50 protein-coding genes and 3 tRNA genes (1 of these 53 running past the window's edge) are annotated in these 57,671 nt (G+C 39.2%); 25 read left to right on the plus strand and 28 right to left on the minus strand.

The genetic code is table 11. The features are described 5' to 3' along the window. Positions 1-46: 46 nt before the first annotated feature. The 3 genes from JET18_RS21295 to JET18_RS21305 all read right to left on the minus strand — a co-directional run bounded on the left by JET18_RS21295 (position 47) and on the right by JET18_RS21305 (position 370). Positions 47-119: transfer RNA gene (locus JET18_RS21295), tRNA-Lys, on the minus strand. 59 nt (positions 120-178) lie between these two features. Next, a tRNA-Leu gene (locus JET18_RS21300) sits at positions 179-261 on the minus strand. A gap of 36 nt (positions 262-297) precedes the next feature. Further along, a tRNA-Lys gene (locus tag JET18_RS21305) sits at positions 298-370 on the minus strand. A gap of 114 nt (positions 371-484) precedes the next feature. Between JET18_RS21305 and JET18_RS21310 the strand changes: the two genes are divergently transcribed. Further along, positions 485-1,000, plus strand: a complete 516-nt coding sequence (locus JET18_RS21310) for a shikimate kinase (protein WP_202094609.1) — start codon at positions 485-487, stop codon at positions 998-1,000. Between the two features lie 13 nt (positions 1,001-1,013). On the opposite strand, the gene JET18_RS21315 is transcribed toward JET18_RS21310, so the two are convergent. Beyond that, a complete protein-coding gene (locus JET18_RS21315; protein WP_202094612.1) occupies positions 1,014-1,466 on the minus strand; it encodes an RNA-binding S4 domain-containing protein in 453 nt (150 codons plus the stop codon). A 55-nt stretch (positions 1,467-1,521) separates the two neighbouring features. On the opposite strand from JET18_RS21315, the gene JET18_RS21320 reads away from it, so the two are divergent. Next, positions 1,522-2,277, plus strand: coding sequence for a hypothetical protein (locus JET18_RS21320; RefSeq protein ID WP_202094613.1), 756 nt, complete (start codon positions 1,522-1,524; stop codon positions 2,275-2,277). A gap of 63 nt (positions 2,278-2,340) precedes the next feature. On the opposite strand, the gene JET18_RS21325 is transcribed toward JET18_RS21320, so the two are convergent. From JET18_RS21325 to JET18_RS21335, 3 genes are all read right to left on the minus strand, one after another. Continuing rightward, a complete protein-coding gene (locus tag JET18_RS21325; RefSeq protein WP_202094615.1) occupies positions 2,341-3,858 on the minus strand; it encodes an FMN-binding glutamate synthase family protein in 1,518 nt (505 codons plus the stop codon). Between the two features lie 51 nt (positions 3,859-3,909). Then, entirely contained in the window at positions 3,910-5,256 is a 1,347-nt protein-coding gene (gene mtaB, locus JET18_RS21330) for a tRNA (N(6)-L-threonylcarbamoyladenosine(37)-C(2))-methylthiotransferase MtaB (protein WP_202094617.1), read from the minus strand. 311 nt (positions 5,257-5,567) lie between these two features. After that, the gene (locus tag JET18_RS21335) at positions 5,568-6,155 is read right to left on the minus strand and encodes a DUF1572 family protein (RefSeq protein ID WP_202094619.1); all 588 of its coding nucleotides are present in this window, start codon (positions 6,153-6,155) and stop codon (positions 5,568-5,570) included. Between the two features lie 84 nt (positions 6,156-6,239). Between JET18_RS21335 and JET18_RS21340 the strand changes: the two genes are divergently transcribed. Then, positions 6,240-6,575: a nuclear transport factor 2 family protein gene (locus JET18_RS21340; protein ID WP_202094621.1), complete on the plus strand. Its 336-nt coding sequence runs from the start codon at positions 6,240-6,242 to the stop codon at positions 6,573-6,575. A gap of 72 nt (positions 6,576-6,647) precedes the next feature. On the opposite strand, the gene JET18_RS21345 is transcribed toward JET18_RS21340, so the two are convergent. Then, complete coding sequence (locus tag JET18_RS21345; RefSeq protein WP_202094623.1) at positions 6,648-8,756, minus strand: T9SS type B sorting domain-containing protein; 2,109 nt, start codon at positions 8,754-8,756, stop codon at positions 6,648-6,650. A gap of 171 nt (positions 8,757-8,927) precedes the next feature. Beyond that, the gene (locus JET18_RS21350) at positions 8,928-9,725 is read right to left on the minus strand and encodes a hypothetical protein (protein WP_202094625.1); all 798 of its coding nucleotides are present in this window, start codon (positions 9,723-9,725) and stop codon (positions 8,928-8,930) included. 203 nt (positions 9,726-9,928) lie between these two features. On the opposite strand from JET18_RS21350, the gene glgP reads away from it, so the two are divergent. Beyond that, positions 9,929-11,596, plus strand: a complete 1,668-nt coding sequence (gene glgP / locus JET18_RS21355) for an alpha-glucan family phosphorylase (RefSeq protein WP_202094627.1) — start codon at positions 9,929-9,931, stop codon at positions 11,594-11,596. Positions 11,597-11,697: 101 nt separating this feature from the next. On the opposite strand, the gene JET18_RS21360 is transcribed toward glgP, so the two are convergent. Together JET18_RS21360 and JET18_RS21365 are read right to left on the minus strand one after the other, a co-directional pair. Then, entirely contained in the window at positions 11,698-11,883 is a 186-nt protein-coding gene (locus tag JET18_RS21360) for a DUF6496 domain-containing protein (RefSeq protein WP_202094629.1), read from the minus strand. A 12-nt stretch (positions 11,884-11,895) separates the two neighbouring features. Next, the gene (locus JET18_RS21365) at positions 11,896-12,369 is read right to left on the minus strand and encodes a hypothetical protein (protein WP_202094631.1); all 474 of its coding nucleotides are present in this window, start codon (positions 12,367-12,369) and stop codon (positions 11,896-11,898) included. A gap of 130 nt (positions 12,370-12,499) precedes the next feature. Between JET18_RS21365 and JET18_RS21370 the strand changes: the two genes are divergently transcribed. The 8 genes from JET18_RS21370 to recG all read left to right on the plus strand — a co-directional run bounded on the left by JET18_RS21370 (position 12,500) and on the right by recG (position 23,614). After that, complete coding sequence (locus JET18_RS21370) at positions 12,500-12,688, plus strand: bacteriocin-like protein (protein ID WP_202094633.1); 189 nt, start codon at positions 12,500-12,502, stop codon at positions 12,686-12,688. Positions 12,689-12,794: 106 nt separating this feature from the next. Further along, positions 12,795-14,924, plus strand: a complete 2,130-nt coding sequence (locus JET18_RS21375) for a S9 family peptidase (RefSeq protein ID WP_202094634.1) — start codon at positions 12,795-12,797, stop codon at positions 14,922-14,924. 145 nt (positions 14,925-15,069) lie between these two features. Beyond that, positions 15,070-16,725 carry a peptide MFS transporter gene (locus JET18_RS21380; protein ID WP_202094635.1) on the plus strand — a complete coding sequence of 552 codons (1,656 nt, stop codon included), beginning with the start codon at positions 15,070-15,072 and terminating at the stop codon, positions 16,723-16,725. 132 nt (positions 16,726-16,857) lie between these two features. Continuing rightward, positions 16,858-18,612 (plus strand): peptide MFS transporter, encoded by a 1,755-nt coding sequence (locus JET18_RS21385; protein ID WP_202094636.1) that lies wholly within the window; start codon positions 16,858-16,860, stop codon positions 18,610-18,612. A 57-nt stretch (positions 18,613-18,669) separates the two neighbouring features. Then, positions 18,670-19,287 (plus strand): DUF1016 N-terminal domain-containing protein, encoded by a 618-nt coding sequence (locus JET18_RS21925; RefSeq protein WP_228728617.1) that lies wholly within the window; start codon positions 18,670-18,672, stop codon positions 19,285-19,287. Between the two features lie 53 nt (positions 19,288-19,340). Continuing rightward, positions 19,341-20,816 carry a peptide MFS transporter gene (locus JET18_RS21395; protein ID WP_202094637.1) on the plus strand — a complete coding sequence of 492 codons (1,476 nt, stop codon included), beginning with the start codon at positions 19,341-19,343 and terminating at the stop codon, positions 20,814-20,816. Positions 20,817-20,858: 42 nt separating this feature from the next. After that, on the plus strand, positions 20,859-21,392 hold the full coding sequence (locus JET18_RS21400) for a thioredoxin family protein (protein ID WP_202094638.1): 534 nt from the start codon (positions 20,859-20,861) through the stop codon (positions 21,390-21,392). 137 nt (positions 21,393-21,529) lie between these two features. Beyond that, positions 21,530-23,614 carry an ATP-dependent DNA helicase RecG gene (gene recG / locus JET18_RS21405; protein ID WP_202094639.1) on the plus strand — a complete coding sequence of 695 codons (2,085 nt, stop codon included), beginning with the start codon at positions 21,530-21,532 and terminating at the stop codon, positions 23,612-23,614. 605 nt (positions 23,615-24,219) lie between these two features. Here recG and JET18_RS21410 read toward each other — a convergent pair. The 4 genes from JET18_RS21410 to dapA all read right to left on the minus strand — a co-directional run bounded on the left by JET18_RS21410 (position 24,220) and on the right by dapA (position 27,167). Beyond that, entirely contained in the window at positions 24,220-24,666 is a 447-nt protein-coding gene (locus JET18_RS21410) for a response regulator (RefSeq protein WP_202094640.1), read from the minus strand. Beyond that, positions 24,659-25,240, minus strand: coding sequence for a helix-turn-helix domain-containing protein (locus tag JET18_RS21415; RefSeq protein WP_202094642.1), 582 nt, complete (start codon positions 25,238-25,240; stop codon positions 24,659-24,661). The genes JET18_RS21410 and JET18_RS21415 overlap by 8 nt, the downstream gene beginning before the upstream one ends. A 292-nt stretch (positions 25,241-25,532) precedes the next feature. Continuing rightward, the gene (locus tag JET18_RS21420) at positions 25,533-26,036 is read right to left on the minus strand and encodes a GNAT family N-acetyltransferase (RefSeq protein WP_202094643.1); all 504 of its coding nucleotides are present in this window, start codon (positions 26,034-26,036) and stop codon (positions 25,533-25,535) included. Between the two features lie 258 nt (positions 26,037-26,294). Further along, positions 26,295-27,167, minus strand: a complete 873-nt coding sequence (gene dapA / locus JET18_RS21425) for a 4-hydroxy-tetrahydrodipicolinate synthase (protein ID WP_202094644.1) — start codon at positions 27,165-27,167, stop codon at positions 26,295-26,297. A 192-nt stretch (positions 27,168-27,359) separates the two neighbouring features. On the opposite strand from dapA, the gene JET18_RS21430 reads away from it, so the two are divergent. The 4 genes from JET18_RS21430 to recO are packed head-to-tail and all read left to right on the plus strand — an operon-like array spanning position 27,360 to position 32,002. Then, positions 27,360-28,118, plus strand: a complete 759-nt coding sequence (locus JET18_RS21430; RefSeq protein WP_202094645.1) for a 5'-nucleotidase C-terminal domain-containing protein — start codon at positions 27,360-27,362, stop codon at positions 28,116-28,118. Then, complete coding sequence (locus tag JET18_RS21435) at positions 28,118-29,068, plus strand: bifunctional metallophosphatase/5'-nucleotidase (protein ID WP_202094646.1); 951 nt, start codon at positions 28,118-28,120, stop codon at positions 29,066-29,068. Before JET18_RS21430 ends, JET18_RS21435 begins: the two co-directional genes overlap by 1 nt. Position 29,069: 1 nt before the next feature. Then, complete coding sequence (gene porZ / locus JET18_RS21440; protein WP_202094647.1) at positions 29,070-31,316, plus strand: type IX secretion system anionic LPS delivery protein PorZ; 2,247 nt, start codon at positions 29,070-29,072, stop codon at positions 31,314-31,316. Further along, the gene (gene recO, locus JET18_RS21445; protein ID WP_202094648.1) at positions 31,316-32,002 is read left to right on the plus strand and encodes a DNA repair protein RecO; all 687 of its coding nucleotides are present in this window, start codon (positions 31,316-31,318) and stop codon (positions 32,000-32,002) included. Before porZ ends, recO begins: the two co-directional genes overlap by 1 nt. 192 nt (positions 32,003-32,194) lie before the next feature. Here the strand turns inward: recO and JET18_RS21450 are convergent, their stop codons facing one another. From JET18_RS21450 to JET18_RS21465, 4 genes are all read right to left on the minus strand, one after another. Continuing rightward, positions 32,195-34,852 (minus strand): MGH1-like glycoside hydrolase domain-containing protein, encoded by a 2,658-nt coding sequence (locus JET18_RS21450; RefSeq protein WP_202094649.1) that lies wholly within the window; start codon positions 34,850-34,852, stop codon positions 32,195-32,197. A gap of 274 nt (positions 34,853-35,126) precedes the next feature. Further along, positions 35,127-35,936, minus strand: a complete 810-nt coding sequence (locus tag JET18_RS21455) for a glucose 1-dehydrogenase (RefSeq protein WP_202094651.1) — start codon at positions 35,934-35,936, stop codon at positions 35,127-35,129. 73 nt (positions 35,937-36,009) lie between these two features. Continuing rightward, positions 36,010-36,483, minus strand: coding sequence for a GNAT family N-acetyltransferase (locus JET18_RS21460; RefSeq protein ID WP_202094653.1), 474 nt, complete (start codon positions 36,481-36,483; stop codon positions 36,010-36,012). Positions 36,484-36,488: 5 nt separating this feature from the next. After that, on the minus strand, positions 36,489-37,106 hold the full coding sequence (locus JET18_RS21465) for a DUF1684 domain-containing protein (protein ID WP_202094654.1): 618 nt from the start codon (positions 37,104-37,106) through the stop codon (positions 36,489-36,491). Between the two features lie 134 nt (positions 37,107-37,240). Here JET18_RS21465 and JET18_RS21470 point away from each other — a divergent pair, with 134 nt between their 5' ends. Next, the gene (locus JET18_RS21470; protein ID WP_202094655.1) at positions 37,241-38,824 is read left to right on the plus strand and encodes a GMC family oxidoreductase N-terminal domain-containing protein; all 1,584 of its coding nucleotides are present in this window, start codon (positions 37,241-37,243) and stop codon (positions 38,822-38,824) included. Here the strand turns inward: JET18_RS21470 and JET18_RS21475 are convergent. From JET18_RS21475 to mqo, 3 genes are all read right to left on the minus strand, one after another. Then, positions 38,821-39,693 carry an AadS family aminoglycoside 6-adenylyltransferase gene (locus JET18_RS21475; RefSeq protein ID WP_202094656.1) on the minus strand — a complete coding sequence of 291 codons (873 nt, stop codon included), beginning with the start codon at positions 39,691-39,693 and terminating at the stop codon, positions 38,821-38,823. The two genes, JET18_RS21470 and JET18_RS21475, sit on opposite strands and share 4 nt — an antisense overlap. Positions 39,694-39,702: 9 nt before the next feature. Beyond that, positions 39,703-40,110 (minus strand): hypothetical protein, encoded by a 408-nt coding sequence (locus JET18_RS21480; RefSeq protein ID WP_034727328.1) that lies wholly within the window; start codon positions 40,108-40,110, stop codon positions 39,703-39,705. 146 nt (positions 40,111-40,256) lie between these two features. Next, positions 40,257-41,762: a malate dehydrogenase (quinone) gene (gene mqo, locus JET18_RS21485; protein WP_090027079.1), complete on the minus strand. Its 1,506-nt coding sequence runs from the start codon at positions 41,760-41,762 to the stop codon at positions 40,257-40,259. 357 nt (positions 41,763-42,119) lie between these two features. On the opposite strand from mqo, the gene JET18_RS21490 reads away from it, so the two are divergent. The 6 genes from JET18_RS21490 to JET18_RS21515 all read left to right on the plus strand — a co-directional run bounded on the left by JET18_RS21490 (position 42,120) and on the right by JET18_RS21515 (position 49,643). After that, a complete protein-coding gene (locus JET18_RS21490) occupies positions 42,120-43,517 on the plus strand; it encodes an aminopeptidase P family protein (RefSeq protein ID WP_202094657.1) in 1,398 nt (465 codons plus the stop codon). Between the two features lie 293 nt (positions 43,518-43,810). Continuing rightward, a complete protein-coding gene (locus JET18_RS21495; protein ID WP_202094658.1) occupies positions 43,811-44,734 on the plus strand; it encodes a dihydrodipicolinate synthase family protein in 924 nt (307 codons plus the stop codon). Between the two features lie 9 nt (positions 44,735-44,743). Continuing rightward, positions 44,744-46,312, plus strand: coding sequence for an aldehyde dehydrogenase (NADP(+)) (locus JET18_RS21500; RefSeq protein ID WP_202094659.1), 1,569 nt, complete (start codon positions 44,744-44,746; stop codon positions 46,310-46,312). A gap of 9 nt (positions 46,313-46,321) precedes the next feature. Beyond that, on the plus strand, positions 46,322-47,323 hold the full coding sequence (locus JET18_RS21505; protein ID WP_202094661.1) for a 4-hydroxyproline epimerase: 1,002 nt from the start codon (positions 46,322-46,324) through the stop codon (positions 47,321-47,323). Positions 47,324-47,354: 31 nt separating this feature from the next. Further along, positions 47,355-48,596, plus strand: a complete 1,242-nt coding sequence (locus JET18_RS21510; protein ID WP_202094663.1) for an NAD(P)/FAD-dependent oxidoreductase — start codon at positions 47,355-47,357, stop codon at positions 48,594-48,596. 144 nt (positions 48,597-48,740) lie between these two features. Further along, entirely contained in the window at positions 48,741-49,643 is a 903-nt protein-coding gene (locus JET18_RS21515; RefSeq protein WP_202094665.1) for an AraC family transcriptional regulator, read from the plus strand. Positions 49,644-49,712: 69 nt separating this feature from the next. On the opposite strand, the gene JET18_RS21520 is transcribed toward JET18_RS21515, so the two are convergent. Next, on the minus strand, positions 49,713-50,753 hold the full coding sequence (locus JET18_RS21520; protein WP_052202538.1) for an NAD(P)H-dependent glycerol-3-phosphate dehydrogenase: 1,041 nt from the start codon (positions 50,751-50,753) through the stop codon (positions 49,713-49,715). A 227-nt stretch (positions 50,754-50,980) separates the two neighbouring features. Between JET18_RS21520 and JET18_RS21525 the strand changes: the two genes are divergently transcribed. Next, a complete protein-coding gene (locus JET18_RS21525) occupies positions 50,981-52,009 on the plus strand; it encodes a M23 family metallopeptidase (RefSeq protein ID WP_202094667.1) in 1,029 nt (342 codons plus the stop codon). Positions 52,010-52,572: 563 nt separating this feature from the next. Here JET18_RS21525 and JET18_RS21530 read toward each other — a convergent pair. The 5 genes from JET18_RS21530 to JET18_RS21550 all read right to left on the minus strand — a co-directional run bounded on the left by JET18_RS21530 (position 52,573) and on the right by JET18_RS21550 (position 56,603). Further along, on the minus strand, positions 52,573-53,748 hold the full coding sequence (locus tag JET18_RS21530) for an MBL fold metallo-hydrolase (RefSeq protein WP_202094669.1): 1,176 nt from the start codon (positions 53,746-53,748) through the stop codon (positions 52,573-52,575). A 19-nt stretch (positions 53,749-53,767) separates the two neighbouring features. Further along, the gene (locus JET18_RS21535) at positions 53,768-54,421 is read right to left on the minus strand and encodes an NAD(P)-dependent oxidoreductase (protein WP_202094671.1); all 654 of its coding nucleotides are present in this window, start codon (positions 54,419-54,421) and stop codon (positions 53,768-53,770) included. A 58-nt stretch (positions 54,422-54,479) separates the two neighbouring features. Further along, positions 54,480-54,890, minus strand: coding sequence for an Rrf2 family transcriptional regulator (locus JET18_RS21540; protein ID WP_202094673.1), 411 nt, complete (start codon positions 54,888-54,890; stop codon positions 54,480-54,482). 66 nt (positions 54,891-54,956) lie between these two features. Continuing rightward, the gene (locus tag JET18_RS21545) at positions 54,957-55,907 is read right to left on the minus strand and encodes a hypothetical protein (protein ID WP_202094674.1); all 951 of its coding nucleotides are present in this window, start codon (positions 55,905-55,907) and stop codon (positions 54,957-54,959) included. A gap of 261 nt (positions 55,908-56,168) precedes the next feature. Then, positions 56,169-56,603, minus strand: a complete 435-nt coding sequence (locus JET18_RS21550) for an FKBP-type peptidyl-prolyl cis-trans isomerase (protein WP_202094675.1) — start codon at positions 56,601-56,603, stop codon at positions 56,169-56,171. A gap of 344 nt (positions 56,604-56,947) precedes the next feature. On the opposite strand from JET18_RS21550, the gene JET18_RS21555 reads away from it, so the two are divergent. After that, positions 56,948-57,671 carry the 5' portion of a catalase family protein gene (locus JET18_RS21555; protein WP_202094676.1) on the plus strand. It continues 290 nt past the right edge of the window, so the window shows 724 of its 1,014 coding nt (coding positions 1-724); its start codon is at positions 56,948-56,950; the stop codon falls past the right edge of the window.

The raw sequence follows: 57,671 nt of genomic DNA on the forward strand, positions 1-57,671 counted from the left end.
ATCACAAAATATTAATATGAAAAAAATTTACTTTTCAGTAAACTTGTGACCCGGCTGGGATTCGAACCCAGGACCCATACATTAAAAGTGTATTGCTCTACCAGCTGAGCTACCGAGTCGGCCACAATTAAGAATAAATATAATGATTTATTTCTTAATTATAAAATTTTCTTTGCAGTGCCTGCGACTGGACTCGAACCAGCACATCCTTAGGAAACCACCCCCTCAAGATGGCGTGTCTACCAATTTCACCACGCAGGCTAAAAATTACAAAAAATCCAGTAATTTCTTCGCTTGTGACCCGGCTGGGATTCGAACCCAGGACCCATACATTAAAAGTGTATTGCTCTACCAGCTGAGCTACCGAGTCGGTCACTTTGTCAACGATTTACATTTGAATAATGTCCCTCGTTTTCAGTGGTGCAAAGATAGGCGTTTTTTCGTTATCTCAAAACTTTTTTGCAAATTTGTTTAAAAAAAATTCATGGTTATTTCACTCATCGGATACATGGGATGTGGCAAATCTCACATTTCCAAAATTTTAAGCGATAAAATAAATTTTAAACTCATAGACCTCGATAAAGAGATTTCCAGGAGGAATAAATTAACCATTCCTGAAATTTTTGAAAAAAAGGGCGAAATTCAGTTTAGAAAGCTGGAAAGAGAGGCGCTGGAGGAAATTCTTGCGTCGGAAGAAAATGTAGTTTTAAGCCTGGGAGGAGGAACTCCGGTTTATTATAATAATATGGAACTTATCAATACGAGCTCACAAAGTATATTTTTAAGAGCATCGGTGAATACTTTATTCGAAAGAATCTCGAAACAGAAAGAAAAGAGACCTTTAATAGCGAATATTCCGGACGAGGATCTTCCTGAATTTATTGCGAAGCATTTGTTTGAAAGAAATGCATTTTACAGTAAAGCACAGTTCAGTGTGAATACCGATGCCCGAGATCCGGAAGACATTGTACAGGAAATAATAGAAAAGCTCTATCTCTAGAGCTTTTTTATCCTTAATCTTCGCTTTCGGGGCTGTCATTTTCGGGACCGTCTGCAGTTTCTCCAAAGAAATCATCCCAGTCTGTAAAGTCTGAGGCAATATCATTTCCTACATACTCATCCATTTCCCTCCTGTCTTTTTTGGTAGGTCTTCCTTCTCCTTTATTACGGTAATAGTCCTGCGACATTTTGCGGAGTTTAAGCAGTTCGTACTGCTCCTTATCCGTCACATCCTGTATATGAAGAGGAACCAGCTTGGCCCCCATCCTGCTTTTAGGAATCTGAATCACCTTTATTTTATAATCAATCTGATTTTTGCGGATCTTGATGACATCTCCTTCTTTAACCTCCTTGGACGACTTTACGGCAGACGTTCCCACTGAAACTCTGTTCTTTTTAATTTCCTCTGTTGCAATACTTCTCGTCTTATAAAAACGAATGCACCATAAAAATTTATCTATTCTCATAATTTTTTATACTTTTGCCGTTATATTATTTGTAAAGTAATTAAAGTTTTTTGAAATGAAAAAAATATTTTTATATATCCTTGCGGGATCTTTATGTTTTTCTGCATGTAAGAAAGATGATGAAATTGAAACGTATAAAGAACCGGAAGATATTGCCGTTCAAAACAGCTATGATGATCAGGCTATTAAGAAGTTTATGAACGATAATTATCTGGATGCTCAGGGAAATATAAAAGCTTTCAGCACTACGGATACCAGTGATGACAATGAGAAAAAGCTGATCGACCTGCCTTACCAGACCCTTCCTTCCGGAACAATATACATTATGAGAGACGGAGCACAGCCAACAGCTGCGGAAGGAAAAACTATCGGAAATTCTGATATGCTTACGCTTATGATAAGAGCTAATGCTTATTTAGCCGGAAGTACTGACGGGAATGTATCTTTCATCTCTTCACTTACAATCAGTAATACCATTAACGGAAGTGCACTTCCGTTGGTAGATCCGCTGTATTATTATGTAAAGAAGTCTATCCGTGTAGCAGCAACAACTGGTGTAGCACAACAGAGAAGTTATTATGAAGTTGAAGGTTTCCGTGAAGCTATACAGAAATTCAAAGCATTTAATGACCTTCCAAGTGAACACCCTTATAATCTTCAGGGTGTTATTATAGTGCCGTCAAGAGCTGCGTTTGCAAGAGATCCTCATTATCCTTACAATCCCCAGTATTCTCTGAGAAATTATTCAATGGTATTTAATTTCCAGGTGTACGGAACAAAACCAAGACCTGCAGACGAAATCCTTGATTAGTCTTGATAAAAAATAAAGAAACCGCCTTCAGATGAGGGCGGTTTTTGTTTTCTGTTTTTTCTTTTAAGATCTTGCTTTCTGTTTTACATTCCCTAAAATGTCAGGGAAATAAAGATCTGCCAGATGATCAAATTCATCTCCTCTCATAAACATCGTAGCATCTACTTCTTCGTAAGAACTTCTTCCTGCCGCTGCAATCAGTTCATTACAGGTATGCAGGGTATTTTTGTGGAAATGATATACCCTTTCGCTTTTGTCTGTAACGTCCAGTCCTTTGATCAGCATTTTATCCTGAGTGGCCACTCCTGTAGGACAGTTATTGGTGTTGCATCTTAAAGCCTGAATGCATCCCAGTGAAAACATAAATCCTCTTGCATTATTACACATATCTGCTCCCATAGATACAGCACGGAGAATATCTAAACTCGTTAATACTTTCCCGCTGGCAATCACCCTTAATTTATTTCTTACATTATAATTATTGAGCGTTCTGTTTACAAAGATCAAAGCCGGTTCCAAAGGCATCCCTACCCCATCCGAAAATTCCGGCGGTGCGGCTCCTGTTCCTCCTTCTGCTCCATCGATGGTAATAAAATCAGGATAGATTTTTAAAACATTCATCTGTACACAGATATCTTCAAATTCTTTGGTATCTCCGATACACAGTTTAAAACCGACCGGCTTGCCTCCTGAAAGTTCTCTCAGATGCTGTACAAACCTCAGCAGACCCGGAGCATCGGAGAATGAAGTGTGGGATGGTGGTGAAATAACGGTCATTCCAGGGGTGACGTGACGGATCTTTGCAATCTCCGGCGTATTTTTCACACCGGGAAGTACCCCGCCATGTCCCGGTTTTGCCCCCTGAGACAGTTTAATTTCGATCATCTTTACATTAGGCAGGGTGGAATACTTTTTAAACAGTTCCGGATTAAATTTCCCCTCTTCGTCACGGCACCCGAAGTATCCGGTTCCGATCTGCCAGCAAAGATCTCCTCCTTCCATATGGTGGGGAGAAATTCCTCCTTCTCCTGTATTATGGTAAAAATTTCCTTTTTTTGCGCCTCTGTTCAGAGAAATCTGAGCCCTGTCGCTTAACGCTCCGAAACTCATAGCTGAAATATTGAATAAAGAGGCATGGTAAGGCTGCGTACACTGCTCGCCTCCTACCCAAACTCTGGGAAGCTCTTCTTTAGGTGATTTAGCATAAATGGAATGCTTGATCCCTTCGTATTTTCTGTGATTAACTTCTAACTGTGTTCCAAAAGCTACGGTATCACTCAGGTTTTTGGCCCTTCTGTATACTGCAGAACGCTGGTTTCTGGGAAATGGCTTCCCATCAGTCTCCCTTTCGATGAAATACTGCTGCATTTCGGGTGAAATACTCTCGAAAAAGTACCTGAAGTACCCTAAGACCGGGAAGTTCCTCAGAATAGCGTGTTTCGACTGGTAAGCATTGTAAACCCCCAATGCATAGATGGCAGATAACAGGATGGGTATCCAATAATGCGCTCTGATCAGTAATGCCACGATCCATGTAGCAGTTACTAATACAATTCCCCAAGATAAAAACTTATCTCTCATGAATGTAGTATTTAAAGTTAAAATAAATTTAGTGGAATTTTCGCAAAGAGACTATGCTTTTGCTAAAAAACTTTCGAAGGATGATTGCACAGAAACCGTGCCATCTGACAGGATTTTTTCTAAATTTAGAAATTCAATCTGATTAACGAATGCGGGATCAAAATCTTTCTGGACTCTCACATAGTTTTCTGTGAAGCCGTACATTTTGCCGTCTTTATTTTCGTGCTCCCAAAGAACCGGAAGCCTTTTCCCAAGCTGGGTCTGGTAAAATGCCATTTTCTTCTTTTCAGAAAGTATTCTCAGCATTTTATTACGTTTTTTTCTTTCCGGGATCGGCACTACGCCGTCCATACCGGCTGCTTCGGTATTTTCTCTTTCAGAATAGGTAAATACGTGAAGATAAGTGATCGGAAGCTCATTCAGGAAGTTATAGGTCTCCATGAATTTCTCTTCGGTTTCGCCCGGGAATCCTACAATAACGTCTACACCAATAGCCGCATCGGGCATGACCTCGCGGATTTTATTGACTCTGTCGTTATACAGTTTGGTAAGATAGCGGCGCTTCATTTTTTTCAACAGATCATCGCATCCCGACTGCAGCGGAATGTGGAAATGGGGAACAAAACTTTTGCTTTTTGAAACAAGATCAATACTTTCGTCTTTCAAAAGATTCGGTTCTATGGAAGAAATACGAATCCTTTCGATGCCGTCTACCTGATCAAGCTCTGAAATCAGATCCAGGAACGTATGTTCGTGTCTTTTATTTCCGAATTCGCCTTTACCGTAATCTCCGATATTTACACCGGTAAGAACAATTTCTTTGATGTCTCTTTCGGCAATTTCTCTGGCATTTTTAATGACGTTATCGATGGTATCTGAGCGTGAAATTCCTCTTGCCAGCGGAATGGTACAGTAGGTACATTTGTAGTCGCATCCATCCTGTACTTTCAGGAAAGCTCTTGTACGGTCGCCAATTGAGTAGCTTCCGATAAAGAAATCAGTTTCTTCAATTTCGCATGAATGAACAACGCCTTCACTTTCAGATTTTTCGAGATCATCCAGGTAGCTTAAGATATTGAACTTTTCCTTGGCTCCCAAAACAAGATCCACACCATCAATCTGTGAAATTTCTTCAGGCTTCAGCTGTGCATAACATCCTACAATAACCACCAGCCCCTCAGGATTGGCTTTCATTGCTCTTTTTACGTGAAGTTTACACTCACGGTCGGCATTTTCAGTTACGGAACAGGTGTTGATTACATAGACATCTGCTTTATCATCGAAACTTACTTTATCATAACCGGCATCTGTCAATTGACGGGCAATAGTAGATGTTTCTGCAAAATTTAATTTGCAGCCGAGTGTATGATATGCGGCAGTTCCGTGAAAAGTAGACATTGAATACTTCTGAATTTTCTGGGTGCAAAGATAGTAATTTTAATAAGAATTCTAAATTGATTCAATCTATTATTCTAACTGAGTTTGGCATAAAACACTTTTTCATGATCAAGTAAGGAGGCCCGAAGCTGGAAGAGGGAAGTTATTCGGATTCTGAAAAACTAATATCAGCCCTTTTATTAATTTTTCCATAGAATGAGTCAATCAATTTTATTATACCCGAAGAAATAATCGGTCCAATAGTAACTTCCATCTTCCTTCTTCCAGCTCCCATCCTGTTATAATCTTAGTTTTCTTAATCAGAAATCAGGCTATTTATATTCATCCCGTATTTCAGGACTGTTTTGAAAGCATACAGGTGATGCATTGGAAGCTGCATCATTCCCGGAAAACTTCTCTTTCATTTCATTATTGAATTCCCCGGACTTATTTCTTTCAATGGAAAGTGTTTTCCAGTCGTTATCCTTTGTCATTTTCGCAATATAAACGATCTGCCCTATATGGTACGGATAATGGGCCAGCTGCCGACAGACGGCATCCAGAACAGAATGCGGCTCACCTCTTAAATAAACGGTATGATGTAAATTTTCATCATTAATCTGGTCCAAGCCTTCAAAGAGGCATTTCCAGCCGGTTTCCCAATAATCGGTGACTTCCTGTTTGGTTTTAAAAGTATTGACGAATTCATCATCCCGGTTTCTCCATGGCTTCTCTCCGTCTTCCGTTAAAAAATTGGTCCATCGGGAAAGCATATTTCCTGCAAGATGTTTTACAATCACCGCAATGGAATTGCTTTCATCATTATACTGCCAGAAAATCTGCTCCTCCGAGAGCTGTGCAAATGATTTGTCCCCAAGTGATTTATAATACTTAAAGCGTTTTTCAAAAAGATCTTTCATAGGATTTAAAAATAAAAACCAAGTTAGCAATTTTCCCGTATATAATAGGTAAACGGCAATATGGTGTGTAAGATCAATGACTTTATGAAAGATCTGAATTCATTAAAAATTGAGCATCTTGAAAAATGGTTCACCGATGAAAGTACGATCTGGATCCCTCCTTCAAAGGAAGTTTCGGGAAAAAACAGGATTTTAGCATTATTCAGGGCAATTTTCAGGCAGTATGATTCTATTGAATGGCAGGTTTTTGAAATTTTTCCTTTGGGAAACCAGAAGTATTTCTACCAGACTACATCTTATGGAACAATGACCCACAAAGGAGTCTATGAAAATAATATCTGTACGGTTGTTCATTTTTCAGAAGATGGAAAAATTATTTACCTCTCTGATTATTTTAAAGATACAAAGGCTTTCAATTAAAAGTACTTGTCAAAAAAAGCAAAACCACTTCTTTCGAAATGGTTTTACCTGAATAGTTTATTATTAAAAAGCTTAATCTCTGTTTTTAACGACAATCCAGCCTGAGTACTTGATAGGTGTACTCATTTTGTCATTCTCATTCCATCCTACAGAATACCAATAGTTTCCGGTAGGCACTTTGGTTCCGTTACTGCTGGTTCCGTACCATTTATAGCCGCTCAGCTTATCCATTTTGAAAATCATATTTCCGTAACGGTCAAAAATATTCATGACGAAGTTTTTCTTATTCGCCAAAGCGGAATAGTCGATCACATCGTTATAACCGTCGCTGTTTGGCGTGATCACGTTAACAAGATTTGGAACGACTATACTGATGTCTATAGGATCGCAGTCATACGAGTCTTTTACAAATATGGTCGCATCGCCTCTTTTAACATTATTAAATACATTGGAATCCTGCCAGCTGACATTATCCATTGAATATTTATAAGCAGGTGTTCCTCCCATCACAAATACGGTAACCGTAGTATTTGAAATTTCAATGCTTGATACAACAGGCTGCTCAGAAGCATATACTTTTACATGCTGCATTACGGTACAATCTCCGGTTTTCAGTTTCACCCAATAAGTTCCTACTCCTACATTTGTAATAGTCTGGGTTGTTGCCCCTGTACTCCACTCATATCCGTTGAAGCCTGGCCCTGCATCCAAAGTCGTTTTATCTTCCACACAGATAATTTTATCTTTAAGAACTGTGGAATAAACCGGCGGAATAACGATTAAAGTAATTTTCGCGATATTATAACAGCCCTGAGCGTTGGAAACCCGCACATAAACCACTCCATTGGGAGCAGTATAGGTTAGAGGTGTCGTTATCTCATTGGTTTGGTTAATCGCATCGGTTTCGGAACGGTAATACTTTTTAATGGCTCCCGTTTGTGTGGTCACAGAAGCTACAGTAAGGTTAAATAATGCTGTAGCAGGAGTAGCCTCAATGGAACATGATCTCAGGGTAGCGTCATTTACAACCACCACAGGATTAAATTTAAGGATGATCTGTGCTGTGGCACTGCACCCAAACGGAGAGGTTACTTTCACAAAAATTGTTCCTTCAGCAGAAGTAAATGCCGTAGGATTTGTAATTTCATTGATTCCTGCATTCAGATCATGAATTGTGTTATAATATTTCTTGGTTACTGCCGGATCTGCAATGACATCTGCTGTTGTCAGATCATACACAGCCGTTCCAGCATTATTATTGTTGCATTGCGTTAATGTCGCATTTTTTGTAGTGATTCTCCCGTCTCTGAATTTAAATAATCCGATTTGTTTACATTTATTAAGTGGGCTGTTCGGGCTTCCCGGATCGGTATAGCTTATACTGTAATAATAGGTAGCGGTCATACTGACTACCGTAGGAACCGTGATGGCATTATTTCCGGTAAGGGCGTCATTCTGGCTGGTATGGTAGCTGATACTGAAATTAGGATTCCCATTCAGAATTCCTGCAGACAATGTAGAAAAATCAAACAAAGGAGGATTCGCGCACACAACCACTTCTCTCGGATCTGCCGGATTGGCAGCCGGAACTCCCGGAGGATTGAACGGATAAGGCTGTGTATTCGGGTCTGTAAAAGGTGAAGCTAAGGTTGCTGTTCCTCCCCAGGTAAGGGAAAACGGAGCTGTTGTACTGCTGGTAGTGCTCACCCAGTTGTCGATAAACAAATAATAGGTCTGCCCCGGCAAAACATCCATAAACCTGCAGTAAGGTGTAAGTGAACCTCCTATGGCATTGGTAATTGTACTGGTCATATTTAACCCTGTGGACGGACCGGGCCCGATAACGGTTGCGGCATTACATCGTATAGGTGCTCCCAATGCTCCGCAGGTTACGTTTGGACCAAAAATCGCCCAGTCATAATCCGCATCCGGATCATTCGGGACCAGATCAAAGGTGAGTGTTCCTCCGGTGGCAATGGTGATTTTATACCAGATAGAATAATGTTCCCCGGCTGCATCTATACAGGTTCCGGAATTGATCATTTCTTTGATGTCCCCATATCCTGTCGGATTATATGTAATACTTGAATTTCCACAGACGGCCAAAGCGGTCGCGCAGTCTGCCTGGGCCAGTAAGACCCGCGAAATACCGAAAAAAATAATGAGTAAAAGTTTTTTCATAGATATATTGTTTTTAGTTTATATGATTTTTTAATCACACGTTATGCATTGATTTACAACACATACATCAAATATACCTATAATTTAATCACAAACAATGGATTTTTGAAAATCTTAAATTATTTTAAATAAAAGCATGAAATCATTACGACATCCTGCAAGAAAATAAGGCTATTTTATACTTGTAATATTTCCACACAGGTTTTCCAGATGGAAAATTCTATGGAAAGGACTCTTTACTTCCTGCAAGTGTTCTTTATCCTGAATAAAAGTGTATCTGGAGGCAATGGAATTCATGTCAGAAACAATCACCAGCCAGCATTCATCCACGGAAGTATCGTAATAAGGGAATTTTTCATTTTTTTTATCAATAAGTTCAAGAATTTTCTCGGAACAAAGCTCATCAAAAAGGTTCATACTGTATTCATGGGTAATAAATACGTTTCTGCGGTGAAAAGATTTCCTCATCCCTTTCACACAGCCAACCGGTTTATTCTTTTTAATGCTTTTGTAAATATTGATGATATTTTCCTCCTGCTGTTCTATATTGTCAAACCTGATATTCGGGTGGAATTCTAAAAAATAAACACCACGGTATTTCGCGGTGTCTTCCTGTTCTAATAATATTTCTGCCTGACGGAACATTTTATTCAAAGTACTTTCTACTTTTTTCATTTCCAGATGATTGATCACTTCGGTAAGCTCTATCCCGATTTTTTTGTCGTTGAGTTTGGCGATAAAGTCGGGGCTTTCGCAGGTGAGATTTTCAAATTTCACATCGGGGAAATGGTGCATAAAAGAATTGAGCAGTAAAATTTCAGACTTCTTACGGTATTTTTCGCGGTCATGAAGAAGAGATTCGTCTATGGTACGGTGGTATTTTTCCATCGGCTTTTTTTTCAAATGCCGGTTCATATAGTATAGACTCAGATTTTTAATTAAATCTTCGTCAGAAAATGTCTTTTTCATAGGTGATTTTTTTATGTGGCCAATAAGCGCATGCTAAATTGGGTATTCACCGTTAGAAGTTTTTGATTTTCAAAAATTTACCTATTAAAGGTAAGTAAAAAAACTATTCATCAGATACTTTTAAATTAATTTATCAAATAATTAATGTAAAGTTTATTTTCATAATCAATACCTTTAGCCCTCAAAATATAAAACTGCGATTTATGGATTTTAAAAATTTTAAAATACCTTACAGCGTCAATCCACAATATTCTAAAAAAACCGCTTATTTTTCAATGGAATTTGCCATTGACCAGGTTTTAAAAATATATTCGGGAGGCCTGGGGTTCCTGGCTGGGTCCCACATGAGAAGTGCTTACAATCTTAAACAGGATCTTATCGGAATCGGTATTCTATGGAAGTTTGGTTATTATGACCAGGCAAGAAATCACGACCAGACCCTTCAGCCGGTATGGACCAGAAAAATGTACAGCTTTCTGGAAGATACAGGGATAAAATTCCAGATCGAAATCCACAGTGCTCCGGTATGGGTAAAGGTATGGTACCTTGATCCTGAAATTTTCAATACGGCTCCGATGTTCTTTCTTTCAACGGATGTCCCTGAAAACGATCATGTTTCCAAAACCATCTGCCATAAATTATATGACGCCAACGAATCCACAAAACTGGCTCAATATATTCTTCTTGGAAAAGGAGGCGCGAAATTACTGGATGAAATCAATGCCGAAAGAGAAGTTTATCATCTGAATGAAGCCCACGGACTTCCTGCCGCATTCTATCTTCTGAAAAAATACAACGGAGATCTGAACAGGGTAAAAGAAAAACTGGTTTTCACTACCCATACACCGGAAGAGGCCGGAAATGAGAAACATAACCTGAAATTGTGTTATGATATGTCTTATTTTTCCGGATTCAGTATGCAGGAGGTAAAAAGTATTGAAGGTTCCGAGGATGAACGTTTCAACCACTCGCTGTGCGCCTTGAAAATGGCAAGAATCGCCAATGGAGTTTCCAAGCTTCATGGGGTGGTTTCGCGGGCCATGTGGAGCAAATATCCGGGAATATGTGAAATCACGTCCATCACCAATGCTCAGGAATTCAAATACTGGGCAGATAAACCTCTTTATAACGCGAAAGACGAAAATGATGAAACGGTTTTCGATTACCGTAAAAAACACTTGAAGAAAAGATTATTCACGATTGTGGCGGATCAGACCGGAAACCTATTCAATCCGAATATTTTCACCATTGTCTGGGCGAGAAGATTTGCAGGCTACAAACGCGCTGACTTACTGCTTCATGACAAGGAAAGATTCTACAAACTCTTAAATAATTCCAAATATCCGGTACAGATCATCTGGTCAGGAAAACCTTATCCGATGGATTATTCTGCGATTTCTACGTTCAACACGTTGGTGGAAGAAAGTAAAAATCATAAAAATATGGCTGTCCTTACAGGATACGAATTAGCTTTAAGTAAATCGATGAAGCAGGGTTCTGATCTTTGGCTGAACAATCCAAGAGTCCCACGGGAAGCTTCCGGAACTTCAGGAATGACTGCTGCCATGAACGGATCTGTCAATCTTTCTACCGACGATGGGTGGATTCCTGAATTTGCAAAACCGGGAGAAAATTCATTCGTGGTTCCGCAGGCAGATTATTTGAATATGAGTATTTATGAACAGGATACCTATGACCTGAATAAACTCTATGAAATCCTTGAAAATGAAATCCTTCCCACTTACTATGATCATCCGGAACGTTGGAGAAAAATCCAGTACAATGCGATGAATGACGTTCAGGAACACTTTAACAGTGATAGAATGGCGGATGAATATTACAGGATTTTGTATAATGGACAAAAAGATTAAACGGCGAAAAGGCGAAAAGAGCTGAATATGCAATTAGACCTTTTAGCTATTCCAAAAAAAGATTGCGGCAACCGGAGGCTGCCGCAATCTTTTTTTGGAAATTACTCCTTCTTTTTCTTCGGGACCTTCAAGCCTTTTTCTTTAGCTTCAGAAATCCCGATGGCTATAGCCTGTTTCCGGCTGGTCACTTTTTCTCCGGAAGAAGATTTCAGTTTTCCTTCCTTGAATTCGTGCATTACTTTTCCTACTTTGTCCTGAGCTTTTTCTGAATATTTAGTTTTGCTCATGATAAAAAATTTTTAAGATTTTGGCAGGGATACCCCTAATTCATACACTTCAGCGTGCTTCAAATATTTTGAGCGTTCTCTGGAAGTTACCGATTCAAAATGATCATTTTTAATCACAATAATCGGGTCTTCTATATTTTCTATTTCAAAATTGGCAAAATAGCGTTCATCCGGACTGGTTTTATCCTTACTTGCTTTTATTTTCTGAAGTTCATCTGCATACTTTCTAAATCCGGGATCAGATGAATGGATAAATTTATACTCATCTCCGGCGTAGACGTAGTAATGAAGTTTTTTCTCAATAAGTCCGGCTTCATTAGTGATCTGTGGGTTATCATTTCCGTCTTTAAAGCCTACTTCTACCAAAGTTCCACCTTTTTTCGCTGCACATTCTTCGGCATCTTTAAAACTTGAAAAGCCGGTATAAACTACCTGATCAGCCAGGACGTAGCGATTCAGTTTCTGATTGTATGCATTCGTTTCCATAATTATTATTTAATTTGATTATAAGGTAATACATTCAATTTTTTTGCCAAATTGTTAATTTTAAAAAATTCACCAACAAATGAGTTTTTTTATTACTTTAGAGCCTCTAATCAGAAAAAATTATTACACTATGAAAAATCTTAAAAAGATCGCGAGAGAACAATTAAAAGAAGTACACGGAGGAGGTCTTCCCGGAATGAAGAGATGTTCGGATCCGGTTACCTGCCAAACCATGATGTGGTATGCGGTACCGCCAATGCAGAATTCATGCAACCCTACACTTCCGGTTTGTCTTACGGAACTGAATCCACCAGAGTAAAAATAATTTACAAAATAACCATAAAAACAGGATCTGAGGGTTCTGTTTTTCTTTTATATGGTTATCTGAATAAGAATTATTAAATTTGGAATCACTAAAATTAGAAATGAAAAAATTACTCTTAACTCTTACTGTGGCTGTGGCATTCCATAATGTATCAGCTCAGGAAATCACCTTAGATAAAATATATTCAGGATATTACCGTGGCAAGGGCATTGCAGGGATCGCTTCTATGAAAAACGGCGAGAATTATCTTGTTATTGAACCTACGGGTATTGCTAAATATTCTTACAAAACTTCCCAAAAAGAAGGAAATATTGTTGATGGTGCATTTGAAAGCTATGAATTTTCGGATGACGAGTCCAAAATTCTTCTTTTAAAAGAAAGTCAGCCGATCTACAGACATTCTTTCCTTGGAAAATTTGACGTAAAAGATCTTAAATCAGGAAAAACAATAAGCCTGAATGATGGCAAAACGGTTCAGGAACCGAGATTTTCCCCTGATGCCACCAAAGTAGCTTTTATCGCGGAAAATAATTTATTCTACCAGGACCTGAGCTCAGGAAAAATTACACAGATCACTAATGATGGTAAAAAGAATTCTATCATTAACGGACTTGCAGACTGGGTGTATGAAGAAGAATTCGGGCATGCAAGACTATATGAATGGACAAAAAATTCTGATGCCATTGTATTTGTAAAGTCTGATGAAAGCCAGGTTCCTGAGATTTATATTCCAATTTACGGTAAAAAGCTGTATCCAGAGGAAATGCGTTATAAATATCCTAAGGCAGGAGAAAAAAATTCTATCGTTTCCGCTCAGCTGTACCGTCTTGATACAGGAAAAACCATTGCTTTAAATTTAAGTTCTTTTAAAAACTATTATATCCCGAACGTTATCCAGACGGCAAAAGCGGATGAAATCGTTTTGGTAACTTCTGAAAGAATTCAGAATGCCTCCGATATTTTAAAAGTGAATACCAAAACCGGAGCTATTCAGAAGTTATTCACAGAAACAGATGAAAAATGGATCGATACGGACAGCCCTACTCTGGAATTCCTTGAGGATGATTCTTTCCTTTGGGCTTCTGAAAGAGACGGAAACCGCCATCTGTATTGGTATGATAAAGACGGAAAGCTTAAAAAGCAGATCACGAAAGGAAACTGGGAAGTAACCGATTACTATGGATTCAATCCAAAGTCTAAAGAAATTTATGTTCAGACCACTGAAAAAGGAAGCATCAACAAAGTGGTTTCCAAAGTGAACATTGAAAACGGGAAGTCTCAGCTGATTTCTAATGCAGAAGGAAATAATTCTGCCAACTTCAGCAAAAACTATAATTATTTCATCGAAACCTCTTCTACCGCTGCAAAACCTTATACTTTTGTTTTAAAGGATGGGAACGGTAAGACGGTAAAAGAGCTTCAGAACAATAACGACCAGCTTCAGAAATTAAAAGCTGATAATTTCGTAGATAAAGAATTCATCACCATTCCGAATGATGCCGGTGACCAGATGAATGCATGGATCATGAAGCCTAAAAACTTTGATCCGAACAAAAAATATCCCCTGTTTATGTATCAGTATTCCGGACCGGGATCACAGCAGGTGGCGAACTCCTGGGATGCAGGAAATGCTTTATGGTTCAATCATTTGGTGCAGAAAGGATATATCGTGGCTTGTGTAGATGGCCGTGGAACAGGTTATAAAGGCACTAAATTCAAGAAAGTGACCTATATGAATTTAGGAAAATACGAAATTGAAGATCAGATCACCGCAGCAAAATGGTTCGGAAACCAGTCTTATATTGACAAAACAAGAATCGGAATGTTCGGATGGAGCTTTGGAGGATATATGACCAGTCTGGCAATGACCAAAGGTGCTGATGTTTTCAAAGCAGGAATTGCTGTAGCCCCGGTTACCAACTGGAGATATTATGATTCTGTATACACGGAAAGATTCATGAGAACGCCTCAGGAAAATCCGGACGGATATGACAAAAACTCTCCGACAGAATATGCCAAGCTATTAAAAGGGAAATTATTACTGATTCACGGAACCGCTGATGATAACGTACATTTCCAGAACTCCATGGAATTCTCCGAAGCTTTGATTCAAAACAAAAAACAATTTGATTTCATGGCTTATCCGGATAAAAACCACGGAATTTACGGCGGACAGACAAGACCGCAGCTGTATCAGAAAATGACGGATTTTATTTTGAATAATTTATAATCCTTTTCATCATAAAAATTTCAAAACCTCTCAACTTATATTGGGAGGTTTTTTTATTCATTTCATTAATCATTTTCACCCGATATTATTTATTTTATCAATTGAAATTAAAAACTTATTTTTGGGAAATTTGAAATTTGATTATATGAAGACTAAACATCCTAAAGGCCTGCCCTTCCTCTTCTTTACAGAAATGTGGGAGCGTTTCGGGTACTATCTGATTCTCGGAATCTTTGTACTGTATGTTATTGAGCCTACCGGAATGAAAGGAGGACTTGGACTTCCGGACAAAACCGCTGATGATATTTTTGGAACTTATATCGCTTTAACGTACCTTACTCCTTTCCTTGGTGGTTTTCTGGCGGACAGGGTTTTGGGCTATATCAAATCCATTTACCTGGGAGGAATCCTGATGGCGGCCGGATATATCGGGATGGGTGTTTTCAAAGAACTGCCGCTTTTTTACGGCTCATTAGCTTTAATTATTATCGGAAACGGTTTCTTTAAGCCAACGATCTCTACTCTTTTAGGAAATCTTTATTCTGAAGAACCTTATAAAGCCAATAAAGACTCCGGATATAATATTTTCTATATGGGCATCAATATCGGGGCGTTTATTTGTAATATCATTGCTGCATTTATGCGTAATAAATTCGGATGGGGCGAGGCTTTCATTACTGCCGGAGTGGGAATGCTGATAGGTCTTGTGATTTTTACGATCGGAAGGAAACATTACATCCATGCTGCGCAGATGAAACCTGTGGAGGAAGGAGATACCAAGCTTTCTGAAATTCTGATTAAAGTTTTCGTCCCTGCGATTGCCGTGGGAGCGATAGGATGGTTTATTCCCGGAAATATTTTCGGAAGCGACAGTACGGATGCCTTTATTTTTGCCTGTGCTCCTGTTATTTACTTTTACGCTTCTCTTTATTTTAAGGCCAAACCGGAAGAAAAACCGTCCATCGGGGCTTTGCTTTCCGTATTCCTGATCAGTATGTTCTTCTGGGCAGTTTTCAAACAGAACGGTACCGCGCTTACAAGATGGGCCAATTATTATACGGACAGAAGTGTTCCGGCATCTTTGGAAAAGCCTCTTGAAGATATTTATATGGTTGAAGGGAAAAGCTATGAGAACAAGGAAGTTCCTGTATATGACAACCAGTTTCAGTCTCAGAAAGACAAAGACGGAAAGACCATTAAGGAAACCGGAAAAGATATATACTTCAAAAATATCTCTCCTGAACAGCGTGCCGCTTTAGAGAAAAACCCGGAAACAAAGGTTTATTTATACAATACCGAATTATTCCAATCCATCAATCCCTTCTGGGTAATAGCGCTTACGCCTCTTATTGTAGGGTTCTGGGCATTATTAAGAAGAAAAGGAAAAGAACCTCTGACGCCTACAAAAATTGTTTTGGGACTGTTTATTTCAGGATTGTCATGTTTGGTGATGGTTCTTGCTGTAATGGCTGGAGATAACGGGGCTGTAAAAGTATCACCTTTATGGCTGGTAGCGGGTTACGGAGTCATCACCATCGGGGAATTATGCCTTTCTCCAATGGGACTTTCATTTGTGTCCAAGCTTTCGCCGGCAAGAATTACGGCTTTGATGATGGGAGGTTTCTTCCTTGCCAACTCGGTAGGAAATAAACTTTCCGGAATTCTGGCCAGTACATGGTATAATTACGACAACAAAATGAATTATTTCCTGGTGAACTTTGCTCTGTTAATATTTGCAACCCTTTTAGGACTGTCTATGTTAAAAAGATTAAATAAAATCATGAAAGAAAAAGGGCACTAATCCTTATTTATCATAAAGAATATCAAGCTGTAGAATCATTCTGCAGCTTTTTTATTTAAATATAAAATTAAAACCTTGCCAAAAACCCAAAAAAAACTATATTTGTCAGTCTTAACAAAAATTAACAATAGAATGGATAATACTGAAGCATTAAGTCCGAAGCCGGATGAATTTGTAGAGAATAAGAATTCAAGACATCCAAAGGGGTTATGGGTTCTTTTCGGAACAGAAATGTGGGAGCGTTTCAACTTTTATGGAATGAGAGCACTTTTAACGCTCTTTATGGTAAATTCCTTATTAATAAAAGAAGCGGATGCGGCGATCATCTATGGTGGATTTTTAGCTTTATGTTATTTAACGCCTCTTTTGGGAGGTTTCATTGCAGATAAATATATCGGAAACAGAAATGCCATCTTAATCGGTGGATCTTTAATGGCCATCGGTCAGTTCCTTCTTTTTATCAGCGCCTCTACTTTCTCTGCCGATCTGGGCAGCTCCAAAATGGTGATGTGGCTGGCTTTATTCGTTATTATTTTCGGTAACGGATTCTTCAAGCCTAATATTTCCTCAATGGTAGGAAGTCTTTATCCTAAGCAGGAAAAATCCAAACTGGATTCTGCTTTTACCATTTTCTATATGGGAATCAACATCGGAGCATTCCTTGGACAGTTTATCTGCCCGTACGTAGGAGATGTGAAAGATGCCACTACAGGAGTAAGAGATATTTTTGCTTTTAAATGGGGATTCTTAGCCGCTTCAATTGCTATGGTCATTGGAACCGTAACATTCTTTATCCTTAAAAATAAATATGTGGTAAATCCGGAAGGAAGACCTATCGGAGGATTACCAAAACACAATACAAGTGAAGATTTTGAAGAAGGTGAAACGCAGACCGCAAAATTCACAGGTGCATCATTAGGGATCACCGGACTTATTTTTGTTGTTTTATTCTTCGCTTTCAGATATTTATTGGTTGGTGAATTCGGGTTTAATTCCGTAGAAATGGGTCAATTGATTAAAGGAATCATTTATCCTTTCATCTATGCAGCCGGTATTTCCCTGGCATTCCTGATCATGACTTCTGCAGAAAACAAAGTGGAAAGACAAAGAATCTGGGTAATTTATATTGTATCCTTCTTTATCATTTTCTTCTGGGCAGCTTTCGAGCAGGCAGGATCTTCATTAACCTTTATTGCAGATAATCAGACAGACAGAAACATCTTCGGCTGGAATATGCCGCCTTCAATGGTTCAGATTTTCAATGGTATTTTCGTAGTGCTATTGGCTGTTCCTTTCAGTTTGACATGGGATAAATTAAGAGCAAAAGGAAAAGAGCCTGTATCACCTTTCAAACAGGCGATGGGATTAGCTTTAATTGCACTTTCTTATTTCATCATTGCACATAACGTAAAAGATCTTGGAAATTCCGGGCTATTGGCTATTAAATGGTTAATGCTTCTGTATTTCATCCAGACTTGTGGTGAGCTTTGTCTTTCTCCAATCGGTTTATCATTGGTAGGTAAACTGGCTCCAAAAAGATTTGCTTCATTATTATACGGTGTTTTCTTTATTTCCAATGCTGCCGGTTATGCTTTGGCAGGTTCATTAGGAGCCCTTATCCCTGCAACAGGTGATAAATTCAAGAAAGCAGAAGAAATCGGAGTCAATCTTCAGGATGTTTTAGATAAAAAAGTAACCCTGACTGCTGAGCAGACTGTAGCATTTGAGAAAGCTCAGTTACCATTGCACAACCCTACATTTGCAGGATTTGAGATTCACAACCTGTTCGAATTCTTTATGGTATTCGTAGTACTTTGTGGTATCGCAGCTGTTATTTTGGGTCTGATCTCTCCAATCTTAAAGAAAATGATGCACGGTGTAAAATAACCGCATCAATAAAATACATAAAACCTCTGCTAAGTCGGAGGTTTTTTTTATTTTCGTATGATGGAAATTTCCGAAGATTCTTTATTTCAGTCCGTAAAGGAAATTATTAGGCAGTCGCGCGAAAAAGTGTTTCGGATCACGAATTCTACTTTACTGCTTACGTACTGGCAAATCGGAAAACTCATTGTGGAAGATGAGCAGCAGGGAAAAGAACGGGCCGCCTACGGAAAATATACATTAAAAAATTTATCCCGGAAACTTTCTCCAGAATATGGAAAAGGCTTTGATTACACCAATCTTTCCAATATGCGGAAATTTTATCTTACATTTCCAATTCTTGACGCAATGCGTCAAGAATTGAGCTGGACTCATTACAGACTTTTATTAAAAATAGATATTCCAAAAAAAATCAATTATTATATAGAAGAAAGTATCCAAAATAACTGGAGTTCAAGAGACCTGAAAAGACAGATCAATTCTCTTGCCTACGAAAGAGTTCTGGAACATAAAAAATCCTTAATAGAGAATATCCGCAGCATTATACAAGATCCCTATATTTTTGAGTTTTCAGGCTTTCTACCTAAAAAACAATCTCTTTGCCAGCAAATACTTACTCTACCTTCCAAAAGAAGAGGAATTAAAAGAAATCATAGATCAGGACAGACTCCGCTTTGAACTGGATCAAAACAATAATAAACAACCTTAATTAAAATCAATCATATACGATTATGAGCTTAACTCTAGAAGAAATACAAAATTTTAAAGGAAAATACCCTAAACAGCTCTGGACCCTGTTCACGGTAGAAATGTGGGAGCGTTTTTGTTTTTACGGAATGCGGGGTGTTCTTACCATCTTTATGGTGGATCAGCTGGGACTGTTGGAAGACAAAGCCAACTTACAGTATGGAGCTATACAAGCCTTTATCTATGCTTTCACATTCATAGGTGGAATTTTTGCCGATAAAATTCTTGGATTCAAAAAGTCTCTGGTATTCGGAGGACTTATCATGACAGTCGGGAACCTTATCATTGCTTTTTCTCCACATGATTTCTTCTATTTCGGGATTACGTGTTCAATTATTGGGACAGGATTTTTCAAGCCCAATATTTCTTCCATGGTGGGAGAACTTTACAAAGAGGATGATCCTAGAAGAGATGCAGGATACGGACTTTTCTATGCCGGAATTAATATTGGCGGACTTTTAGGAGGAGCGCTTTGTGTATACCTCGGAAAATACCATTCCTGGTCATGGTGTTTCCTGGCAGCAGCTATTGTAATGCTTCTGGGTTTAATCACTTTTTTTGCTACAAAAAAATCACTGGGACCTATTGGAGATTCGCCGTTACAGGTACTTCCCCAGTCTAAAAGAACTTTACGTGAAGTCCTGGTATATATTGGTGCATTGCTAAGTATGCCTCTTATTTTCATTATGGTGAAAAATACGGACTATACAGATTATTTCATGTATTTAATCGGTATTGCAGCTGTAGGGTATTTTATCGTGGAAACATTGAAACAGACAACGCCTTATCAAAAGAAGCTTGTTGCCGCTTTCATCTTTATCTTCATGTACTTCTTGTTCAATTCAATCTATGAACAAAGCGGAGGATCTCTGTCTTTATTTGCAAAAGACAACCTGGTTCACAATCTGTTAGGCTTTGGGATGGATCCGAATATCATTAACAACAGTGCCAATTCTTTTTTCATCATCCTTTTCAGTCCGCTTATTGGCCTTGCATGGGTGGCTTTAAATAAAAAGAAACTGGAACCCAATACGATTAATAAATTTGGAATTGGATTTTTATTCCTTGCCGGAGGTTTCTTTCTGTTTTACAGCTTAAGATATTTCGCAGGAGCAGACGGGAAGTCTTCCCTTAATTTATTTACGTTCACCTGGTTGGTGATCACATTCGGTGAATTGTGTTTGGGACCTATCGGAATGTCCATTATTACAAAATTATCTCCAAAGAAAATGTTCGGGATGATGATGGGATTATGGTTTCTGGCCAGTGCTTTCGGGCAGTTTGCTGCGGGTAAAATTGGTGCCAGTTTATCTGAAGCCAATACCGGAAATACCAATATGAGTAAGCTTATCGCGTATACCGATGGATACAAAACTCTGGGAATCTACGCCTTAATTGCCGGTGTGGTATTAATTTTGCTATCCTCGTTCATAAGAAAATTAATGCAGGAGGTAAAATAAAAGTAAGCAAGATTATGCTTATTTTTACTTAAATATCAAATTATGAAGAAAATTATAAGCATATTCCTTCTACTTATAGTAAATTTTAGTTTTGCGCAAGTTAAATGGATGACGATTGAAGAAGCTTTAAAAGCTCAGAAAGAAAATCCTAAAAAGATCCTGATCGATTTTTATGCCGACTGGTGCGGCCCATGCAAGATCATGGATAAAAAAACATACGGCCACACGGTGATTGCGCAGATCATTAATGAAAATTACTATCCTGTAAAATTCAATGCAGAGGAAAAACAAGCTATTGATGCTTTTGGAAGAACATTTTCCAATGATAATAAAGAACATAAAAAAGGAAGAAATTCCCTCCACGAATTCACACAGTATATGAATGTGGGTGCAGTTCCCAGCACAGTATTTCTGGATGAGAAAGGCGGGCCTATCACCATTCTTCAGGGAGAATTGTCTGCCAAAGAGCTGGAGCCATACCTAGAATTTATCTCAAAAGATCTGTTTAAAAAGATCCGCTCCAGAGAACAATGGGAAGATTATCAGAAAAAGTTCAAATCTAAGATCAAAGATTAATACGGACAACAGTTCCGGTTTTTAAAATATATAATTAAGGCTTTCATTTTTTTGGAAGTCTTTTTTATTTTACCGAAATTCGAACCTTTGTTTTTTTACTCAAAACCCGGATCCTGAAGAACGGGTCCCGGACAACAATGACTTTAGAAACCTCAATAGAATACGTCAAAGGCATCGGTCCTGATAGAGCCAAACTCATCAAGAATGTGTTGGGTTTGTCTACCGTGGACGACCTTCTGAACTTCTACCCCATCCGTTATCTGGATAAGAGTAAGGTATTTAAAATTTCCCAGCTTGAAGAAAGCAGTATTGAAGTACAGCTGAAAGGAAGAATCACCATGGTTCAGGAAGTCCAGACCGGGAAAACCAAAAGACTTTCTGCCAAATTCAGTGATGATACCGGAACCATGGATCTGGTGTGGTTTCAGTATTCAAAATGGCTGAAAGAACAGCTCCCTATCAATCGGGAAGTCTATATTTTTGGAAAGATCAATGTTTTCAACCGTCAGTTTTCTATGCCGCATCCGGAAATTGAAGCAGAGGAAAATAAGGAAAACGACAGCCGCCTGAAACCTATTTATCCCAGTTCAGAAAAACTGACCAAAAGAGGATTGAACCAAAGGTTTTTCCAGGTTGTTTTAAGGAATATCTGTAAAGAAATCCCTAATCTGATTGAAGAAAATTTTCCTGATTATATGATGAAAGCATTTAAGTTTTTATCGAGACAGCATACTTTTCTAAACATCCATTTTCCAAAAGATATGGAGCATTTTGAAAAAGCGGATAACAGACTGAAGTTTGAAGAATCCTTCTTTTTCCAGTTGGGATACGCCCTGAAAAAACTTCATCATAAAAGCCATTCGCCGGGAAATCCGTTTCCCATTGTGGGTGATCACTTTAATGATTTTTACAACCATCATATTCCTTTTGACCTGACCAATGCACAGAAAAGGGTTTTAAAGGAAATCCGTCTGGATATGAAAAGACCGGTTCAGATGAACAGGCTTCTTCAGGGTGATGTAGGGTCAGGAAAAACCATGGTCGCATTACTGACGATGCTGATTGCTATGGACAACGGCTTTCAGAGCTGTATGATGGCTCCTACAGAAATTCTGGCCCAGCAGCATTATAACGGAATTAAAGATCTTTTAACGGAAACCGGCATCAATGTGCGCCTTCTGACCGGATCTACCAAGACCTCGGAAAGAAAGATCATTCACGAGGAACTTGAGAACGGAACCCTGTCTATTTTGGTAGGAACGCACGCTGTTTTAGAGGATAAAGTGAAATTTAAGAACCTTGGACTGGCCATTATTGACGAACAACACAGGTTCGGAGTAGCACAACGGGCAAAACTCTGGGCAAAGAATAAAATCCCGCCACATATTCTGGTGATGACCGCAACACCTATTCCAAGGACGCTGGCCATGAGCTTTTATTCTGATCTGGACGTTTCTGTGATTGATGAAATGCCGGTGGGTAGAAAACCTATTATCACCGCTCACAGACGTGAAAAAGACAGAACCTATGTGTATAATTTCTGCAGGGACGAGATCAAAAAAGGAAGGCAGGTTTATTTTGTCTACCCATTAATTGAGGAATCTGAAACTTTAGATTATAAAAATCTGATGGAAGGCCTCGACCATGTCATGACTGCCTTCTCCGATTATAATACCACCATGCTCCACGGAAAAATGAAACCTGCTGAAAAGGATGCTGCGATGAATTATTTCGCCTCCGGAAAAGCAGAAATTATGGTCGCTACTACCGTGATTGAAGTAGGTGTGAATGTTCCGAACGCTTCCGTTATGGTGATAGAAAGTTCTGAAAGATTCGGGCTTTCCCAGCTGCACCAGCTGCGGGGCCGTGTGGGAAGAGGCGCAGAACAGAGTTACTGTATCCTGATGACGTCTGACAAACTTTCAAAAGAAAGCAGAACGCGTATCAAAACGATGACGGAAACGAATGACGGATTTAAAATTTCTGAAGTAGATATGCAGCTCAGAGGGCCAGGAGATATTTTGGGAACCCAGCAGAGCGGTGTTGTAGATTTTAAGAGACTGGATCTTGTGAATGACTCTGCCATCATTAAAACCACAAAAAATACGGTTGATAAAATTCTGGAAGCAGATCCGCATCTGGCCAGACCGGACAATCTGATCATTAAGAATTACTACCTGAAGTACTACAAAGGGAAAAATAAATGGAGTAAAATTTCATAAAAAAACCGCGAAAAGAAAAATATCTTTACGCGGCCCCCTTATAAAACTGTTATTTAGAAGAAATTACTTTTTTCTGGTTATTTTTTTAATTTATTTTAATAGTAAGAACTAATATTTTGTGATTGGATGTGAAAATATTTATATACTATTTGAATTTTCAGTTCTGACTATTAAAATAAATTAAAAAAACAAAATGAATTATTTTTCCAACTTGCTTATTATAAAAACTAACTGTTCGGGTTGAAGGAAGTGGGAATGAAACGAATAAATACCCTTCAACTTTCTTAAGTTTTCATGATTGTACCGTTTTGTTTAAAGATCTTCTATGCTTTATAGCTGGAAATGAATATAATTCATTTTGTTAAAACTAACATTGTGACTTATATCTTTATTTCTGATGAAATAATCTATTCTCTATCATCCACTGCTTTTTTATATGGCTAATTTGTGTTGCAATGTTTACGTTTACAAAATTGCTGATATTGCGTGGATTCCTCCTTATATTATTTTAATTATTAATTATACAATTTTCACTTTTATGTGAATAGTATGCTTTAAATACAAACAATTCATTCAAATATAAAACACTAAAAAGTGTTTATTCATCATACTTTCAGGATGAAATTATCTTTATTAAGTCCCGATGTATGGTATTGCCAGTTAATCGTTATAATTTCCGTAACCGCTTTTTTCAAGCCCTCATAGGTCTCCGGTTTCCTCATAAAAATATTGGCTCCGTTCACGAAGATGTCTTCTATTTCACTTTCGGAAATCTGGTCAGCATACACGGCAAAAACAATATTGCTGAATCTGGGATTCATTTTTATTTCCTCCAGACATTCCATGCTGTTTTTCCCGGAAATAGTATATTTAATGAAGATCACTTCGGGAATAATTGCTCCATTAGTTTCGAGGTAATTCATAAGATCTTCCCCATTTGAAAAACACTGGGACTTTATTCCAATCTTCAGATCTTTGAAAATATTTTTAAAGAATATGATATTGCCCTCGTCATCATCTGCTGTTACTACATTCAAATATTCTTTATTCATATATCATTTTAGAATTTACAGCAGCATTCCGGATTTTCCTTCTTTTGGTAATAATCTTCTGAAACTGTGAAGGGGTTATTCCGGTTGTATTCTTAAACTGCGTGCTCAAATGGGCTACACTTGAATAATTCAGTTTATGGGCTATTTCTGTAAGACTCTGCTTATTATTCAGGATCAGTTCCTTGGCGTACTCAATTTTTTGAAGGATAATAAAGTTCTCAATAGACGTAAAAGCAACCTCCGAAAAAAGATTGGAAAGGTATCCGTAACTATGGTTCAGTTTTTCGGCAATATAAATAGAAGCTTTTACCGGAACGGCGTTTTCAGAAAACACAAGCTCTACGATGGTATCTTTTATTTTCTGTACCAAAGCTGTCTTCTGGCTTTCAATAATCTCTATTCCGTAATCTTTAAGATTCTTCTTAAAAAGATTATGCTGCTCCTGCGTAATGGGTTCATAGAATTCCACTTCGCCAAAGTTCAGCAGGCGGTATTTCAGCCCATGCTCCTTTAGCTTTTCATCCAACACCTTCTTACAGAGCGCGTTGAAATCAAATTTTACATACATTTTCATCCTGGTGTAGTGTCTTAAATTTCGAAGTAAATATACCAATTTATTTCATTTAAAAGTGAAATAGCATGATTATTTTTAACATAATGTATAAAAACAAAAAACTCCTGCATATTGAATACAGGAATTTAAACACTAAGGATGAAAAAAATATACTGATAAAAAGCTGCATGAGCTCAAAACCAAGCATATGAATGTATTATTGAAAGTGATTTGGTTCTGATACAAAGATGGATCAAAAAAAAACATCACACGTTATAGAATTAAAATTAAATGTTACACAATTTTAAGTCATTTAATTGTGAATTAAGAATTCCATAAGATAGTCATCCATCACAAAACCGTTCCCAATATCAAAAGTCCCTTCGTCGTAAACCCTGTATCCCTGCGACTCATAGAAGTTTCGGGCAGCGTTGTGCTTATTGACATTGAGAATAATTCTTCCGTCTCCGCTTTCTGAAACTTTTTGATGGAGGAATTCCAGTGCGCCTTTTCCAAATCCTTTGCCCTTACTTTCAGGAACAAGATAAATACGGTGAAGTTTTGTTGAGCTCCCTTCGTAATGATGCTGGTACCCGATAAATCCTTCAAATGATCCATTATTCTCATCCCGGATCAAGTAATAGTGGTAATCCGGATGCTGAAGATGGCCTCCGATTTCCGCTTCTGAATACATTTCTGAAAGCATGTATTCCATCTGCTCATTAGAAAGGATCTCTGCATAAGCATTTTCCCAGGATCTTCTCGCCAGATCCTGGATAAGCGGAATGTCTTTTTCTGTTGCTTCTACTAATTTCATACTATTTCTGATTAAAAAAAGTGAAAAGCCGGAACTTTTCACCTTATTATTTTATGTTAGTGGATAATTGTGAATGGTCAATTTTGCTTCGCAAGTGAATGGTGAATGTTTTTCGTACATCTAAAAATTCACTATTGACGATTCACAATTCACATTTCTTAAATTATCTGTCAATGGTCAATTTTGCTACGCAAGTGAATGGTGAATGTTTTCGTACTTTTAAAAAATTCACTATTGACGATTCACAATTCACACTTCTTAAATTTTCGCCATTTCAGCTTTGATCTTCGCATAAAGTCCTTCTGAAGCAGGAACCAATGGAAGTCTCAGGTAATTTTTAATGATTCCTTTTTCTGTAAGGATCACTTTAATTCCGCAAGGATTTCCTTCTGCAAAAATCAGTCTCGTCATATCTACCAACCTGTTGTGAATTTCATAGGCTTCTTTCACCTTTCCTTCAAAAGCAAGTTGAACCATGGTAGAGAATTCTTTCGGATAGCCCTGCCCTATTACGGAAATCACACCGTCTCCACCTGCTAAAGTTACCGGAAGTGTATATTCATCATCTCCTGAAACCAGTGAAAATCCTTCAGGCTTTTTTCTTAAAATATCGAAATACTGAAGAATATTCGGTGCCGCTTCTTTGATCATGAATAAATTAGGAAATTCCTGAGCCAGACGGATTGTAGTATCTGCGTCCACATTCTGTCCGGTTCTTGACGGTACGTTGTAAATAATGATATTTTTACCTGTGGAAGCCAGCAGTTTGTAATGCTGATAAAGTCCTTCCTGATTAGGTTTGTTATAATATGGAGATACAGAAAGTACAGCTTCGAATGCAGAAAGATCTGTTTCTTCAATCTGTTTCTTCACTTCAAGAGTATGATTACCGCCGATTCCCAAAACCAGGGGAAGACGTTTATTATTAACCTTAATGATATGTTCAATCACCTGTTTCTTCTCCTCATCAGAAAGCGTTGCAGCTTCTGCTGTAGTTCCCAAAACAACTAAATAATTGGTTCCGTTTTCGATATTGTATTCAACAAGTTTCGTTAAACTGTCAAAATCAACGGATAAATCTTCATTAAAGGGTGTTACCAGCGCAACACCTACTCCTTTTAAAATGCTCATCTGTAAGAATTATTTTTGTCAAATTTAATAATTTACGATAAGAATTTGTATAAATAATAATGTTTTATTCTACATATAATTATATTTGCATATACTAAAAGATATTATGGCATCGCTATCACCGAAGTTATGTATAAAAGTACCTTAGTACCGGCGATTCCATATGACCTTTAAAAAAATAATTTGCAACATATGAAAAATAAATTCTTGTTACTAGGAATTGCTCTGGCCTCACTTACTGCCTGCAAAACAGCTTCCACGCTGCAGCTGGCCGAAGTAAAGCCCCAGAAAAATATTTCTATTAATAATGAGCTAACGAATGATGAGGAGTTTGTAAAAGTTATTGAACCCTATAAGCAGAAACTGGATAAGGAGATGAATCAAAAAATTTCCCATACCAGCGTAGATCTTACCAAACAGGGAAGTAACAGCAATCTGGGGAATCTTTTGGCCGACTACACCTTCGATGGTGCTGATGCATGGACGAAAAAGAATCTGAATAAAAGTGTAGATGCCGCCCTGATCAATATCGGGGGAATCCGTACGACCATCGGAAAAGGAGATATTCTTCTGAAAAATATTTATGAGGTCATGCCTTTTAAAAACGAGGTGGTTATTGTAAAAATGAAAGGATCGGATCTTCAGGCGCTTTTTGAATATTATGCAAAAACTCAGGTGAACAATCCTGTGTCCCATTTATATATTGAAACCAATAACGGACAGGTTGTCAAAGCCCTGATTAACGGAAAGCCGGTAGATCCTTCTCAGGAGTATTATATCGCTACTTCAGATTATCTGGCGCTTGGAGGAGACAATATGAAGTTTTTTTCCAAAGGAGAATCAATTTATACAGGAATCGGGTTGAGAGAACTTTTCGTAGAATATTTCAAGAAAACCTCTGAGGTGGTTCCAGGTACAGATGTTCGTTTAAATTTTATCGGTAAGAAATAATGGATAGAAAAAGTTTTTTAAAAGCAATAGGTGGCGGAACTTTAGCAGCAGCTTTAGCTCCCAATATGATGATGGCAGAAGAATTGAAACTCAATCCATTTATTTCCGCAACGAAGCTGACGATTCTTCATACCAACGACCAGCACAGCAGAATAGAACCTTTTGATGCAAGCTATACCAAAAATCCCAATCAGGGAGGCTTTGCAAGAAGGGCAAGTTTAATCCAAAAGATAAGAAGCCAGGAAAGCAACGTTCTTCTTCTGGATTCCGGAGATATTTTTCAGGGGACCCCGTATTTTAATTTCTTCGGAGGAGAACTGGAATTTAAGCTGATGTCTATGATGAAATACGATGCCTCTACCATGGGAAATCATGATTTCGACAATGGTCTTGAAGGTTTTTTAAAAGTACTTCCGAACGCAAAATTTCCGTTTATCTGTTCAAATTATGATTTTAAAAATACCATTCTGGACGGAAAAACTTCTCAGTATAAAATTTTTAACAAAAATGGAATAAAAGTCGGGATTTTCGGAGTGGGCATTGAACTGGACGGCCTTGTAGGCAAAAAGCAGTATGCTGAAACAGTGTACTCGAATCCGGTAGAAGTAGCCCAGCATTATTCCAACTTCCTGAAAAACGATCAAAAATGTGATCTTGTGATCTGCCTTTCCCATATCGGCTACGATTACGACGACGATCCCAATAAAATAAGCGACAAAATTCTGGCTGCCAAAACAGAAAATATTGATATTATCTTAGGCGGACATACCCATACTTTTTTACCTGAACCACAGAATTTTACCAACAGACAGGGTAAAAATGTACTGGTAAACCAGGTAGGATGGGCAGGTCTTCTTCTCGGCAGAATAGATTTTTACTTTGACGCGAATAAAAACGTAAAGCATATTTCCTGGAACAACCAGGCCATAGACAGCAGTATAACCGTATAATATGAAAAAACTCTCTTTAATCTCTCTCGGTATTTTAGCATCCCTGCAATTTGTGAATGCGCAGGTCATTTCATCAAAAAAATGGACGGATCATTTTTCCTACAATAATGTCTTGGCTATGAAGGAAGACAATGGAAAAATAATTGCCGCGACAGAAAACGGGATATTCTATTATACCATCTCCAGCGGAGAGGTTACAAAACTGTCAAAAGCCAATGGTCTCCATGATGTGAACATATCTGCCTTCGATTATAATCCACAGACCAAAGTAGCTGTGATAGGATATGCCAACGGTTCTTTGGATATCGTTACCCCACAGGAGATTAAATACGTGGTTGATATACCGATTGCAACCGGATATAACGGAAGCAAAAGCATCAACCATATTTCTATTACAGGAGATCAGGCGGTAGTTTCCGTAGGTTACGGACTGTCTATCTTTAATCTTAAAAAGCTGGAATTCGGGGATTCTACCTTCTTTATGACCGGCGGAGGTATTTATGAAGCCAGTAATGAAGCTGCAATCTTTGGAAATAAGGTATATTCTGTAACCAATACCGGTCTGAAAAGCCACGAAATGAATATCACATTTCCCGTATTTTCTACATGGACCACAGAAGTACCCGGATCATTTAAGCATATTGATGCAGAGGGTACATCACTGATCTATTCTTCTGCCACATCAGCATTTATTTATAACAATGGTACTCCTTCTACTCTTCCGGCTGCTTTCGGAAATATTAAGGACATCGTTATAAGTTCAGATAATATTGTGGTAACCGACAGCAGAATTTATACTTTCGGATTAAACGGAACTTCAATCAATTCTGTGAGTTTAGGAGAAGACTGCAATACTGCAATAACAGCCACCGGAAAAATATATGGAGGAACTATACTGTCAGGCATCAAAGATGAAGGCAGTACGACTTACAAACCTTCCGGACCTTATACCAATTCTGCTTACAAAATCAACCTGTATGATAACAACCAGATGCTGGTATCGTCAGGAGCCAGATTGAACAGATTCAACCAGGGAGCCGTAAACCCAAAGAAACCCGGGTTTTATTATTTTAACGGATCTGAATGGATTGCTCCTTCTTATTTTATAGGAAATACCGGAGCTGTTAATGTCCTGGATGCTATCCTTAACCCTGCAGACAACAGTGAAGTACTTTTCACCAACTATACCAATACCCAGGAAGGAGTTTACAGGATGAAATACAATTCCACCAATAAGGATTTTGATCTTGTAAAATATTATCCCGGACCTTTCCGTCCTGTAGGTTTTGCTACGGACAGTCAAAACAACATCTTCGTATCTATTGGATTTGACGGACCCAATCCTTCTATCTGGATCTACGACAGGGCAGCAGACAGTTTTACCCTTAAAAAGATTGGCTTATCAAGTCCCGGTGTACAAAAACCGGTTGTTTACGAAAATATGTTGTGGCTTCCCCTTCCGAGAACCAATAACTTTATGGTATACGACTATAAAAATGCAGCCAATCTTTCTGATGATACAGACTATATATTGGATGATACGAACGGTTTTGCCGGAAATTCAAAAGGAACATTATCTGTAGCCTTTGATAAATCGGGGGATGCATGGATAGGAACAGACAGCGGATTAAGAATATTACCCAATGCTGCCGCAGAAATAAAAAATCCGGATCCTAAAGTAGAGCCTATCATTATAGAGCAGGGCGGTCTTGGAGAAGAACTTTTCAGAGACGGCCAGATTCTTCAGGTAGAAGTGGATGCCGGAAATTACAAGTGGGTTTCTGTAGACGGAGGCGGTGTATACTATCTTTCTGCCGACGGACAACAAACGATCAAGCATTTCACAAAAGAAAACTCTCCGCTTCCTACCAATACTGTAACCGATATAAAAGTAGACCGAAAAACCGGAAAAGTTTATTTTGTAACGTACAATGGTATTGTGGCTTATCAGGGTGATGTAGGAGACGTGAATGCAAACTTCGGTCAGATCGTGGTGTATCCTAATCCTGTAGTCTATTCAAACTTTAAAGGAAAAGTAACGATTAAAGGTCTTGCGGAAAAAACAAATATCAGAATTACAGATTCTGCCGGAAATGTAATCCACTCTGCAGTAGCCAGAGGAGGTTATTACGAGTGGGATCTGAATAATCAGAAAGGCACCAGAGTAGCTTCAGGGATGTATTTTGTACTGATGACAAATGAAGACGGATCGGATAAAGCTACCGCAAAAATAGGTGTGGTTAATTAATGAATTCACAAAACGGATTTTTATTATCATTTATAAAATACGGCGAAAATGATGCAGTTCTGCATTGTTTTACAGAAGAGGATGGCTTTCAGACTTATTTCGTAAAGGGGATTTATTCCAAAAGAAATAAAAAGAAAGCCCTGCTTCAGCCTTTGAGCATGCTCAGCTTTACCATTAATCCCACAAGAGGCAACGGAATCCCTTCCGTTTCAAGGTTTGAACTGGTGAAAAGCCATGATATGTATATGGATATCAAAGCCAATACCGTCATATTTTTCATCTCCGATTTCCTGAATCAGGTTTTAAGACACGAAAACAAAAACCCCGGTCTCTTTTTCAGTATCGATCAATTTATCGATGAGCTGAATGGGAAAAACTACCAGTGTCATCTTCTTTTTTTAATTACAATACTCAAAATTCAGGGTGTAGCTCCTTTGATCAACGACGGAACATATTTAGATCCGGAGACCGGAACATTTTCTATGGTTTCTACTCACCATCTCTTTACTGAAGAAATTTCAGACATCTGGAAAACAGCTTTATGTGCTGAAAACCTCTATACGACGAAGATTCCCAACGCTTTAAGAAAAGATTTTCTGGACAGTCTTCTCGTCTATTATCATTATCATATTACAGATTTTAAGATCCCGACATCGCTGGAAGTTATTCAGCAGATTTTTGAATAAAAGGGTCAAAAATTTCAGTCCAAAGTTTTGAAAAATATCCTTGCTATCCTTGGCAAGGTTTAAAACCTTGCCAAGGATTCTGAACAGTCTAACTGGTAGTTTTTGAACATACTCCATCAAGTGGAATGATAACTGCAAGGAATTAAAACCCCTAGAATTAACTCCCATCTTCCCTCTTCCAGCTCCAAACCATTACCCCTTCGCCTCTCCCGGCATTTCCGTTTCAGACTCCGCCATTTCTTTTTTGGAGAATCTCGGCTGCAGGATTTTTGCGATCAGTCCGGTCCATCCCGTTTGGTGGGAGGCTCCTACTCCTCTCCCATTATCACCATGGAAATATTCGTAAAATAAAATATAGTCTTTGAAATCAGGATCGGTTTGAAACCTTTCGTATTGGCCATTCACCGGGCGATTTCCGTTTTCATCTTTTAAAAAGATCTTTGATAGCCTTTTGCTAAGAGAATCTGCAATTTGATCAAGGTTAGAATAATTTCCGCTTCCCGTAGGATATTCCACCATAAAATCCGGGCTGTAATAGAAGAAAAACCGCTGAAGACTTTCAATAATCAGGAAATTAATCGGAAACCAAATCGGTCCGCGCCAATTGCTGTTTCCTCCAAAAAGGCCGCTGTCACTTTCAGCAGGCGTATATTTTACACAGTAATCCGTTCCGTTTAAATTTAGTGTGTACGGATTATTTTCATATTCTTTGGACAGAGCCCGAACACCATAATCGCTTAAGAATTCTTCAGGATTCAGCATTCTTTTCAAAAGTCTCTTTAATCTGTGCCCGCGAAGCAATGACAGAAGGTGCTTGGAGTCCTGACCCTTTACTTCCCATCTCGACACGAGCGAGGCCAGTTCCGGCTTATTATCAAGAACCCACTTCATTCTTTTTTTGAAATTGGGAAGTTTTTCGATCATTTCATCATCAATGACCTCAACGGCAAACATCGGAATAAGTCCAACGATGGTCCGCAGCCTCAGATACATATGATTTCCATCGCTGGAAGCAATGGCATCGTAGAAAAATTCATCTTCCTGGTTCCAAAGACTGAATTCCTCATCACCCATATTATCCAGTGAATTGGCGATAGAAAGGAAATGCTCAAAAAACTTCATGGCCATTTCTTCGTACACATTATTGTAGAGAGCCAGTTCAAGCGCAATTCTCATCATATTCAGCGCAAACATGGCCATCCAGCTTGTTCCGTCCGACTGTTCCAGCTGCTCACCATTCGGAAGCGTTGTATTTCGGTCAAAAACACCAATATTATCGAGTCCTAAAAATCCGCCTTCAAAAATATTATTGCCGTTGCTGTCTTTTTTATTCACCCACCATGTAAAATTCATGAGCAGCTTCTGAAAAGCACTTTCCAGAAATTCAATATCCGGTTTTCCATTGATATATTCATCAATTTTAAACACTCTGAAAACAGCCCAGCCATGAACCGGAGGATTCACATCGCTAAAGTTCCATTCATAAGCAGGAAGCTGTCCGTTGGGATGCATATACCATTCAAACAGGAAAAGTTTCAGCTGATGTTTTGCAAAATCAGGATCAATTAATGAAAAGCTGATCGCATGAAACGCCAGATCCCATGTCGCATACCAAGGATATTCCCATTTATCGGGCATTGAAATGATATGTTCATTATTCAGATGCTTCCACTCATAATTCCTGATCTTTTCACGGGATTTAGGCGGTGGCATTTCTGCAGGATCACCTTTCAGCCACTTTTCTACGTTATAATGATAAAACATTTTATTCCAGAGCATCCCCGCAAAAGCCTGTCGCTGAACCAGTTTTTCATCCTCTGTGTTTATTCCCTCCTGAATTTCAGCGTAAAACTCATCGGCTTCTTTTTTTCTCAGTTCAAAAGTTTCTTCGAAATCAGCAAACGGTCCCTTTAATTCTTTATCCGTCAACCTGAATTCAAAAGTTTTAGATTCTCCACCTTTCAGGATTTCATCAATGAAAAAAGAGGCTTTCGTTCCGGTACCTTTTGGATTAACCGCCTGAGAGTTTCCGTTAATGACAAAATCATTAATTCCGTCTTTACAATATTTTGATTCATTTGCGGATTGATACAGTCTTTCAATATTGGTTTCGTTGTTACAGAACAATGTTTTTGAAGACTGCTTTGCATAAATATTTTTGATGGTAAGATCTTTATGGCTGATTTCAATACGTTCAGCATCTTCGCTGTCCAATTGTGGTTTGTAGTCATCATATCCCCAATTCCATGTATTCCTGAACCAGACGGTTGGTAATATTACAATCGGGGCTTCTTTTTCAGATTTGTTGATGACTGTAAGCTTAATCAAAATATCATGCTCGCTTTCTTTGGCATATTCTATAAACAGATCAAAATATTCATTCTGATCAAAGATTCCGGTATCAATCAACTCATATTCAGGTTCATCCTTACTTCTTTCTGCATTGGTTTTTAAAAGATCTTCATACGGAAAAGCATTCTGTGGATATTTGTACAGCATTTTCATGTAAGAATGCGTAGGCGTGGAATCCAGATAGTAGAAATATTCCTTCACATCTTCCCCATGATTCCCTTGTCCGTTGGTAAGGCCAAAGAAACGTTCTTTCACCATTTTATCTTTCTTATTCCAGAATCCTATGGAAAAGACCAGCTTCTGAAGATCATCACAGATCCCGCAAATCCCTTCCTCACCCCAACGGTAAGTTTTGGCTTCTGCCGTATCATGATTGGTATAATTCCAGGCATCCCCGTTGGCACTGTAATCTTCACGGACAAGCCCCCATTCGCGGTTGCTGACGTAGGGTCCCCATTTTTTCCATGCGAGGTCTGAAAGTCTTTGTTTTTCGGACATGTGCTTTTTAATGTATAATGTATTATTGTATAATGTACAATGTATATGATATCGGATTTCAGAAATGTGGGAGGTTATTACTGGTGGCTTCGGGAGCCTCAGTCACCGGGTATTTGTCGTTTGTTCAATACTTTCGGACACAGCTTTAAACTCTAATGCTCTCTACTCTAAAACGCTCAAAACTGTATCCCGAATCCCAAAACTCATCACTCATCATTTATAACTCATCACTTTCCGAAACTCTCAAACCCGTATCCCGTATCTGGAAACCCGCCTATCCTCCCGTAGAAAAGCTCTCAAAAGTCGTCATTCCGCCATCTACAAAAATACTGGTTCCGGTGATGTAGTCTGCGAGGTCACTTGCGATGAAAGCGGCTAAGTTTCCGATATCCTGTGGCTGTCCTATTCTGTTGTAAGGGATAAGGTTCAGCAAAGAATTCAATGCTTCCGGAGTGCTCCATGCATCTTTATTGATGGGCGTTTGAATAGCACCGGGACAAATAGAATTGACGCGGATTTTATCGGCTCCGTATTCCTGTGCAAGAGTCTGCATCAGCATTCTGATAGCCCCTTTGCTGGAAGCATAATTGGCATGACCAGCCCACGGAATAATTTCGTGAACGGAACTGATATGGATTATTTTTCCACAGGCAATGGAACGGGAAGGATCTATACCTCTGCGCAGGAACTCTTTGATGGCTTCGCGGGCGCAGAGAAACTGTCCGGTAAGATTCACGCCTATGACCGCATTCCATTGGTCGATGGTCATTTCGGTGAATTTCGCATCTTTCTGAATGCCGGCATTATTGATAAGAATATCTACGGTTCCGAATTGTGAAACGGAATCCTGAAACATTTTAATGACCTGATCTTCTTTGGAAACATCACATTGGTAGGTGATTCCTTTTCCACCCGCATCTGTAATTTCCTTTAAAACAGCTTTCGCCTCATCGGTTGATCTTTCTGAAGAATGATTGACGATTACTGTAGCACCGGCATCTGCCAGAGATTTTGCGATTCCTGAACCTATTCCGCTGGATGCTCCCGTAACGACAGCTACCTGATTGCGAAGTGATATTTCCATAGTGTATGATTTGATGTTACTCAAAGTTATGCAAACAATTCACCAGGATGGAATTTTTAAATTTAAAATTTTCTTAAAGTTTTTTGTACATGAGATATTGCGGACCGCTTCTTCCCATTCTGCTTTTACCATCATATACGTATCCTGTTTTTAGATAAATATGGTAGGCAGAAAGGTTTTTCTGATTGACTGCAAGAACAATTTCATCACAGTCAGGAAAGGTTTTCTTCACAAACTCATCAACAATCTGCATAGCTTCTTTTCCAATCCCTCTGCCCTGTAAAGCGGGATTTATAGATAAAGACCTCAACAGGGTTGATTGAGTATTATCCGTCAGTTCAAATTTATCTTCTCCAAAATCCAGGACGAAAAATCCGGCAGGTTCGTCATCTTCAAAAACAGTAACAGAAAAAGCCTTGGAATCATTTCTCTCTTTAATTCTTTTCAAAGCCTGTTCTACCGTTGAAGTATACTGCTGCTGATTTTCATCCAGGGCATAATTAAGCGCGGAGAAATCTTCCTGTTTAAAAAGTTCTAATCTGACCATATTTTTTAATGATGATAAATATCCTGATACATCACACCCGCTCTGATCTCTACCGGAAGTTTGTTTTCTTCAGGAACGATCGGACAATTGTAATCGTAAGCGTTATAGGCGCAATAGGGTTGATAAGATTGGTTGAAATCCAGAACGATGGTGTTTCCTTTCGGTATTTTCAGATCCATATATTTTCCGCCTCCGTATGTGTCTTTTTCGTTCGTCGCATCACGGAAGGGAAGAAAAAGATGGTCTTTATATTTTTCCTGCTTGATCAGGTCGAGACTTTGGTAAAGCGTCAGTGTATAAGGTTTTCCATCCAGTTCAAATGTTGCTTTTCCATATTCACGGTAAGATTTGGTTTTACCGGAAGAAGTAGGAAGATCGAAAGGCTGTGGGTTTTCTGTTTTGGTAAATTGAGCAGTCACTCTGTATTTTAGATCAACCGGAAAGAAGGGATGTTCTTTAAAATGGGTAAAATTATCTCCGCGTAAAGGCGTTTCCTTCGGGTTAAGATATTCTGCATTGAGTTCTTTCTGAAATTTCTTGATCTCCACAATCTCTTTTGAAGCCTTTTTCTGGGCAAAAATAAACAATGGAGACAGCAGAAGTATGATTAAGTATTTTTTCATGAATGCTTCAAATTATAAGTAAAACTATGAATTTTTCATGGCATGAAAAGTTAAAATTGTAATAAAAACACACAATCTGTTTTAAATAATTCCTGGTCCATATTCTTTAGCATATTTTTTGACCCACTGAGCACATGGACAGAAAGAAATTCATTAAAACAGGCATTCTCGCTGGAGCGGGTTTTTATTTCCTCAACACGGATTTGTTTAAGGCGATGCAGCCCAAAACCGGTCTGCAGGAAAAAGAAATCACCGATGCTCCCATCCTGATCATCGGAAGCGGATACGGAGGTGCTGTTTCTGCCCTGCGTCTTTGTGAAGCCGGAAAAAAAGTGGTGATGCTGGAGATGGGGCTCAACTGGGAAAAATCCGGAATTCCATTTTCCAATATGCTGAAACCCGGAAAAAGTGCAGCGTGGCTGAAAAAGAAAACGATTGCACCGTTTATGAATATTTTTTCTTTAACACCTTTTACCGGAACACTGGACAGAATGGATTTTGAGCACATCAATATCTGGGTAGGAAGAGGTGTTGGTGGCGGTTCTCTGGTCAATGGCGGAATGGCCGTGACTCCTAAGGAAAGCTATTTTAAGGAAGTTTTCCCTGATCTTGATGCTAATAAATTCTACAATACTTATTTCCCGTTAGTCCATAAAGAATTAAAAGTGAATGTCATTGGCGAACAGTTTTTAAAAGACTGTCCTTATTATAAATTTACCCGGGTTGGTGAGGCCGAAGCCCATAAAGCAGGCTTTAAAACGATTAGAGTTCCGAACGTCTACGATTTTCAATACATGGAGAAGGAATATAAAAATGAAGTTCCCCGCTCGGCTTTCAATACGGAAGTCATCTATGGAAATAATCATGGTAAAAACAGCCTGGATAAAACCTATCTCAAAAAGGCTCTTGATACCGGAAATCTAGAAATTCTGGATCTTCACTGTGTGGACAATATCAAACTTAACGAGGATAAAACTTATACTTTAAATGTTCAGCAAACGGATACTTCAGGAACTGTGGTTGCTGATAAAGTATTCAACTGTACAAAACTGATTCTCGCCGCAGGAACGATGGGAACATTGAAACTGCTGTTAAAATCCAATGCGGTCAATAATTTCCCGATTCATGAACAGATTGGAAAAAGCTGGGGCAACAATGGTAATTTTATGACCGGCAGAAATTGGGTAAAACCTCTGTCAGGCGGAACCGGGGCCAAACAATCAACGATTCCTGTGGGTGGTATCGATAACTGGGAAGATAAAGAACATCCGTTTTTCACAGAGATTGCACCGCTTCCGATGGGAATGGATGTGGCTACAGCCTTATATCTGCTGATCAACCGGGTGGATAAAAAAGGAGAAGTTTCCTATGACAGTATCAACAAAAAGCTCAGTTTGAACTGGGATCAAAGCAATACTACGAAAATGAGAGAGAACGCCGATTATTTCATCAAAAAGATGAACCGGGCGAATGGCGGGACGAGAAGTCATTTTCTCTTCAATAATGGTTTTGGGGCAGATGTGTGCTATCATCCGCTGGGTGGCTGTGTATTGGGTAAAGCAACTAATGAATATGGAAAATTAAATAATCACGATAACCTATATGTTTTGGATGGCTCTTTAATTCCGGGAACCATTGGGGTCAATCCCTTTGTCACCATTACGGCTATTGCAGAATACTGTATTGAAAATTTAATCCGACAGAATGAATTTGCCTAAGGCTGAGGAATTGATTTCACCTCATCTAAGTATTTCCTGATGTCATTTTCCAGCTTCTGAGGGTATTCGTAATGAAGTTTTTCCACTAAAGCTGTCCCCAGTTCATGAACCAGATCCGCGAAAGCATACAGTGCACGCCAGTTGTCCTCTATATCACTTGCTGAGAAAGTAGCTTCTACTTTTGTCCAGAGTTCTGTGGACAGATGTTTTTTGAATAAGCGCCCATGTTTATTGGTGGTTATATTGTTCCAGTCGTGGAAACTGGCGATATACCATTCGATGAGAGGCACCAGATAATCTGTCCTGATCACATCTTCAGACATGAATTTAGCATAAAAAAGATCACCGCGTTTAAGACATTTGGCCACATAAGTCGTATCCCACCAGAAATCATTCATCAGTTGACGGAACTTCTGCTCTGTCGGCCGATGGATCATAATAGACTGATAGGTTGGCGGTTTCAAATCCTTAGTCAGGTTGTCTTTATCCACCAAAACTTTATACCCCACATCCCAATCCTCGGGAAGAGTTTCTGCCTGAACTTCTTTTATAAATTCTGATGTTTGGTACAGTTTAAAATCAACCTTCACATGATCGGTGTACAGCACCATTTTCATCGCATGTTTCCCGTCAAAATAAGTTTCATCTTCTTCCACCATGGAAATGGGTTCGCCAAAAAGAGAGATCCATTGTTTATCTACCACATATTCCTGTCTATTTTCAAAGACCAGTTCTACATCCAGGTCGCTGAAATCATCTACAGGTGCATAAGGATTCACGAGCGAACTTGTCAGCAGCGCAACACGGATGTCGGGATTATTTTCTGCCCAACGGATGATCTGTTCCAATTTTTCTTCCCGCGCTTTCATGGTTTTCTGTTAATAAGATTCTGAGATTTTCACCCGATAGACATCAAGAGAATTTCTTTTAATAGATTCCACAAAAAATCCGCCTTCTTCAGGAATCACTTCTTTCAGATCAAAGCTTTTACAGTCTCTCGGCAATCCGGAAAACACTAATGTAAACCAAAAATCCTGCATAAAAGGCACAGCTGTCCAGTTGGGATAGATAGTAATGTTTTCAGCATGAATCAGCTTACTTTTATGATCAGACTGATTGTCCAAAAGATAAGTGGAATTCCAGATCCTGATCAGGTTTCCTAAAAACGGTGATGCCGGAAAGCAGCAGTGTACAATGACCTGCTTCTCCTCTTCTATTTTGGTTTGAAGGGATTCCAGCAGTTCTTTTGCGATAATGGGTTTTACGAGTATTTCTTCAACCTCCATAAATGATGAGTCATTTTATAATGAAGAATTTAAAGTGAAAAGTGAAAAATTAAAAGCGAATCTCTGTGTTGAAATTTTAAAAATTCACAATTGACATAAGCATTTCATTCTTCACTTTTCACTCTTAATTTTTCACTCTTCGCTTTCTAATATTCCAGTTCCAGTTTTTCTTTTGTATAATTTCTCACTTTCTCAGTAAGCTCAGCATTGTGGGCTAATTTCTGACCGTAAGAAGGGACCATTTCCAGCAGTTTGTCTTTCCACTCACCCTGCAGTTTTTCAGGGAAGCATTTTTCGAGAACGTTCAGCATGGCATACACCGCTGTGGACGCACCCGGAGAAGCTCCCAGCAATGAAGCGATAGTTCCGTTTTTATTCACAACCACTTCAGTTCCGAATTCCAGTTTTCCACCATCTTTTTCATCTTTTTTGATGATCTGTACTCTCTGTCCGGCTACTTTCAGTTCCCAGTCTTCTTCGTTGGCATCTTTGATAAATTCTCTCAGATGCTGCATTCTCTGGGATTTTGTCATGGCTACCTGCTGAATAAGATATTTCGTCAGAGGAAGATTATGCCACCAGGCGCCAAATAATGATCTTAAATTTTTTGTATTAACACTTTCCGGCAAATCCAGATAACTTCCCTCTTTCAGGAACTTCGTGGAAAACCCGGCAAAAGGCCCGAAAAGAAGTGCTTTTTTACCATCAATAATTCTAAGATCTAAGTGAGGAACAGACATGGGCGGAGCATCTACAGTGGCCTGAGTATACACTTTAGCGTGATGCTTTTCTACCAGTTCCTGATTATGACTTACCAGCCACTGCCCGGAAACAGGAAAACCTCCGTAACCTTCACTTTCTTTAATATCTGAACTGTCCAAAAGAGGAAGTGCATAACCGCCGGCACCGATGAATACAAAATCAGCCACTACTTCCTGTTTATGATTGTGGATTCTGTCTTTCACCTTCATTTCCCACTTGCCGTCTTCCCTCGGATCAACATCTTTTACTTCATGGTACAGAAAAACCTCAACATTGGAATCTTCCAGCAAATGCCTTCCCATTTTTCTGGTTAATGTTCCGAAATTCACATCCGTTCCCATATCCATTTTGGTAGCTGCCATCACTTCAGACTGATTTCTTTTGCTCATCACCAATGGAAGCCATTCTCTGAGCTGCTCATGATCCATAGAATATTCCATTCCGGAAAACAGAACGGAGTCTGCCATTTTCTCATGACGCTTTCTAAGATATTCAGCATCTTTTTCACCAAATACCAAACTCATATGAGGACATGAATTGATAAAATCTTTAGGATCCTGAACATATCCTTTGGTTACCAGATACGCCCAGAACTGTTTTGACATTTCAAACTGTTCAGCGATGCTTTCCGCTTTGGTAATATCTACGGTGCCGTCTGGTTTTTCAGGAGTATAATTGAGTTCACAAAAAGCCGAATGCCCCGTCCCTGCGTTGTTCCAGGCTGCTGTACTTTCTTTCGCAAACCTTCCAAGCCTTTCGAATATGGCGATTTCCAGATTGGGATCAAATTCGTGAAGCAGTGTTGCTAAAGTGGCGCTCATGATTCCGCCGCCTATCAGTACAACGTCATATTTTGGTTTCGGTGTTCTGCTTGTAAGCGAGTGTGGCATAATTCTAAAATTTACATCAAATTTCGGGAAAAGTTTGATAAGTATGAGCGGGTTTAACGATTTTAACACGTTAATTTTTATTGTTAAAACAGTTTCCGAACAGGCAAAAAAATTCTATGGATACGGCCTATGCTTTCCTATCGAAACAAGCAATCAAATCGTTCATTGGTTTCCGGAAAAGCCCATTGACAGACCATTTTAAAATTTTGCGAAAATCAGGCATTCATCAGCCAAAATATAGGCTAACTTTAATAACTTAGCTTATAATTTGCACATATCACCCATATTTTAACCACTCGTCATGATAAGGTTTAATTAATAATCAATTTTGGGGATATTTGCTTAATACTTAATGATATGTTTGAAAAGAAAGTGTACCTGCAACGACGTGCTGCCTTACAATCGAAATTAAATTCCGGGATATTGCTCTTTTTGGGTAATGAAGACAGCCCGATGAATTTTAAAGATAATATCTATCATTTCAGGCAGGACAGTACTTTTTTGTATTATTTTGGAATTAATGAACCTTCATTGGCGGCTATTATCGATCTTGATGAAGATGAAACCATTCTCTTCGGAAATGAAATGAGTATTGATGATATTGTATGGATGGGCAGACAGAAAACGTTAGCTGAAAAAAGTGCCGATTCCGGTTTATCAAAAATTCTTCCGTTGGATCAGCTTGATAACTATCTCAAAAAATATCAGGAGAAAAACCGTTCGGTTCATTTTTTACCGCCTTACCGCCCGGAAAATATCATTAAACTGACGAATTGGTTTGACATTCCTACCATTCAACTGAAAGAACGTGCATCATTAAGTTTCATAAAAGCCGTTGTCGCACAGCGTTCAATCAAATCAGCTGAGGAAATTGCAGAATTGGATCGTGCAGCATCGGTATCGGCTGATATTCATTTAATGGTCATGCAACAGGCAAAACCAGGAATGTACGAGCGGGAACTTGCCGCTAAAATACAAAGTGAAGCATTGGCTTCGGGAGGGAATCTGGCTTATCCGGTGATCTTAACGGTTCAGGGGGAAATTCTTCACAATCATTATTATGGCAATCAGCTTAAGGAAGGACAATTGGTTTTAAATGATTCCGGAGTGGAAACCGCTTTAGGATATGCCGGCGATCTTACCCGTACTTTTCCTGTGGGCAAGACCTTCACTGCTGAGCAAAAGGATGTATATGATATTGTACTGAATGCCTATCATCATGCTAAAGATTTATTAGCACCCGGTGTAAGGTATCTGGATGTGCATCTGGCTTCATGCAAAATGCTGGCACAGGGATTAAAAGACATCGGTCTGATGAAAGGGAATATTGATGATGCCGTACAGGCTGGCGCTCATGCCATGTTTTTTCAATGTGGTACAGGTCATATGATGGGTCTGGATGTCCATGACATGGAAGATTTAGGGGAACAATACGTAGGTTATACGGATGATCTCATTAAAAATACAACCCAGTTTGGTCTTAAATCTTTAAGGCTGGGCAAAGAACTGGAAGCAGGTTATGTACTAACCGTTGAACCTGGAATTTACATCATTCCTGAACTTATCGACCGTTGGAAAGCGTCCAATCAGTTTGCTGAATTTATTAATTACGATAAACTCGAAACATTCAGAAATTTCAGCGGTATCAGGGTGGAAGATGATTTTCTGATTACTGGCAGCGGAAGCAGAATGTTGGGTAAACATCTGGCCTTAACTACTGAAGAAATCGAAGCAATCAGAAGCGAAGCTTATTAAAAATAAAATTTCACAGTTCTATCAGATGTAAGCATCTGAGATATTTTTTCATGGTATTCTTTTTCGGAAGGATACCATTTTTTTGGGTGCAGCCCATTCATCAATCTCTCTTGTTCAAATAGTCTAATTCCGGCTGGTATCGGTTAAAATCCAACAACTTAGATCTTATTTTAACCCCTACTTTTGATAAAAGATTTAAACCAATCTTCCTGAATTCTAACTAAACAATGTTTTGATCAACCAAGCTTAAACGTTGGTCAAAGCTCATATTAATCATAAAAAAATAAAAATACATGAGTATACAATGGACTGGGGTTTTCCCTGCCGTAACTACAAAATTTACGGCGAACGATGAATTAGATTTTCCGGCATTTGACTTAAACATTGAAGCCCAATTGGAAGCCGGTGCAGAAGGAATTATTTTGGGAGGGACATTGGGAGAAGCAAGTGTTTTAAGTGATGAAGAAAAAATAGAGATTTTAAAGCATACGTTAGAAATCGTGAATGGCCGTGTTCCCGTTTTATTAAATATTGCAGAACCTACCACCAAAAGAGCAATTGCTGCCGCTCAAAAAGCTGAAGAAGCAGGAGCACAGGGTTTAATGCTGCTGCCACCCATGCGTTATTTAGCGGATTCTGATGAAACTCTTGAATACCTGACCGAAGTCGCTAAAAGCACAAAATTACCCATCATGATCTACAACAATCCTGTTGATTATAAAATCGAGGTAACTTTAGATATGTTCGAAGAACTGGCCAAATATCCCAACATCCAGGCCATCAAAGAAAGTACCCGTGACATTTCAAATATCACACGTTTAATCAATCGTTTCGGTGACCGTTTTGCCATTTTCACAGGCGTTGATCCTATTGCCATGGAAAGTATCGTCATGGGCTGTGTGGGCTGGGTTGCCGGTTTGGTATGCGCCTTCCCGAAAGAAACCGTTGCCATCTACCGTCTGGTAAAAGAAAACAGAACAGCTGAAGCTTTGAAAATCCACCGTTGGTTTTTACCGATTTTGGAATTGGATACACATCCTAAATTGGTCCAGTACATTAAACTGGCCGAAGTCGGTACCGGTATCGGAACAGAGAGAACAAGAGCTCCACGTTTAGCTTTAAAAGGGGCAGAACGTGAAAGAGTTTTAAAAATAATTAACGATGGTATAGCAACCAGACCGGAACTTCCGGCCGGCAGTTGGGGTAAAATAGTTTAAAAACCAGATATGAACGGAAAAAATATTGTAGAAGGTGCGTATGTAGAAATTAACGATGGAAGCCTGAAAGCTGTAAATCCCGCAACAGGATTAATGCTTGAAGGTGAGTTTGATAAAGCGAACGAAACCCTTGTTAATAAAGCTTTACAATCTGCCACCAAAGCTTTCAAAAGCTACCGACATCTCAATAAAGATCTTAAAGCTGATTTCTTAAATGCCATTGCCGACGAAATTACCAGCATCGGTGAAGAACTGGTCACCAGGGCTTCAGCAGAAAGTGGTTTGCCTTTGGGCCGTTTGCAGGGAGAACTGGGCAGAACAACAGGCCAATTAAGACTATTTGCCAATCTTGTTGCCGAAGGTTCATGGGTAGATGCTATTATCGATACCGCAATTCCCGAAAGACAGCCTCTGCCACGACCTGACATCAGAAGAATGCTGGTGCCCATAGGCCTTGTAGTTGTTTTTGGGGCAAGCAATTTCCCGTTAGCTTTTTCAGTTGCAGGGGGTGATACAGCATCCGCATTGGCTTCGGGCTGCCCCGTGATTGTTAAAGCACATCCGGCCCATTATGGAACCAGTGCTTTAGTAGGTGAAGCCATTATCAAAGCGGCCGAAAAAACAGGAATGCCGAAAGGTGTTTTCTCATTATTATACGATGATGGATATACAATTGGAACCGCTTTGGTTCAGCATCCTCTGACTAAAGCGGTCACTTTTACAGGTTCGTTTAAAGGCGGAATGGCCTTGATTCATCTTGCACAGCAACGTGAACATCCTATTCCTGTTTTTGCGGAAATGGGAAGCATCAATCCTGTTATTTTCCTTCCGGAGATCATAGAAAATCAGGCCGAAGAACTGGCTAAAAAATATGCAGCATCTATTACTTTAGGGGCTGGTCAGTTTTGCACCAATCCGGGGTTATTGTTAGCCGTTCAATCACCGGCACTCGACAGCTTTATAACCTTTTTAAGAGAGGCTATTGCCAAAATTCCATCAGCGACCATGCTTACCGAAGGAATTGCCCATAACTATAATCAACTTTCTACCGAGATTGTCAATGAAGACGGTGTTGCCCTTTTATCGGCTTCTAATTTAAAGAACGACGAACTCCAAAATCAATCTCAGGCTAAAATTGCTCAGGTCAGCGCCAGTCATTTCATCAATAATCCAAAGCTCCGTGAAGAAATTTTCGGTCCTTATTCACTCTTGGTCGTGGCTAGGGATATCTCCGAACTCGAACAAGCAGTCGATGTACTGGAAGGACAGCTCACCATAACCATAATGGCCGAAAAACAGGAACTTCAGAATCACCGGAATTTAATTGATAAACTGACAGACAAAACGGGAAGGATTATCTTCAATGGAGTGCCAACAGGCGTAGAAGTCTGCGCTGCCATGCAGCATGGCGGGCCTTTTCCAGCGACTAACGACAGCAGGTTTACTTCAGTCGGTTCTACAGCTATTCACCGTTTTGCGCGGCCACTGGCGTATCAGGATTGGGAAGAGGAATTATTACCCGATGAATTGAAAGACGGAAATCCTTTGGGTATTTTCAGAACCGTTAACCAGAAATAAACAAATCTCATGAGTAAAACATTTTTTTGCATCGATGCCCATACCTGCGGAAATCCGGTAAGGTTGGTGGCGGGTGGCGGTCCTCAGTTAGCAGGTAACAACATGAGTGAAAAGCGCCAGCACTTTCTTAAGGAATTTGACTGGATCAGAACCGGTTTAATGTTTGAACCGCGTGGCCATGATATGATGTCGGGAAGTATTCTTTATCCTCCTCATGATCCCAATAATGACGTTGCGGTTCTCTTCATAGAAACCAGCGGTTGTCTGCCTATGTGCGGCCACGGTACGATTGGTACCATCACCATTGCTATTGAAGAAGGCCTTATTCAACCCAAAGTACCCGGCATCATCAGAATGGAAGCCCCGGCAGGCCTGGTCCTGATCGAATATAAACAGGAAGGTAAAAAAGTAAAATCAGTAAAGCTCAAAAATGTAGCCTCTTATCTTGCTGCTGAAAATTTGCAGGTAGAATGTCCGGATTTGGGTACGCTTACTTTTGATGTAGCTTATGGCGGAAATTTCTATGCTATTGTAGATCCTCAGGAAAATTTCCCGGGATTGGAACACTATACCGCTGCACAGCTGGTTACCTGGAGCCAAACCATCAGAAAAAGAATCAATGAGCAATATACTTTTGTTCATCCTTTAGACCCAACGATCAATGGCTGCAGCCATGTCCTGTGGACAGGAAAAACCATCGATCCTGCGTCAACCGCCAGAAATGCTGTTTTTTATGGAGATAAAGCGATCGACAGGTCACCTTGCGGAACCGGAACATCTGCCCGCCTTGCGCAATGGTACGCTAAAGGAAAACTAAAGCTAGGCGAAGATTTTATTCACGAAAGTTTTATCGGCAGCAAGTTTACGGGAAAAATTGAAGAAGAAGTGGAACTTAACGGAATCAAAGCCATCATTCCAAGTGTAGAGGGCTGGGCTAAAGTATTTGGTTACAATACCATTAAAATTGACGCTGAAGATGATCCCTATGCACACGGATTTCAGGTGATTTAAATTAAATTTTCAAGACCATTAAAATAGAAGAATGTCGAAAGTATTGATTATAGGAGGCGGAATTGTAGGTTTAAGCTCAGCCTATTATTTACAAAAAAAAGGCTATGAGGTCACTGTTTTGGATAAAGGTGACATTACAGACAGCTGCTCATTTGGTAATGCAGGGATGATAGTACCCAGTCATTTTATTCCGCTGGCCGCTCCCGGAATGATTCAACAGGGGATCCGATGGATGTTTAACAGTAAAAGCCCGTTTTACGTTCGCCCGTCATTAAATTCTGATCTCATCAGCTGGGGAATCCGGTTTATAAAACATGCCACAGCAAAGCATGTGAGCCAGTCGGCAGAGCCTTTACATGACCTTTCCCTGCTGAGTAAAAAATTATATGAAGATCTTGCGAAAGAACCCGGTTTTGATTTTGAACTTACCCATAACGGTATTTTAGCTTTTTACAAAACTGAAAAAGCCGGAGAGGAAGAAGCTCATCTGGCTGCAAGAGCCATTGAACTGGGCTTGGATATGGCAGTATTGAATGCTGCTGAATGTACGGCATTACAACCTGACTTAAAATTAGACGTTTTGGGTGCAGTCCATTACCGTTGTGATGCTCATGTTTATCCAACAAAGCTGATGAATGCTCTGCTTCGCTATCTGGCAAATAATGGAGTGAAAATAGAACGTAATAAGAAGGTGGATAAAATTGAGACTACAGGAAAACGGGTGATCAGGGTGTTTACAGGAAAACAGAGCTGGGAAGCAGACCAATATGTCATTGCAACAGGCTCATGGTCACCGGAAGTCGCAAAAATGGCTGATCTTACTGTCTCTTTGATGCCCGGAAAAGGCTATTCTTTTATGGAGCCTGAACCTGAAAACCGCTTAACGATACCGGCATTGCTGTGTGAAGCGAGAGTGGCTCTCACCCCTATGAATGGCCAGATCAGGTATGGAGGCACGATGGAACTGGATAAAATAAATACCAAAGTCAATATGCACCGGGTCAAAGGAATTGCAGAATCTGTTCCACAGTATTTCCCGGATTTAAAACCTGTGCTTCCGGCAGAAAAAGATATCTGGTATGGCTTCCGTCCTTCGTCTCCTGACGGTCTACCCTATATCGGGAGAAGTGAAAAGAGAGAAAATTTAATTATTGCTACAGGTCACGGCATGATGGGACTGAGCTTAGGTATGGCAACAGGATTACTGGTCAGCCAGATTGCTGAGGGTATAGTTACTGAACTTAAAATAGAACCTTTTTCGGTGGCCAGATAAATAGCCTATTTTTGAAAAACTGGAAGAATCACGGTTTTCCAATATTACCAGAATATAGCCATATTTTAACCTTATCATGTGAATATTATTCAGATTTGGGTTAATATGATTACTTTTAAGTCGTAATTGATAAGCCAGATTACTATGAAAGTATTACCGTTTACCATCCTTGTCCCGAAAGATAAAAGTGTGATCACAGAGTATATTGAGCTCCCTCATTTTTATCAGTATCTTCACAGGCACGATGAGTGGCAGATTACCTATGTAGAAAGCGGTGAAGGAACTTTGATTGCCGGTAATGATATGCACGCGTTCCGTCCCGGAGATGTCTTTGTGATCGGTGCCAAGCTTCCCCATTTATTTAAAAGCAATGCAGAATATTTTGCCGATGACAGCGAAAAGGTGATCAAGGCATGTTCCGTCTACTTCAATCCCAGTGGTATTCTCGCTTCTTTGTTCGGGCTACCTGAAATGAAAATGGCAAAAGCTTTTTTAGACAAAAACAAGCATGGTTTTAAAGTTCCATATGGTTTTACAGAAGACATCATGAAACAAATCTTTACGGTTCATAAGGCAACAGGCATCGATGTTCTGTTCAGTTTTGTGAAATTAATGAATACTTTACAGGATCTGAACGAAAATGTAGAACGACTATGCTCAGATCTGTATTCATCTAATTTCAGCGAGAATGAAGGGATGCGGCTGAGCAAAATCATTAATTTTATTACGGACAACTATACCAATCCTATCTCTCTGGAAGATGTCGCCAACACAGCTTTTATGACGCCACAGGCCTTTTGCAGATACTTCAAGAAACACACAGGCCATACCTTTATTTCTTTTCTGAATGAAGTAAGGATTAATGCGGCGTGTAAAAGTCTTACTACGGGAGAAAAAGCAGACTGTATTTCAGGAGTAGCCTATAAAACAGGATTCAACAGTATTACGAATTTCAACAGAGTATTTAAAAGCATTATCGGGCAGTCTCCAAAGTCTTATATTGATAGCTACAACAGTGTGAGCAAGGTAAATCATGTGAATTATTAATAGAAAAAACCGCCATTATACTAAATGACGGTTAATTATTTTTTAAACTATATTAAGCCCGGATTCAGTTTAATTCAGTTTTGCTGTTAATTTTTTAAACTGCTTTTCTGCATTTTTGCCTTCATAAAGAATGGCGTAAACGGTATCAATGATCGGAAGTTTCAGATGTTTCTGCTTAGCTGTTTTATAGATCGAATCTGCTGCATAATACCCTTCTGCCACCATGTTCATAGACTGGATTGCCGATTTTACGGTATATCCTTTTCCGATAAGATTTCCTAAGCTTCGGTTTCTGGAGAAAAGAGAATACGCCGTTACCAGAAGGTCACCCAGATAAGCACTTTCATTCACATCTCTTGGAGCTTCGTATACCGCTTCCAGGAAAATTTCCATTTCACGGATCGCATTGGAAACAAAAACTGCTGTGAAGTTATCTCCGTAGCCAAGTCCGCTTGCTATTCCCGCCCCGATCGCGAAAATATTTTTAAGAATCGCGCTGTATTCATTTCCTAAAATATCTTTACTGGAATGTACTTTGATAAAATCTGAACCGAAAATTCCTGTCAGTTTATCTGCTGTCTCATCCTCTACGGCAGCAACGGTAAGATAAGAAAGTCTTTCCATAGCAACTTCTTCCGCGTGACATGGTCCTGCAATAACGGCCTGGTTTCTGAAACCAATTTTAAATTCGTCTCTTAAATAATGTGCTACCACATCATTCACTTTAGGAATAATCCCTTTAATTGCAGAAACAAAAATTTTGTCCCCATATTCACAGGTCATTTTATCCATTGTATCCGACAGGTAAATGGAAGGGGTTGCCAGTACGATCACATCGCAGGCGCTCACCAGCTCGTTGATATCTGTGGTAAGTTTTAGACTTTTAAGATTAAAATTAACGGCGGTAAGGTAAGACGGGTTGTGTCCGCGGAGTTCAATAGCTCCTTTTACGAACTCGCTTCTTACACACCAGTGCACCACTTTACAGTTTTCAACCAGCATTTTTACGATAGCGGTAGCAAAACTTCCGCTTCCTACTACTCCTACAGAAATATCGTTTTTATTCTTTTTTGGATGAGAAGATTCTGAAATTATTTTCTTTTTAGCCATAATTGGAATGTGAACTGCAAATATATTAAAAACATAGCCGCAACACCGACTCCGGGGCTATGATAAAACCCAATTTCTGAAAAAATTAACACTTCAACACAATTAAATATCTAATTAGCCGTTAAATACAGAAAAATATAAGTTTTCTTTAAAAATATCCCTCAAAGAGTATTTTTAATTAAATTTGCACGCTTAAAACCGTTTTGTAATTTATCTAAAGAAGAAAAATGAAGAAATTTCTAACCAGCAGGAAGAACGTGAATATTCTCCTTGGAGGACTTTTGCTAGTAGTTTTTGCACAAGCCATTTTAATCGGCAGACTGTTTTCTGAAAAAGACGACAAGATGTATGAAGTGAATCTTGTTAAAATAAACACTGAGAAAGACAGTGTAGATTATTTGAAAATGAAAACAGATCTCACAGTAGTTGACCAGACTGTAGCTCAGCTGAATTCATTTCTGAAATCTAAAGACATCACCAACGAAAAACTGATGGCCCTCAGTCAGGACAGTATCTCCAACTCTGTCTATCTGGCCAAGCAGGCCAACCGCTACAGCCAGTATTTAATGAATCTTCAGCAAAAACTGATGCAGGTTCCCTTGGGAATGCCTACCGACGGCTACATCTCCTCCAATTTCGGAATCAGAAAAAATCCAATTCCTTTTAAAACCGTATTTGCTTCTGTAAAGCCTGTTGCCGCAGAATCCAAACCCATGGCTGCTGCCGCACCAAAACCGGAAGTAAAAGCTGAGCCTGTTGAAAAAATCATTGAATTAACAGACAGCTACGGTAATAAAAGAGAAGTAAAAGTAATGGTCACTCCGAAAGCGGCACCTGCTGCTCCGGCACCATCTCCGGCTGCTGCCTCAACGAAAGCTGTAGCAGGAAATGCCTCAGCGAAAGCGCCGATGGGAAAGAATAATCCACCTGCTGAAGCAGATCAGATGCAGTTCCACAAAGGACTGGACATTGCAGTGGCTTACGGCTCAGATGTAAGAGCTGCTGCCGCAGGAACCGTTATTTTCTCAGGGCAGAAAGGCGGTTACGGAAACTGTGTCATTGTTTCTCACGGAAACGGACTGGCTACCCTTTACGGTCACCTTTCGCAACTGGTTTCAAAAGTAAATGAGAAAGTAAAAGTAGGACAGGTTATCGCCAAATCCGGCAACTCCGGACGTTCTACAGGCCCGCACCTTCACTACGAAGTACACAAAAACAACACCCCGGTCAATCCGAAACTGTTTATGAATTTATAAAAAAATGGCTGTCTGTTGGACGGCCATTTTTTATGTAAGAATATCCAAAGAATATCTGTGTATTCTGAAAACTCTGTGGGAAAAGAAAAACATCAACCACAAAAGTCACAAAAGCTTTTAACACTCAAGTTATTTGAAGCTTAAATACTTTGTGAATAAGAAGATCGCATAAGTTTAAAAAATCAAAGATTTTATAGTAAACAATATGATCTGTGTCAACTGTGGTCAATAAAAACTCACACAAAGCTTTTCAAACACTTAAGTTATTTTTTAAGTTAAATATAATACACCTATAAAGTACACTAAAGTTTTATGAAAATCTTTGATTTTTCTGCTTTATGTGTTCTTATTATTTTTCAGGATGATAAAACTTTTGAAACTAAAGTGATCTAAAGTGTTTAAAACTATAAGCTTTTGTGGCTTTTGTGGTTAAAATAATTGAAGTGCATGGGGGCTTCTGGAGCCTCAGCCCCCAGAAATGTTTGTCATCAATGATCTTGTTACCGGAAAATATCCTGTATTATCAATAAAAAAAACTGCTATCGTTGGACAGCAGTTTTATATTATTTCACAATTTTAAGCGTTCCTTTCAGATGCGTAAATGATCCGTCCGGTTCTGCAATATTGGTATAAATGATATTCTTATTATAATCCTGAATGTGGGTAATGTTTGAACCCAGTTTTGGTTCGTGCCAGTACACCATAAAGATATTCTTGGCTACTTCTGTTGCAGTATACTGTACGGTATCTGTATTTCCTTTTACATTTCCGGAAACGCCTGTGAAGGACATTTCTTTATTGTTTTTGAAGTCCAGAACGAATTTAAATGTTCCGAAATCAGCTTCCACTTTGTTGCCTATCGCAGGATAAGGTGACTTCAGGTCCCAGTTGATTTCCCCAAAGAAAACTTTCGCTCCCATTTCCAGTTCATCTTTTCCGTGAAGGTCAGGATATTGTTTCACCATAAAATCTACAACACCGGAAGATGTTTTGTTTTCCGTCACTGCTTTTTTATAATTTTCCAGATAGTTTTTAACGAAATCCAGAGACTGTGGAGACAGAGATAATTTTGCAAAATGGGAAGGAACAACCTGTTCAGGTTTTAATGCTTTCATCGCATCAATCTGCCCGATCCACTGATCAATTGCCTTGATATTCTGAGTATCCGCCATCCAGATATGAGAATCTACGGAAACTGAAATCCCTCCGGCCACTGTTTTTAAAGATGGTATCCAGACAAAACTGTGAGCAGGATCTTCAGCATTTTGCTTAATTTCAATTTTATTTCCTTCCAAATCAGGAATAGCATTGGCAGCTTCCGGAACAATGATCTCTGAGGGAGCATCTTCTTTCAGCTGTGGTTTCCATACTGCCATCTTATCATCTTTTGAAGCGGATATCAGATACGCGGTTTGTGCTGTGGAAATGATTTTTACATTGGGAAATGCTTTTTTGATCACATCCAGTCCGAAATAAAAATCAGGGTCGCTGTGGGAAATAAAAACGGTCTTCAGATTTTTCCCTGTTGCTTTAATTTCCTTCACCAACTGTTCTGCATACTGCTTCTGAAACTGGGCATCGATAAGCACAGCATCTTTATCTCCGTAAATAATAGTGGAAGTAATTGGAAAAATGGCTTTTGAGCCGGGATTGTATACTTTGATCTTCAAATTTCCCGCAAACATGATACTTACCAATCCCAGCACTGCTGCCAGTGATAATAATTTCTTTTTTAACATTGTCTCTTTTTTTTGTGAATTAGTAAGCTGCTGTAAAACGCTCGCGGATGTGGTTGTTCTGTTCCAGTTCGTCTACCAATACGGCTGCTACATCTTCTACAGACAGACGGCTTCTTCCGTTTTCGTCAAAAACAGGGGTTTCCAGAGAAGTTCTGTATTTTCCGGTTCTTTCCCCTACATTCGCCTGGTTCATTTCTATAGCCGGGCTGAAAAATGTCCAGTCAAGGGTATTGTTTTCTTTGATCTTGTTTAAATAATCTCTCGCTGCTGTTGCACCCGGTTTGTAAGCTTCAGGGAAATCGGGAGTATCTACGATCTGTACATTATCCGGTGTATAAAGGCTTCCGGCCCCTCCTACTACGATGAGTCTTTTTACGCCTGACTGTTCTACCGCTTTTTCAATATTTACAGAACCGTTCAGGAAATCGTTATACAGATTCGGGTTCGTCCAGCCTGCGTTGAATGCACTGATGACCGCATCACTTCCTTTCAAAGCTTCTGCAAGCTCTTCCGTATTGTTCACATCTACGCTTTTTGCGGTTACGTTTTCTTTTGATTCTACTTTAGAAGCGTCTCTTACCAAAGCCTCTACTGTATACCCTCTTGATGTTAGCTCATTCACTATTTTTGTTCCTACAAAACCGGTCGCACCGATTACTGATACTTTTTTCATACTATTTTATTTTAAATTAATTGTAATAACTTTTGTTACATTTATGGGTAAAAAATTTTTATTCGAACTGATCGCTGAATTCCTGCAATGACTTATCTCCTAAAAAATTAATGACCAACTGATCTGTTTCTTCAAACAGGGTATTTAAATGAACATTGACTTCTTTTCCCACGCTGCATGCCGGATTGGGATTCTGATTCTTTTTCCCCAACACATCCGTGTTTTTCACAGATTTATAAATTTCCGAAATACTAATCTGATCTGCATTTCTCGCAAGCTGAGTTCCGCCGTCTTTCCCCTGTCTGCTTATAATCAGGCCTGCTTCTCTTAAAACACTCAATTCCTTTCTTACAATCACCGGATTTACATTCACGCTGCCCGCAATCCATTCAGAAGTGAGCCACTCCTGAGGACTTTTCGCCAGCAAGGTCATAATATGTATCGCCGTAGCAAATCTTGTATTGTTCATTTTAATTACTCTGCAAAGATAGACAAATTTTTAAATGTAACAAATTTTATTACAGTTAAATTTTTCTTAAAGAATTAATTTATCCAGATCCAGCAGCAGATAATTGATATTCTGATTGATAGTTCTCGTAGCTGACTGCATCTGATTCAGCATCGCTGCACGGTTGTGAAGATCATCTGCCCTGTAGAAACCTCCGTCGCTGAAGATCACGGACTGGTCTGCTTCCGCTTTGCTGTCATCAAACTGGTAATGGAGCCATCTCTCCCTCATACTTCCTATAATGGAATGCTGTTCTTTGTTCGAAAATTTCTTCTCCGTATACATATACCAGATAAACGGCGGAAAATTCGGAGATTCCAGTTTTTCTCTCCAGATATCTCTCAAAAGATTTCTCTGGTGAATAAATTCTACTTTCTTTCCTTTCGGATTGAGGGTGGCAAGACCAAAACCTGCTCCCAGAACCCCTCCTCCAATATCAATCGCATTGCTCCAGCCGCCATCCTGCACAATACCGCCTGCCACTGAAGCAGCCGCTCCGGTTACGATAGAGAGCAAAATCAGTTTATTATTTTTGGATTCATTCAAATTGTCTACATAATTCCCGATCTGCGCTACCCTTTCCCCTTCACAATCGAATTCTGCGGCTACGGCATCCAGCTCTGTGAGGGCAATGGTAATTTTACTGTTAATTTTACTTTTAAGCTGCAATACTTTTACCTGTGAAGCAATGGAAGAATCTTTTTTAAGGTCAATAATCTGGTGAACCTCATCAAGATTATCCAGGGCATTCAGAATCAAAATACTTTGATCGGAAAACGTTCCCTGCAGTTCTTTATTGGCTGCTAAAATAGAATCTGAATTATAGGAAGGAACCCTGTTGCTGTAATTGTATTTGAAAGGAGCCTTACAGTAACTGTCTCTCAGGGTAAGGATATTCTGTTTGATCACCTGATTTTTTTTGGAAACACAGGAGGTCAGCAGGGTGAATACAGCCAGAAGGTAAAAGAGTTTTTTCATTCAGTTCTATTTTTTCTTTGTGTGATGGTGTTGGATCATCGCAAGGACGCGATTTTTTTCTTTCGTTTTGTTTTAAGACGCAAGGATTTTATCAGAGATAAAATTTAAAACTGCATATATTTTATACTGTTTTTCTAGCTTCCAAAATCTTTACAAAAGGTTTAACAATCTTCGTTCTTTGCAATTGATCTACACGAATATAGTACAAATAAAAAAATTTACCCGGTTACAGGTAAATTTTTAAGCCATTTTTAAGCAGGATTATTTTATATCCAGCAGTTCCACTTCGAAAACCAATGTAGAATTGGGCCCGATTTCTTTACTGATCTGCTGATCTCCATACGCCAGGTGTGGCGGAAGGATCAATCTCCATTTGCTTCCTACAGGCATCAGCTGAAGAGCTTCCGTCCATCCTTTAATCACCTTGTTTAAAGGGAAAGATGCCGGTGTTCCTCTTTTTACAGAGCTGTCGAAAACTTTACCGGAAATTGTAGTTCCGTGGTAGTGGCATTTTACAGTGGATTTTGGTCCCGGCTTGGCACCATCCCCTTCTGTAATAATTTCATACTGCAGACCGCTTGGCAACTGTACAACGCTTTCTCTCTTCCCGTATTCCTCCATGTACTCTTTCCCGTCATTCAGGTTTTTTTCTGCGAGTTCTTTTTTCTTTTTAAATAACATATCTGCTACGCCCATTGTTGATATTTTTTACAAAGATAGGGGTTTTTGAGAAGATGGAAGAGGGAAGCCGGAGGATGGGAGTTATGGTAGTGGGTAGGAGGAAATAGTTGTTGAGAATTTACTGGTTGCGGGTTGTCAGTTGCTGGTTGCGGGTTTCGGTGCGGGAAAAATAGGTTCTAAAAACAATTCATCTTTTATTCGCTTTTGAGACTGAAAACTGGCAACCCGCAACTGACAACCCGCAACCAGAAACTGACAACTCGCAACCCCAAAAGCCTTTCGCTCAAAATTCAAATAATTTTAATATTATGTTAACACGTATTCAGAAACTTGGCGTTATAATTGAATTTAAAAACTAAATGCCAGAACCACTAAAATATAATAAGAAATTCGATGAGCTTAATGAAGAGGAAAAGATACTTCTTGACATCAATAAAAAAACCATTGCCGATTTCGTTGAGCAGTCATCCTGTATAAGTGACGTGAATTATGCCACCCGGAATGCCCATGCCAAAACCTATACAGTCGCTGATGGTACATTTTTCATCGATAAAAATATTCCCGAGGAGCTTCTACCCTATTTTGACGGAGATAAATTCGATCTTACCATAAGACTTTCGAATGCCAGCCTCAAAATCAACAATACCGGAAAAGATATTCCTGCGTATGGATTTGCTGTAAAAATAAAGGATGAAAACGGCGGGCTGATCGCTAATTTTCCACTTGTCAATTTTCCGTTATTTCCAACCAATTCCGTTTCTCATTTTTTGAAGTTATTTACCGCTTTAAACCGGTTTTACATCAAGAAATGGAGCAGCTTCTTTTCACTGGCCGCCCAGGCTGTTAAGGTGATTCCCAGCATTTGCACCCTGTCTTTTATAAGGAATATTTTCAAGCTCATGGGCAAAAGGAATGATTTTATCCTGTCATTTGACTATCATTCGGTAGGTGCCTACCGTCTTGGAGATTATATGATCAAAATAAAGCTTGTTCCTCATTCTGTTGATAGAAAATTTGGCCGGAAATTAAAGATGAAAGCCGCTTTAAAAAACTATTTCCAGGATCATGATTATTCCGCAGATG

The sequence above is a fragment of the Chryseobacterium endalhagicum genome (genome assembly GCF_016745235.1).
Taxonomy (GTDB): Bacteria; Bacteroidota; Bacteroidia; order Flavobacteriales; family Weeksellaceae; genus Chryseobacterium; species Chryseobacterium endalhagicum.

Bases quoted from the DNA above. Each gene is read 5' to 3' on its own strand.
- JET18_RS21310 (WP_202094609.1), top strand. From the start codon at position 485: ATGGTTATTTCACTCATCGGATACATGGGATGTGGCAAATCTCACATT.
- JET18_RS21315 (WP_202094612.1), bottom strand. From the start codon at position 1,466: ATGAGAATAGATAAATTTTTATGGTGCATTCGTTTTTATAAGACGAGA.
- JET18_RS21320 (WP_202094613.1), top strand. From the start codon at position 1,522: ATGAAAAAAATATTTTTATATATCCTTGCGGGATCTTTATGTTTTTCT.
- JET18_RS21325 (WP_202094615.1), bottom strand. From the start codon at position 3,858: ATGAGAGATAAGTTTTTATCTTGGGGAATTGTATTAGTAACTGCTACA.
- mtaB (WP_202094617.1), bottom strand. From the start codon at position 5,256: ATGTCTACTTTTCACGGAACTGCCGCATATCATACACTCGGCTGCAAA.
- JET18_RS21335 (WP_202094619.1), bottom strand. From the start codon at position 6,155: ATGAAAGATCTTTTTGAAAAACGCTTTAAGTATTATAAATCACTTGGG.
- JET18_RS21340 (WP_202094621.1), top strand. From the start codon at position 6,240: ATGAAAGATCTGAATTCATTAAAAATTGAGCATCTTGAAAAATGGTTC.
- JET18_RS21345 (WP_202094623.1), bottom strand. From the start codon at position 8,756: ATGAAAAAACTTTTACTCATTATTTTTTTCGGTATTTCGCGGGTCTTA.
- JET18_RS21350 (WP_202094625.1), bottom strand. From the start codon at position 9,725: ATGAAAAAGACATTTTCTGACGAAGATTTAATTAAAAATCTGAGTCTA.
- glgP (WP_202094627.1), top strand. From the start codon at position 9,929: ATGGATTTTAAAAATTTTAAAATACCTTACAGCGTCAATCCACAATAT.
- JET18_RS21360 (WP_202094629.1), bottom strand. From the start codon at position 11,883: ATGAGCAAAACTAAATATTCAGAAAAAGCTCAGGACAAAGTAGGAAAA.
- JET18_RS21365 (WP_202094631.1), bottom strand. From the start codon at position 12,369: ATGGAAACGAATGCATACAATCAGAAACTGAATCGCTACGTCCTGGCT.
- JET18_RS21370 (WP_202094633.1), top strand. From the start codon at position 12,500: ATGAAAAATCTTAAAAAGATCGCGAGAGAACAATTAAAAGAAGTACAC.
- JET18_RS21375 (WP_202094634.1), top strand. From the start codon at position 12,795: ATGAAAAAATTACTCTTAACTCTTACTGTGGCTGTGGCATTCCATAAT.
- JET18_RS21380 (WP_202094635.1), top strand. From the start codon at position 15,070: ATGAAGACTAAACATCCTAAAGGCCTGCCCTTCCTCTTCTTTACAGAA.
- JET18_RS21385 (WP_202094636.1), top strand. From the start codon at position 16,858: ATGGATAATACTGAAGCATTAAGTCCGAAGCCGGATGAATTTGTAGAG.
- JET18_RS21925 (WP_228728617.1), top strand. From the start codon at position 18,670: ATGATGGAAATTTCCGAAGATTCTTTATTTCAGTCCGTAAAGGAAATT.
- JET18_RS21395 (WP_202094637.1), top strand. From the start codon at position 19,341: ATGAGCTTAACTCTAGAAGAAATACAAAATTTTAAAGGAAAATACCCT.
- JET18_RS21400 (WP_202094638.1), top strand. From the start codon at position 20,859: ATGAAGAAAATTATAAGCATATTCCTTCTACTTATAGTAAATTTTAGT.
- recG (WP_202094639.1), top strand. From the start codon at position 21,530: ATGACTTTAGAAACCTCAATAGAATACGTCAAAGGCATCGGTCCTGAT.
- JET18_RS21410 (WP_202094640.1), bottom strand. From the start codon at position 24,666: ATGAATAAAGAATATTTGAATGTAGTAACAGCAGATGATGACGAGGGC.
- JET18_RS21415 (WP_202094642.1), bottom strand. From the start codon at position 25,240: ATGAAAATGTATGTAAAATTTGATTTCAACGCGCTCTGTAAGAAGGTG.
- JET18_RS21420 (WP_202094643.1), bottom strand. From the start codon at position 26,036: ATGAAATTAGTAGAAGCAACAGAAAAAGACATTCCGCTTATCCAGGAT.
- dapA (WP_202094644.1), bottom strand. From the start codon at position 27,167: ATGAGCATTTTAAAAGGAGTAGGTGTTGCGCTGGTAACACCCTTTAAT.
- JET18_RS21430 (WP_202094645.1), top strand. From the start codon at position 27,360: ATGAAAAATAAATTCTTGTTACTAGGAATTGCTCTGGCCTCACTTACT.
- JET18_RS21435 (WP_202094646.1), top strand. From the start codon at position 28,118: ATGGATAGAAAAAGTTTTTTAAAAGCAATAGGTGGCGGAACTTTAGCA.
- porZ (WP_202094647.1), top strand. From the start codon at position 29,070: ATGAAAAAACTCTCTTTAATCTCTCTCGGTATTTTAGCATCCCTGCAA.
- recO (WP_202094648.1), top strand. From the start codon at position 31,316: ATGAATTCACAAAACGGATTTTTATTATCATTTATAAAATACGGCGAA.
- JET18_RS21450 (WP_202094649.1), bottom strand. From the start codon at position 34,852: ATGTCCGAAAAACAAAGACTTTCAGACCTCGCATGGAAAAAATGGGGA.
- JET18_RS21455 (WP_202094651.1), bottom strand. From the start codon at position 35,936: ATGGAAATATCACTTCGCAATCAGGTAGCTGTCGTTACGGGAGCATCC.
- JET18_RS21460 (WP_202094653.1), bottom strand. From the start codon at position 36,483: ATGGTCAGATTAGAACTTTTTAAACAGGAAGATTTCTCCGCGCTTAAT.
- JET18_RS21465 (WP_202094654.1), bottom strand. From the start codon at position 37,106: ATGAAAAAATACTTAATCATACTTCTGCTGTCTCCATTGTTTATTTTT.
- JET18_RS21470 (WP_202094655.1), top strand. From the start codon at position 37,241: ATGGACAGAAAGAAATTCATTAAAACAGGCATTCTCGCTGGAGCGGGT.
- JET18_RS21475 (WP_202094656.1), bottom strand. From the start codon at position 39,693: ATGAAAGCGCGGGAAGAAAAATTGGAACAGATCATCCGTTGGGCAGAA.
- JET18_RS21480 (WP_034727328.1), bottom strand. From the start codon at position 40,110: ATGGAGGTTGAAGAAATACTCGTAAAACCCATTATCGCAAAAGAACTG.
- mqo (WP_090027079.1), bottom strand. From the start codon at position 41,762: ATGCCACACTCGCTTACAAGCAGAACACCGAAACCAAAATATGACGTT.
- JET18_RS21490 (WP_202094657.1), top strand. From the start codon at position 42,120: ATGTTTGAAAAGAAAGTGTACCTGCAACGACGTGCTGCCTTACAATCG.
- JET18_RS21495 (WP_202094658.1), top strand. From the start codon at position 43,811: ATGAGTATACAATGGACTGGGGTTTTCCCTGCCGTAACTACAAAATTT.
- JET18_RS21500 (WP_202094659.1), top strand. From the start codon at position 44,744: ATGAACGGAAAAAATATTGTAGAAGGTGCGTATGTAGAAATTAACGAT.
- JET18_RS21505 (WP_202094661.1), top strand. From the start codon at position 46,322: ATGAGTAAAACATTTTTTTGCATCGATGCCCATACCTGCGGAAATCCG.
- JET18_RS21510 (WP_202094663.1), top strand. From the start codon at position 47,355: ATGTCGAAAGTATTGATTATAGGAGGCGGAATTGTAGGTTTAAGCTCA.
- JET18_RS21515 (WP_202094665.1), top strand. From the start codon at position 48,741: ATGAAAGTATTACCGTTTACCATCCTTGTCCCGAAAGATAAAAGTGTG.
- JET18_RS21520 (WP_052202538.1), bottom strand. From the start codon at position 50,753: ATGGCTAAAAAGAAAATAATTTCAGAATCTTCTCATCCAAAAAAGAAT.
- JET18_RS21525 (WP_202094667.1), top strand. From the start codon at position 50,981: ATGAAGAAATTTCTAACCAGCAGGAAGAACGTGAATATTCTCCTTGGA.
- JET18_RS21530 (WP_202094669.1), bottom strand. From the start codon at position 53,748: ATGTTAAAAAAGAAATTATTATCACTGGCAGCAGTGCTGGGATTGGTA.
- JET18_RS21535 (WP_202094671.1), bottom strand. From the start codon at position 54,421: ATGAAAAAAGTATCAGTAATCGGTGCGACCGGTTTTGTAGGAACAAAA.
- JET18_RS21540 (WP_202094673.1), bottom strand. From the start codon at position 54,890: ATGAACAATACAAGATTTGCTACGGCGATACATATTATGACCTTGCTG.
- JET18_RS21545 (WP_202094674.1), bottom strand. From the start codon at position 55,907: ATGAAAAAACTCTTTTACCTTCTGGCTGTATTCACCCTGCTGACCTCC.
- JET18_RS21550 (WP_202094675.1), bottom strand. From the start codon at position 56,603: ATGGGCGTAGCAGATATGTTATTTAAAAAGAAAAAAGAACTCGCAGAA.